This window comes from Microbacterium plantarum, assembly GCF_035231185.1.
In the GTDB taxonomy this organism is placed as follows: domain Bacteria; phylum Actinomycetota; class Actinomycetes; order Actinomycetales; family Microbacteriaceae; genus Microbacterium; species Microbacterium plantarum.
In genome coordinates this window covers 683,738-739,437 of the sequence record NZ_CP141117.1, presented here as the reverse complement: position 1 = coordinate 739,437, position 55,700 = coordinate 683,738, and the positions used below count along the sequence as shown (strand labels likewise).

At 71.0% G+C, this 55,700-nt stretch carries 56 protein-coding genes (1 of these 56 cut by a window edge); 22 read left to right on the top strand and 34 right to left on the bottom strand.

Annotation, left to right across the window (positions count from 1 at the left end):
* Positions 1 to 56: 56 nt before the first annotated feature.
* Positions 57 to 1,235 carry a mechanosensitive ion channel family protein gene (locus VC184_RS03510; RefSeq protein ID WP_282502140.1) on the top strand — a complete coding sequence of 393 codons (1,179 nt, stop codon included), beginning with the start codon at positions 57 to 59 and terminating at the stop codon, positions 1,233 to 1,235.
* A gap of 36 nt (positions 1,236 to 1,271) precedes the next feature.
* Here the strand turns inward: VC184_RS03510 and VC184_RS03505 are convergent, their stop codons facing one another.
* The 6 genes from VC184_RS03505 to VC184_RS03480 form a co-directional block, all read right to left on the bottom strand.
* Positions 1,272 to 1,574, bottom strand: a complete 303-nt coding sequence (locus VC184_RS03505; RefSeq protein ID WP_112616703.1) for a Dabb family protein — start codon at positions 1,572 to 1,574, stop codon at positions 1,272 to 1,274.
* A complete protein-coding gene (locus VC184_RS03500) occupies positions 1,571 to 1,849 on the bottom strand; it encodes a glutaredoxin family protein (RefSeq protein WP_274178459.1) in 279 nt (92 codons plus the stop codon). Before VC184_RS03500 ends, VC184_RS03505 begins: the two co-directional genes overlap by 4 nt.
* Positions 1,850 to 1,865: 16 nt before the next feature.
* Positions 1,866 to 2,159, bottom strand: coding sequence for a rhodanese-like domain-containing protein (locus tag VC184_RS03495; RefSeq protein WP_269267353.1), 294 nt, complete (start codon positions 2,157 to 2,159; stop codon positions 1,866 to 1,868).
* A gap of 114 nt (positions 2,160 to 2,273) precedes the next feature.
* Positions 2,274 to 2,372: a 30S ribosomal protein bS22 gene (locus VC184_RS03490; RefSeq protein ID WP_003792170.1), complete on the bottom strand. Its 99-nt coding sequence runs from the start codon at positions 2,370 to 2,372 to the stop codon at positions 2,274 to 2,276.
* A gap of 83 nt (positions 2,373 to 2,455) precedes the next feature.
* A complete protein-coding gene (locus VC184_RS03485; RefSeq protein ID WP_094262527.1) occupies positions 2,456 to 2,647 on the bottom strand; it encodes a helix-turn-helix domain-containing protein in 192 nt (63 codons plus the stop codon).
* A gap of 100 nt (positions 2,648 to 2,747) precedes the next feature.
* A complete protein-coding gene (locus VC184_RS03480) occupies positions 2,748 to 3,155 on the bottom strand; it encodes an ArsR/SmtB family transcription factor (protein WP_023952229.1) in 408 nt (135 codons plus the stop codon).
* Between the two features lie 100 nt (positions 3,156 to 3,255).
* Between VC184_RS03480 and VC184_RS03475 the strand changes: the two genes are divergently transcribed.
* Positions 3,256 to 4,698 (top strand): TrkH family potassium uptake protein, encoded by a 1,443-nt coding sequence (locus VC184_RS03475; RefSeq protein WP_112616695.1) that lies wholly within the window; start codon positions 3,256 to 3,258, stop codon positions 4,696 to 4,698.
* On the top strand, positions 4,691 to 5,362 hold the full coding sequence (locus VC184_RS03470) for a potassium channel family protein (protein WP_023952231.1): 672 nt from the start codon (positions 4,691 to 4,693) through the stop codon (positions 5,360 to 5,362). Before VC184_RS03475 ends, VC184_RS03470 begins: the two co-directional genes overlap by 8 nt.
* Before the next feature lie 37 nt (positions 5,363 to 5,399).
* Here the strand turns inward: VC184_RS03470 and proC are convergent, their stop codons facing one another.
* On the bottom strand, positions 5,400 to 6,242 hold the full coding sequence (gene proC / locus VC184_RS03465) for a pyrroline-5-carboxylate reductase (RefSeq protein WP_323987299.1): 843 nt from the start codon (positions 6,240 to 6,242) through the stop codon (positions 5,400 to 5,402).
* A 114-nt stretch (positions 6,243 to 6,356) separates the two neighbouring features.
* Between proC and VC184_RS03460 the strand changes: the two genes are divergently transcribed.
* The gene (locus tag VC184_RS03460; protein WP_274178456.1) at positions 6,357 to 7,475 is read left to right on the top strand and encodes an alpha/beta fold hydrolase; all 1,119 of its coding nucleotides are present in this window, start codon (positions 6,357 to 6,359) and stop codon (positions 7,473 to 7,475) included.
* A gap of 9 nt (positions 7,476 to 7,484) precedes the next feature.
* Here the strand turns inward: VC184_RS03460 and VC184_RS03455 are convergent, their stop codons facing one another.
* Positions 7,485 to 7,916, bottom strand: a complete 432-nt coding sequence (locus VC184_RS03455) for a nucleoside deaminase (protein ID WP_274178546.1) — start codon at positions 7,914 to 7,916, stop codon at positions 7,485 to 7,487.
* An 87-nt stretch (positions 7,917 to 8,003) separates the two neighbouring features.
* Between VC184_RS03455 and upp the strand changes: the two genes are divergently transcribed.
* The gene (gene upp / locus VC184_RS03450) at positions 8,004 to 8,639 is read left to right on the top strand and encodes a uracil phosphoribosyltransferase (RefSeq protein WP_023952235.1); all 636 of its coding nucleotides are present in this window, start codon (positions 8,004 to 8,006) and stop codon (positions 8,637 to 8,639) included.
* A 115-nt stretch (positions 8,640 to 8,754) separates the two neighbouring features.
* Here the strand turns inward: upp and VC184_RS03445 are convergent, their stop codons facing one another.
* On the bottom strand, positions 8,755 to 12,273 hold the full coding sequence (locus VC184_RS03445) for a TM0106 family RecB-like putative nuclease (RefSeq protein ID WP_323987296.1): 3,519 nt from the start codon (positions 12,271 to 12,273) through the stop codon (positions 8,755 to 8,757).
* 70 nt (positions 12,274 to 12,343) lie between these two features.
* Between VC184_RS03445 and VC184_RS03440 the strand changes: the two genes are divergently transcribed.
* Positions 12,344 to 14,413, top strand: coding sequence for an NAD(+) synthase (locus tag VC184_RS03440; protein ID WP_323987294.1), 2,070 nt, complete (start codon positions 12,344 to 12,346; stop codon positions 14,411 to 14,413).
* A 24-nt stretch (positions 14,414 to 14,437) separates the two neighbouring features.
* On the opposite strand, the gene VC184_RS03435 is transcribed toward VC184_RS03440, so the two are convergent.
* Positions 14,438 to 15,019, bottom strand: a complete 582-nt coding sequence (locus VC184_RS03435) for a hypothetical protein (protein WP_282502134.1) — start codon at positions 15,017 to 15,019, stop codon at positions 14,438 to 14,440.
* Positions 15,020 to 15,162: 143 nt separating this feature from the next.
* Here VC184_RS03435 and VC184_RS03430 point away from each other — a divergent pair, with 143 nt between their 5' ends.
* A complete protein-coding gene (locus tag VC184_RS03430; RefSeq protein ID WP_258524632.1) occupies positions 15,163 to 15,294 on the top strand; it encodes a hypothetical protein in 132 nt (43 codons plus the stop codon).
* 2 nt (positions 15,295 to 15,296) lie between these two features.
* The gene (locus VC184_RS03425) at positions 15,297 to 15,857 is read left to right on the top strand and encodes a phosphorylase family protein (protein WP_323987293.1); all 561 of its coding nucleotides are present in this window, start codon (positions 15,297 to 15,299) and stop codon (positions 15,855 to 15,857) included.
* On the opposite strand, the gene VC184_RS03420 is transcribed toward VC184_RS03425, so the two are convergent.
* The 8 genes from VC184_RS03420 to VC184_RS03385 form a co-directional block, all read right to left on the bottom strand.
* On the bottom strand, positions 15,845 to 16,027 hold the full coding sequence (locus tag VC184_RS03420) for a hypothetical protein (RefSeq protein WP_023952247.1): 183 nt from the start codon (positions 16,025 to 16,027) through the stop codon (positions 15,845 to 15,847). The two genes, VC184_RS03425 and VC184_RS03420, sit on opposite strands and share 13 nt — an antisense overlap.
* A gap of 9 nt (positions 16,028 to 16,036) precedes the next feature.
* Positions 16,037 to 19,042 (bottom strand): AAA family ATPase, encoded by a 3,006-nt coding sequence (locus VC184_RS03415; protein WP_323987291.1) that lies wholly within the window; start codon positions 19,040 to 19,042, stop codon positions 16,037 to 16,039.
* Entirely contained in the window at positions 19,039 to 20,187 is a 1,149-nt protein-coding gene (locus tag VC184_RS03410; protein WP_323987290.1) for an exonuclease SbcCD subunit D, read from the bottom strand. Before VC184_RS03410 ends, VC184_RS03415 begins: the two co-directional genes overlap by 4 nt.
* Positions 20,188 to 20,249: 62 nt before the next feature.
* Positions 20,250 to 21,713 carry an MFS transporter gene (locus VC184_RS03405; protein ID WP_274178450.1) on the bottom strand — a complete coding sequence of 488 codons (1,464 nt, stop codon included), beginning with the start codon at positions 21,711 to 21,713 and terminating at the stop codon, positions 20,250 to 20,252.
* A 132-nt stretch (positions 21,714 to 21,845) separates the two neighbouring features.
* Positions 21,846 to 22,205, bottom strand: coding sequence for a hypothetical protein (locus tag VC184_RS03400; RefSeq protein ID WP_258524631.1), 360 nt, complete (start codon positions 22,203 to 22,205; stop codon positions 21,846 to 21,848).
* A complete protein-coding gene (locus VC184_RS03395; protein ID WP_064956107.1) occupies positions 22,202 to 22,432 on the bottom strand; it encodes a hypothetical protein in 231 nt (76 codons plus the stop codon). Before VC184_RS03395 ends, VC184_RS03400 begins: the two co-directional genes overlap by 4 nt.
* Before the next feature lie 102 nt (positions 22,433 to 22,534).
* Positions 22,535 to 22,828, bottom strand: a complete 294-nt coding sequence (locus VC184_RS03390; RefSeq protein WP_112616677.1) for a GNAT family N-acetyltransferase — start codon at positions 22,826 to 22,828, stop codon at positions 22,535 to 22,537.
* Complete coding sequence (locus VC184_RS03385; RefSeq protein ID WP_274178449.1) at positions 22,825 to 23,391, bottom strand: P-loop NTPase family protein; 567 nt, start codon at positions 23,389 to 23,391, stop codon at positions 22,825 to 22,827. Before VC184_RS03385 ends, VC184_RS03390 begins: the two co-directional genes overlap by 4 nt.
* Before the next feature lie 401 nt (positions 23,392 to 23,792).
* Here VC184_RS03385 and VC184_RS03380 point away from each other — a divergent pair, with 401 nt between their 5' ends.
* From VC184_RS03380 to VC184_RS03370, 3 genes are all read left to right on the top strand, one after another.
* Positions 23,793 to 24,485, top strand: a complete 693-nt coding sequence (locus tag VC184_RS03380; RefSeq protein ID WP_274178448.1) for a winged helix-turn-helix domain-containing protein — start codon at positions 23,793 to 23,795, stop codon at positions 24,483 to 24,485.
* A 100-nt stretch (positions 24,486 to 24,585) separates the two neighbouring features.
* On the top strand, positions 24,586 to 25,551 hold the full coding sequence (locus tag VC184_RS03375; RefSeq protein ID WP_274178545.1) for a DNA-3-methyladenine glycosylase family protein: 966 nt from the start codon (positions 24,586 to 24,588) through the stop codon (positions 25,549 to 25,551).
* Positions 25,552 to 25,577: 26 nt separating this feature from the next.
* Positions 25,578 to 25,796 carry a hypothetical protein gene (locus VC184_RS03370; protein WP_112616669.1) on the top strand — a complete coding sequence of 73 codons (219 nt, stop codon included), beginning with the start codon at positions 25,578 to 25,580 and terminating at the stop codon, positions 25,794 to 25,796.
* 95 nt (positions 25,797 to 25,891) lie between these two features.
* Here VC184_RS03370 and VC184_RS03365 read toward each other — a convergent pair whose 3' ends face one another.
* The 4 genes from VC184_RS03365 to VC184_RS03350 are packed head-to-tail and all read right to left on the bottom strand — an operon-like array spanning position 25,892 to position 29,647.
* Entirely contained in the window at positions 25,892 to 26,650 is a 759-nt protein-coding gene (locus VC184_RS03365; protein ID WP_274178447.1) for an iron ABC transporter ATP-binding protein, read from the bottom strand.
* Positions 26,647 to 27,639: an iron chelate uptake ABC transporter family permease subunit gene (locus tag VC184_RS03360; RefSeq protein ID WP_323987287.1), complete on the bottom strand. Its 993-nt coding sequence runs from the start codon at positions 27,637 to 27,639 to the stop codon at positions 26,647 to 26,649. The genes VC184_RS03365 and VC184_RS03360 overlap by 4 nt, the downstream gene beginning before the upstream one ends.
* Complete coding sequence (locus tag VC184_RS03355) at positions 27,632 to 28,606, bottom strand: ABC transporter permease (protein ID WP_282502127.1); 975 nt, start codon at positions 28,604 to 28,606, stop codon at positions 27,632 to 27,634. The genes VC184_RS03360 and VC184_RS03355 overlap by 8 nt, the downstream gene beginning before the upstream one ends.
* 54 nt (positions 28,607 to 28,660) lie before the next feature.
* A complete protein-coding gene (locus VC184_RS03350; RefSeq protein WP_274178444.1) occupies positions 28,661 to 29,647 on the bottom strand; it encodes a siderophore ABC transporter substrate-binding protein in 987 nt (328 codons plus the stop codon).
* Between the two features lie 100 nt (positions 29,648 to 29,747).
* On the opposite strand from VC184_RS03350, the gene VC184_RS03345 reads away from it, so the two are divergent.
* The 4 genes from VC184_RS03345 to VC184_RS03330 all read left to right on the top strand — a co-directional run bounded on the left by VC184_RS03345 (position 29,748) and on the right by VC184_RS03330 (position 32,311).
* The gene (locus tag VC184_RS03345) at positions 29,748 to 30,533 is read left to right on the top strand and encodes a siderophore-interacting protein (protein ID WP_274178443.1); all 786 of its coding nucleotides are present in this window, start codon (positions 29,748 to 29,750) and stop codon (positions 30,531 to 30,533) included.
* A 111-nt stretch (positions 30,534 to 30,644) separates the two neighbouring features.
* On the top strand, positions 30,645 to 31,187 hold the full coding sequence (locus VC184_RS03340) for a DUF805 domain-containing protein (protein ID WP_323987285.1): 543 nt from the start codon (positions 30,645 to 30,647) through the stop codon (positions 31,185 to 31,187).
* Positions 31,187 to 31,468: a DUF6412 domain-containing protein gene (locus VC184_RS03335; protein ID WP_112616655.1), complete on the top strand. Its 282-nt coding sequence runs from the start codon at positions 31,187 to 31,189 to the stop codon at positions 31,466 to 31,468. The genes VC184_RS03340 and VC184_RS03335 overlap by 1 nt, the downstream gene beginning before the upstream one ends.
* 117 nt (positions 31,469 to 31,585) lie before the next feature.
* Positions 31,586 to 32,311 carry a YidC/Oxa1 family membrane protein insertase gene (locus tag VC184_RS03330; protein WP_323987284.1) on the top strand — a complete coding sequence of 242 codons (726 nt, stop codon included), beginning with the start codon at positions 31,586 to 31,588 and terminating at the stop codon, positions 32,309 to 32,311.
* 91 nt (positions 32,312 to 32,402) lie between these two features.
* On the opposite strand, the gene VC184_RS03325 is transcribed toward VC184_RS03330, so the two are convergent.
* The 3 genes from VC184_RS03325 to VC184_RS03315 all read right to left on the bottom strand — a co-directional run bounded on the left by VC184_RS03325 (position 32,403) and on the right by VC184_RS03315 (position 36,160).
* Complete coding sequence (locus tag VC184_RS03325) at positions 32,403 to 34,475, bottom strand: S9 family peptidase (RefSeq protein WP_323987283.1); 2,073 nt, start codon at positions 34,473 to 34,475, stop codon at positions 32,403 to 32,405.
* A gap of 23 nt (positions 34,476 to 34,498) precedes the next feature.
* Positions 34,499 to 35,329: an aldo/keto reductase gene (locus VC184_RS03320; RefSeq protein WP_112616649.1), complete on the bottom strand. Its 831-nt coding sequence runs from the start codon at positions 35,327 to 35,329 to the stop codon at positions 34,499 to 34,501.
* 63 nt (positions 35,330 to 35,392) lie between these two features.
* Positions 35,393 to 36,160, bottom strand: a complete 768-nt coding sequence (locus tag VC184_RS03315; RefSeq protein WP_407667137.1) for a Cof-type HAD-IIB family hydrolase — start codon at positions 36,158 to 36,160, stop codon at positions 35,393 to 35,395.
* A gap of 156 nt (positions 36,161 to 36,316) precedes the next feature.
* Between VC184_RS03315 and VC184_RS03310 the strand changes: the two genes are divergently transcribed.
* The 4 genes from VC184_RS03310 (at position 36,317) to VC184_RS03295 (ending at position 40,563) form a co-directional block, all read left to right on the top strand.
* On the top strand, positions 36,317 to 37,585 hold the full coding sequence (locus VC184_RS03310) for a sensor histidine kinase (protein WP_323987281.1): 1,269 nt from the start codon (positions 36,317 to 36,319) through the stop codon (positions 37,583 to 37,585).
* Positions 37,573 to 38,250, top strand: coding sequence for a response regulator (locus VC184_RS03305; RefSeq protein ID WP_282502121.1), 678 nt, complete (start codon positions 37,573 to 37,575; stop codon positions 38,248 to 38,250). Before VC184_RS03310 ends, VC184_RS03305 begins: the two co-directional genes overlap by 13 nt.
* Positions 38,247 to 39,131, top strand: a complete 885-nt coding sequence (locus VC184_RS03300; protein ID WP_282502120.1) for a hypothetical protein — start codon at positions 38,247 to 38,249, stop codon at positions 39,129 to 39,131. Before VC184_RS03305 ends, VC184_RS03300 begins: the two co-directional genes overlap by 4 nt.
* Before the next feature lie 220 nt (positions 39,132 to 39,351).
* Positions 39,352 to 40,563 carry an MFS transporter gene (locus VC184_RS03295; protein ID WP_274178434.1) on the top strand — a complete coding sequence of 404 codons (1,212 nt, stop codon included), beginning with the start codon at positions 39,352 to 39,354 and terminating at the stop codon, positions 40,561 to 40,563.
* 34 nt (positions 40,564 to 40,597) lie between these two features.
* Here VC184_RS03295 and VC184_RS03290 read toward each other — a convergent pair whose 3' ends face one another.
* From VC184_RS03290 to aztB, 6 genes are all read right to left on the bottom strand, one after another.
* On the bottom strand, positions 40,598 to 41,944 hold the full coding sequence (locus VC184_RS03290) for an MFS transporter (RefSeq protein WP_323987280.1): 1,347 nt from the start codon (positions 41,942 to 41,944) through the stop codon (positions 40,598 to 40,600).
* A gap of 57 nt (positions 41,945 to 42,001) precedes the next feature.
* Entirely contained in the window at positions 42,002 to 42,832 is an 831-nt protein-coding gene (locus tag VC184_RS03285; protein ID WP_323987279.1) for a hypothetical protein, read from the bottom strand.
* 77 nt (positions 42,833 to 42,909) lie between these two features.
* Positions 42,910 to 44,094, bottom strand: coding sequence for a zinc metallochaperone AztD (gene aztD / locus VC184_RS03280; protein WP_282502117.1), 1,185 nt, complete (start codon positions 44,092 to 44,094; stop codon positions 42,910 to 42,912).
* 29 nt (positions 44,095 to 44,123) lie between these two features.
* Positions 44,124 to 45,026 (bottom strand): metal ABC transporter substrate-binding protein, encoded by a 903-nt coding sequence (locus VC184_RS03275; RefSeq protein ID WP_323987278.1) that lies wholly within the window; start codon positions 45,024 to 45,026, stop codon positions 44,124 to 44,126.
* A complete protein-coding gene (locus tag VC184_RS03270) occupies positions 45,023 to 46,267 on the bottom strand; it encodes a hypothetical protein (RefSeq protein WP_323987277.1) in 1,245 nt (414 codons plus the stop codon). The genes VC184_RS03275 and VC184_RS03270 overlap by 4 nt, the downstream gene beginning before the upstream one ends.
* Complete coding sequence (aztB, locus tag VC184_RS03265) at positions 46,264 to 47,145, bottom strand: zinc ABC transporter permease AztB (protein WP_323987276.1); 882 nt, start codon at positions 47,143 to 47,145, stop codon at positions 46,264 to 46,266. The genes VC184_RS03270 and aztB overlap by 4 nt, the downstream gene beginning before the upstream one ends.
* A gap of 54 nt (positions 47,146 to 47,199) precedes the next feature.
* Between aztB and aztA the strand changes: the two genes are divergently transcribed.
* A complete protein-coding gene (aztA, locus tag VC184_RS03260; protein WP_274178427.1) occupies positions 47,200 to 47,919 on the top strand; it encodes a zinc ABC transporter ATP-binding protein AztA in 720 nt (239 codons plus the stop codon).
* Positions 47,916 to 49,601, top strand: a complete 1,686-nt coding sequence (gene pgi, locus VC184_RS03255; RefSeq protein WP_282502113.1) for a glucose-6-phosphate isomerase — start codon at positions 47,916 to 47,918, stop codon at positions 49,599 to 49,601. Before aztA ends, pgi begins: the two co-directional genes overlap by 4 nt.
* Positions 49,602 to 49,695: 94 nt before the next feature.
* Here pgi and VC184_RS03250 read toward each other — a convergent pair whose 3' ends face one another.
* The gene (locus VC184_RS03250; RefSeq protein WP_282502112.1) at positions 49,696 to 50,250 is read right to left on the bottom strand and encodes a helix-turn-helix domain-containing protein; all 555 of its coding nucleotides are present in this window, start codon (positions 50,248 to 50,250) and stop codon (positions 49,696 to 49,698) included.
* Positions 50,251 to 50,316: 66 nt separating this feature from the next.
* Between VC184_RS03250 and VC184_RS03245 the strand changes: the two genes are divergently transcribed.
* Positions 50,317 to 51,951 (top strand): bifunctional NAD(P)/FAD-dependent oxidoreductase/class I SAM-dependent methyltransferase, encoded by a 1,635-nt coding sequence (locus tag VC184_RS03245; RefSeq protein WP_282502111.1) that lies wholly within the window; start codon positions 50,317 to 50,319, stop codon positions 51,949 to 51,951.
* A gap of 102 nt (positions 51,952 to 52,053) precedes the next feature.
* Here the strand turns inward: VC184_RS03245 and VC184_RS03240 are convergent, their stop codons facing one another.
* Positions 52,054 to 54,153: a glucose PTS transporter subunit IIA gene (locus tag VC184_RS03240; protein WP_323987275.1), complete on the bottom strand. Its 2,100-nt coding sequence runs from the start codon at positions 54,151 to 54,153 to the stop codon at positions 52,054 to 52,056.
* 88 nt (positions 54,154 to 54,241) lie between these two features.
* Positions 54,242 to 55,700: the 3' portion of a PepSY-associated TM helix domain-containing protein gene (locus VC184_RS03235; protein ID WP_407667125.1), read on the bottom strand. 44 nt of this gene lie beyond the right edge of the window; 1,459 of the gene's 1,503 nt are visible here — the last part of the coding sequence; its start codon lies beyond the right edge, outside the window — the gene reads right to left on this strand; the stop codon is at positions 54,242 to 54,244.

The window sequence follows — 55,700 nt, the reverse complement described above, 5'->3', positions numbered from 1 at the left end:
CCCGTATCGTGGCTTCTCCCGTGACGGAAGGAGTACGACGTATGTGGGACGGGTGGATGGAGTTCGCCATCGCGGTGCTGGTGGGTCTCGCGGTCGCCGTGGTGATCGCTGTGGTCGCTCATGTGGCGCTGAGCATCGCCGCGCGACGGCAACGCTGGCCGGAGGTGCTCGGCCGCCGCTCGCGCGCGCCGTTCCGTTCGCTGCTCGTCGCCATCGTCCTGTGGGCCGCCGTGCAGGCCGCCTTCCCCGACGAGCTCTGGCGGTCGGCCCTGAGCCAGCTGCTGACGATCGTCATCATCGCCGCGAGCGCCTGGCTGCTCGCCTCTCTCGTGCTGGTCGTCACCGACATCGCGCTCGGCCGTTACCGCATCGATGTGCCGGACAACCGCGTCGCCCGCCGTATCCGCACGCAGATGCTCATCGTGCGGCGTCTGGCCGTGGCGATCATCATTGTGATCGGCCTCGGCGCGGCCCTCCTGACCTTCGACTCGGTGCGGGCGGTGGGGGCGAGCGTCCTGGCCTCCGCGGGTATCGCGTCGGTGGTCGCGGGACTGGCCGCCCAATCGGTGCTCGCCAACGTCTTCGCGGGGCTGCAGATCGTCTTCAGCGACGCTCTGCGCGTCGACGACGTCGTCGTGGCCGACGGCGAATGGGGCCGCGTCGGAGAGATCACACTCAGCTACGTCGTGCTCGACCTGTGGGATGACCGCCGGCTCGTCCTCCCCTGCACCTACTTCACCACGACGCCGTTCGAGAACTGGACGCGGCGCGGCTCCGAGCTGCTGGGGGCCGTCGAGATGGATCTCGACTGGAACGTCTCGCCCGCCGCGATGCGCGCGCACCTGCACGACGTGCTCGAGAAGACCGACCTCTGGGATCGCCGGACGTCGGTGCTGCAGGTGACGGATGCCGTCGCCGGCTACGTCCGCGTGCGCATCCTGGTCACCGCGAAGGACGCTCCCACGCTGTTCGACCTCCGCTGCCTCGTGCGCGAAGCGATGGTCACGTGGGTGCAGCGCACGATGCCGCAGGCCGTTCCGGTTCAGCGGATCGTCATGTCGGATGCCACGGCCCCGGGGCACCACACCGACCACCCGATCACGCACGACCCCACCCCGACCAACGACGGGCTCTTCACCGGCAGTGCCGAGGCCGAACGACGGGCGAGCACGTTCACGAACGCGATCCCGGTGGTCATGACGGACGAGCTCGCCGAGCGCGATCGGCGGAACTGAGACCCCCTCGGGGCGAGCCGGTTGAGGCCGGGTGGCTCAGACCTCGAAGTCGACCGAGATGCGACTCGCGACGACGCCGCGGACGAAGGCGGCGACCTCCTGGTGAGCCGGGTGCACCTGGTACGCCTCGAGACCGGCGACATCGTCGAAGTCGGCGACGAGGGCGACGTCGCCGTTGACATCGGCGTAAGCCGCGTTCGGCCCGATGCTCAGCGAACGGATCGAGGGGACGACACCGACGAGACCCTGGATGCGGCGCGCCACCTCGGCGGCGTGCTCGGCCCGGGTCTCGGGGTCTTCGGCGGCGAGCTTCCAGGCGACGACGTGGCGGATGGTCATGCGGACTCCTCGGTCGGGGTCGGGGTTTCGTCGGTCAGCGCGGCGCGCAGCCGGTCGGCCGACACGCGCCAGTGCGCGTGGAGGCGGTCGTCGATCAGCACGACGGGGATCTTCTCCCACCACTGCTCGAAGAGCGCCGGGTCGTCGAAGATCGACCTCTCGACGACCTCGACGTCCGCTTCACCGGGCAGGTCGGCCACGACGGTGTCGACGATCTCGCGGGCGACGTCGCAGAGGTGGCAGCCGGGCTTGGAGATGAGCGTCAGCGTGGACATCGGTGGCGCGCCGCTGTCAGCGCTCGAGCTCGAAGCCGCGCGAGGCCCACTCGCCCGTGCCGCCGGTGACGTTCGTGGCGTCGTAGCCGCGTGCCTCGAGGGCGGCGACGACCTGGGCCGACCGTCCGCCGGCCTGGCAGATGACATCGAAGGCGCCGTCGGGCAGCTCGTCGATCCGCTCACCGAGCTGCGACATCGGGATGCTGATCGCGCCGGGGACCCGTCCCGCGGCGAACTCGTGATCCTCGCGGACGTCGATGAGGGGGATGTCGCGGCCCGCGCGGAGCTCGTCGATGGTGATGGATTTCATGCTCGTTCCTCCACGTCCAGCCTAGGCCGCGGCGCAGTGGGGCGGCCGCATCCGGAAAGCACGAAGCGCCCCTCGGCCGGAGCCGAATGGGGCGCTCAGTGACGTCGCCGCGACTTACTTCTTGTTGCGGCGCTGGTGGCGAGTCTTGCGAAGCAGCTTGCGGTGCTTCTTCTTCGCCATGCGCTTGCGGCGCTTCTTGATGACAGAACCCACGGAAAACCTCACTATGTCAGGGTCTGGACGCATCTCGTCTGCGTCCGGGAACAGGCACCTCGCGAAAAATGCCTCGGATCAGTCTAGCCGACGTCGGCGATCGGCCGTTGCACAGCGTCGCGCACGGCAGATTCGGGCACGCGATAGCTCCGACCGAAGCGGACAGCCGGCAGCTCGCCGGAATGCACGAGGCGATACACCGTCATCTTCGACACCCGCATGATCTCGGCCACCTCCGCAACGGTGAGGAAGCGCACATCGGGCAGCTCGGCCATCGTCATCCCTTTCCCCCGGATGCGAACACTCTAGGGGCGCGGCGCGACGCGTGTAAACCGGAGTGACGCCTGTTGCGAACCGGGCACGGGCCCCGCCGCGTCAGCGACCGGAGCGCTTGCCGAACACGCTCGTGACGGCGTGCTTGGCGGATGCCGCAGCCCGGCCGACGAGCTCGGCCGCAGCCACGGCCTGTTCGGGGAGGGCGGCGACAGGCTCGGCGTCGTAGGCCTCGGAGGACAGGAAGGGGACGAGCCAGTCGTCGACGACGTCGAGCGGCTCGGGCGACAGGCTGTAGTACCGGTGCTGCCCTTCCTCTCGGACCGTGACGAGCTCGGCACCCCGGAGGACCTTCAGATGCTTGGAGATCGTCGGCTGGCTCACCCCGAGCTCACTGACGATCTGCGAGACGCTCGTGCCGGACGAGCGGGGATCGGAGTCGCGATCGAGCAAGAGCCGCAGGATGTCCCGACGGGTACCGTCGGCGATCACGTCGAAGATGTCCGCCATGCCATCAGGTTAGTCGGCGCACGCGCCCGAGTACCATGACATCGGCACCGACCTACTGCGGCGCCGGGAGCAGCAGCTGCGATCGTGGGGAGGAACACGCATGGCGGACAGGTCCGTCGGCGCGATCGTCCTCCACCGCCTCGGTGGTTTCGGACGCAGCGCCTGGGACGCCGGGCGTGATCTGGCGACCGCGTCGCCGTCTCGGTTCGCGGTACTGATCTTCTCGACGCTGATCCTCGTCTTCACGACGCTGTTCTCTCTGCCGGCGGCATCCGCGTCAGGCCGGGCCACGCCGTTCGCCGACGCGCTGTTCACCGCGGTGTCGACGATCTGCGTCGCGGGGCTCGCGACCGTCGACATGGCCACGCACTGGTCGCCGTTCGGTCACGTCCTGATCTACATCGGCGTCAACGTGGGTGCGCTCGGCGTGCTGACCCTCGCGTCGATCCTCGGCCTCGTCATCTCCAAGCGCCTCGGTCTGCGCGCGAAGCTCATCGCCGCCGGCGACAGCAATCCGATGCGCGCGCACGGCGGTCCCGTCAACGAAGGTCAGGCCGTCCGCCTCGGCGAGGTCGGCTTGCTGCTGCGGACCGTCGCGCTATCGACGCTCGTCATCGAGGCGGGGCTGGCGATCCTGCTGTATCCCTCGTTGCTGTTCGGCGGCGTCGATCCGCTCACCGCGCTGTGGGAGGCCCCGTACTACGCGGCGATGGCCTTCACCAACACCGGCTTCTCGCCGAATGCCGAGGGCCTGCAGCCGTTCGCCCAGGACTACGTGATGCTCACCGTGCTCATGGCGGGGGTGTTCCTCGGCTCGATCGGCTTCCCGGTGATCTTCACGCTCTGGCGCCACCAGTGGCACGTGCGGGCGTGGTCGCTGCACGCGAAGCTCACGATCATCACCACGATCATCCTGTTCTTCACCGGCGCCGGAGTCTTCCTGCTCCTCGAGTACGACAATCCGGCGACCTTCGGGTCGATGGAGGCGTGGGACACCACGTTCCAGGCGTTCTTCATCTCGGCGATGACCCGGTCGGGCGGCTTCTCGATCATCGACATCGGCGAGATGCACGGCTCATCCCTCATCGTCGGATCGATGCTCATGTTCGTCGGCGGCGGCTCGGCCTCGACGGCGGGCGGCATCAAGGTCACCACCCTCGCGGTGCTCGCCCTCGCCGTGTGGTCCGAGGCGAAGGGGCGCCCGTCGGTGCAGGTGTTCCGCCGCCGCATCCCCAGCGACGTACAGCGCGTCGCGCTCTCGGTCGTCGCCTGGAGCGCCACGATCGTCGCGATCGGCACCGTCACGATCGCGCAGATCACCAAGGCCCCCGTCGACGAGGTGCTGTTCGACGTCATCTCCGGGTTCGCGACCGTCGGCCTGTCGACAGGCTTGACGGCCGAACTGCCCGACCCCGCGGTGTACGTCATGGCCCTCGTCATGTTCATGGGCCGCGTTGGTACAGTGACTCTCGCTGCAGCGGTGGCCGCGGCATCCCGTTCGCAGTTGTACGCCCTGCCCGTCGAAAGGCCGATCGTTGGTTGAGCAGATCCGAAGCGACGCTCCCGTCCTGGTCATCGGGCTGGGGCGCTTCGGCGCCGCCTGCGCGGGAGAGCTCGACCGCCTCGACCGCGAGGTGCTCGCGATCGACGACAACCTCGAGCTCGTCCAGAAGTGGTCGGAGCGCGTCACGCACGCTGTGCAGACCGACGCCCGCAACCTCGACGCGCTCAAGCAGATCGGTGCGCAGGACTTCCAGGTCGCCGTCGTCGCCGTCGGCTCGTCGATCGAGGCGTCGGTCCTCATCACCGCGAACCTCGTCGACCTGAAGGTCCCGCAGATCTGGGCGAAGGCGGTCTCGCAGTCGCACGGCAAGATCCTCGCCCGCGTCGGCGCCAACCACGTCGTGTACCCCGAGCGCGAGGCCGGCGAGCGCGTCGCGCACCTCGTGAGCGGGCGCATGCTCGACTTCATCCGTTTCGACGACGACTTCGTGCTCGCGAAGATGTACCCGCCGAAGTTCATCCGCGGCGTCGGCCTCAACGAGTCGGGCGTGCGGACGAAGTACCGCGTCACGGTCGTCGGTGTGAAGAGCCCCGGCAAGCCGTTCCGCTATGCCGAGGCCAACACCGTCGTGACCAACCACGACCTCATCATCGTCTCGGGCACCAACTCCGACATCGAGCGCTTCGCCTCCCTCGACCGCTGACCCGGTTTGGTCGCCGCGGTGTCGCGGTGTGCCGGGGTCAGGCGCCGGCGGCGAGCTCGCGGGCGCGGGCCAGCGCCGCGTCGGTCGCGCGGGCGAAGACGTCGTCGAGGCGGGCCTCCTGCAGCACGGCGATCGCCCGCTCGGTGGTGCCCTTCGGGCTCGTGACGCGTCGGCGCAGCTCCGCCGGGTCCTCCCCCGAGGAGTCCAGCAGGGCGGCCGCACCGATGAACGTCTGCTCGGCCATCACCCGCGCCTCGGGCTCGGCGAAGCCCTTGTCGATCGCGGCGCGGGTGAGCTCCTCGATCAGCAGGAAGACGTAGGCGGGGCCCGAGCCGGAGATCGTCGAGAGGGCGTCGATCTGCGCTTCCGGAACCTCGACGACGACGCCGCACGTCTCGAACAGCGCACGCACGGTCGCCCGGTGATCGTCGGATGCCGCGGGGCCGGCGGCCAGCCCGGTGACGGCCTTTCCGACGACGGCGGGGGTGTTGGGCATCGACCGGATGACTGCGACATCCGACCCCAGGATCCCGGCGAAGGTGTCGATCGTGACGCCCGCGGCGAGACTCACCACCACCACCCCCGGGCGCAGCACCGGCGCGATCTCGCGCAGCAGGTCGGGCACCATCGCGGGCTTGACGCCGATCAGGACCACATCGGCCGCGGCGGCGGCATCCGTGTTGCCCGTGGGAGTTTCGGCGAGCGCGACGCTCGTCACTCCCGGCAGGTCGGCGAGGGCGGCGGCCTTCTCGGCGGTGCGGTTGGTGACGGTCACTCCCCCGGCCGCGGCGCCCGAGGCCACGAGCCCCGACAGCACCGCACCCCCCATCGAACCGGCTCCGAGGATGGCGATCGGGGGCAGGGCGACGAGGTCGGGCATGCGGCCATCTTAAGTCCGGCCGTTTCCCAGCGGAGGGAACGGGCGCGAGGTAGAGTCGAAGCGTCCGCGGGCGCGGAGGCGCTCGCCGCGCAGAGCAGAGCGAAGGATCCCGCCATGCCCCTCTTCGACGGCATCACGCCACGCACCATCGAGACGTCGCGCCTGGCGGTGAACATCCTCGAACGCGCTGCAGACGACCCCGAGACGCCGGCCGACCGCACGCTCGTGCTGCTTCACACGGCTCCCGGGTCGAGCCTGTTCTGGCACGAGATCATCGAAGACCTGCCGAGCGACGTCCGCCCGATCGCCATCGACCTCCGTGGCTTCGGCGACACCGAACGGCTTCCCGTCGACGCGACCCGCGGCGTCCGCGACTTCTCGGACGACGTGCGGGCGACGCTCGAGGCTCTGGGCCTCGATGCCGTGCACCTCGTGGGCTGGGGCCTGGGTGCCGCGGTCGCGATGCAGTACGCCCTCGATCACCGGGTGCTCTCGCTGAGCCTGCTCTCGCCCGTGTCGCCGTACGGCTTCGGCGGTACCCGACTCGACGGCACGCGCCTGACCGACGATGACGCCGGATGCGGCGCGGGCGCCGTCAGCCCGGCCCTCGTCGACCGCCTCACGGCTCGCGACGCGGGCGACGACGAGGGCACCGCCCGTTCGTTCTTCCGCACGTCGTTCGTCTCGCCCGACTACGAGTCCGACAACGAGGACACGTGGGTCGAGGCGATGCTCACGACCTCGACGGCCGAGGGCAACTACCCCGGCGACAGTGTTCCGAGCGAGAACTGGCCCGGTTTCGCCGCGGGCCGGCTCGGCGTTCAGAACGCCCTCGCCCCGGGACACTTCGACGTCTCGTCGATCGTGGACCTGGCGGCCGGTTACGACGCTCCCCCGATCCTGTGGGTACGGGGCGGCGCCGACGTCATCGTCGCCGACGGCTCGTTCGCCGACAGCGGTCACCTCGGCGAGATCGGCGCGATCCCCGGCTGGCCCGGCGTGGAGGCCGCACCGGCTCAGCAGATGGTCGCGCAGACCCGTGCCGTGTTCGAACGGTACCGCGAGGCGGGCGGTCAGGTGACCGAGGTGGTCATCGAGGGCGTCGGGCACGCCGTGCACCTCGAGCGCCCGGGCAAGGTGCGCACCGCGATCCTGTCGACGATGGGCTACCTGGGAACGCCCATCTCGCCGGCTCCCCCGACCGAGGCGATCATCCTCAGCTCCTGGGACTGACCGGACCCGTCATCGTTGCTGCGCGAAGAACGTGCGCAGCAGCGCCGACGACTCCGCGGAGCGCACGCCCGCGACGACCTCCGCCCGCACGGGCAACCGACGGTCGCGCACGAGGTCGTACTGCGACCCGGCGGCTCCGGCTTTGTCGTCCCACGCCCCGAAGACGAGTCGTGAGACGTGCGCCTGGAGCATCGCGCCCGCGCACATGATGCAGGGCTCGAGCGTCACGGTGAGGGTGCACCCCGACAGGTTCCACGACCCGGTCGCGACCGCCGCCGCGCGCAGCGCGACCACCTCGGCATGAGCGGTCGGGTCGCCGGTCTCCTCGCGGAGGTTCCGGCCCTCGCCGATCACCGTGCCCGCGGCATCCGTCACGACCGCGCCCACGGGGATGTCGCCGGCCGCCGCAGCCGCCTCTGCGAGCTCGAGGGCGCGCGCCATGCTGCGGATGTCGCCAGCGGATGCCGTGAGGGTCACCGCACCAGCGTAGAGCCGAGGACACACGGGCCGTCCGCGTAGGATCATCACATGCGTGTTCACGTCGCCGACCACCCCCTCATCACCCATAAGCTCTCGGTCCTGCGCGACAAGAACACCACGTCGCCGGTGTTCCGCCAGCTCACCGAAGAGCTCGTCACCCTGCTCGCGTATGAGGCCACGCGCAACGTCCGCACCGAGCAGGTGGAGATCGAGACCCCGGTGACCCGGACGACCGGTCTGGCGATCGCGAAGCCGCGTCCCCTCGTGGTGCCGATCCTGCGGGCCGGGCTGGGCATGCTCGAAGGCATGACCAAGCTCCTCCCCACGGCCGAGGTGGGCTTCCTGGGCATGGCACGCAACGAGGTCACGTTCGAGCCGACCACCTACGCGGAGCGCCTGCCCGACGACCTGAGCGACCGCCAGTGCTTCGTGCTCGACCCGATGCTCGCCACGGGCGGGTCGCTGGGGGCCGCAATCGACTTCATCTTCAAGCGCGGCGCGCAGGACGTCACCGCGATCTGCATCCTCGGTGCTCCCGAGGGCCTTGCTGCGATCGAGAAGCAGGTCGGCGACCGCGACGTGACCCTCGTCCTCGGCTCGCTCGACGAGCGTCTCGACGAGCGTGGCTACATCGTGCCCGGTCTCGGCGACGCCGGCGACCGCCTCTACGGCACCGTCGACTGACCCGCGCCCGCACCTGCACCCCACCCGGGGCATCGAGCGCACCTCCGCGAATGAGGCGCAGTTCAAGCTGCGCCTGTCGGTGGGAAGTGCGCTCGATAAGAGCGACCAGCGCGCTTCAGACCGCCCCGACGAGGCGAGCGAACGCGCTCATCCGCGCGACGCCCTCGGGCGTGCGCGGCAGATCGTCGAGGATGCCGGTGCCGTAGACGATGTACGCCGTGTGCTGAGCACGTGAGACGGCGACGTTGAGGCGGTTCTGCAGCAGCAGGAACTCCAGTCCCCGCGGTGCGTCGCGACCCGAGGATGCCGCGAGCGACACGATCGCCACCGCCGCCTCCTGACCCTGGAAGCGGTCGACCGTTCCCACCGGCACCTCGGTGTATCCCGCTGCGGCGAGCGCTTCTTCTACGAGGACCTGCTGCGCGTTGTACGGCGTGACCACGATGATGTCGCGCTGTTCGAGCGGACGCGGTGCGAGCGCGGCGTCGGGCAGCCACGCGCGGCCGAGGAGATCGCCGACCAGGCGTACGACGACCTCGGCCTCTTCGGGAGAGGCGGTGGCGTTGCGCCGATGCGGGACGGGCACCGGCACGACGCCCGGGGCCACGCCCTCGAGCAGCCGATCGGCCGTCGACGCGTGCGCGGCGAGACGTCCGTCATAGGCCAGCACGGAGACCGGTTCGGCGACCTCCGGCCGCATCCGCCGGGTCTCGGCGAGGAAGAACCCGCGGTCGGCGGGGATGACGTGCGCGCCGTCCATGATCCAGCCGAGAGCCGACGTGTCGACCGGCTCGGGGTGCGTACCCTGGCTGACCTGCGGCAGCTGCTGCGGGTCGCCCAGGAGGAGGAGGCGGGATGCCGCGACCGAGACCGCGATCGTCGAGGCGAGCGAGAACTGGCCCGCCTCGTCGATCACGAGCAGATCGAGGCTGCCGCGCGGGATGCGACCCGCGTGGGTGAGGTCCCACGCTGTGCCGCCGATGACGTAGCCATCCGGACGGGTCGCGGTGAAGTCCGCCACGCCGTTCTTCGGGATGACGGTGAAGGCCTCGTCACCGGTCGGCTCGCCCTTCACCGCCTTGGCGATCTTCTCGCGGGGCACACCCGCCGCCGCGATGCGATCGAGCATGTTCTCGACGACGGCGTGCGACTGCGCGACGACCCCGACGCGGTAGCCGCGTTCACCGACCAGACGCGCGACGACGTGCGACCCGACGTAGGTCTTGCCCGTCCCCGGCGGGCCCTGGACGGCGAGATAACTGCGGTCGAGGTCGACGATGGCGCGCGAGATATCGGCAACCGGGTCCGATCCATCGCTCGGCAACCCGCCCGAAAGCGTCCGCGGCGGCCGGCGCAGCAGGAGATCGGTCGCGGGGTCGGCGGGCAGCTCGGGCGCTGCGGCGATCACGCCGTCGGCCCACGTGTCGATCGCCGCCTGCTGGCTGCCCGCGGGAGGCGGGGCTGCCGGGGTCAGCGCGATCGGCAGCTCCGACCACATGTACGCCCCCGCAGCGAGCTCCTCGACGATCGCGCCGTCGTCGAGGAGCTCGACAACCCGGACGCGCCGGTCGGCGTGGATGAAGCGCGGCCGCGGTTCGGTCGGGAACGGCGCGGGCGACTCGTAGATCGCGAAGGGGGACGAATCGACGCTCAGCCGCGTGCCCGGCGCGACCTCGCCGCGGAGCTCGAGGATGCGCCGGTCGGTCCGGGCGCCCTCGGGGCGATGCCAGTCCTCGAGCACGCGGCTGCGCTCCGCCGCGACGGCGACGACATCACGGGTGTCCTCCCACATCGAGAGCGGTTCGCGCAGACGGAGGAAGTGGGTGGCCCAGAACGACTTCGCCTCGCGCGGGTAATAGTCGATCGCTGCCGCGCCGAGCCGGAGTGCAACCGCGGCCGGCGCTTCGACGCCCGCGGGGTCGTCGGCGGCCGCGGCATCCGCGAGCCGTGAGAGCGCGGTCGCTCGCGGCGACGGCTCGTAGGCGCGCTCTTCGGGCTCGACGTCTGCCGACGGCCGCAGCTGCGCTTCTCGCGCCCGATCGACGAGCCAGTCGCGCAGGCGCCGAGTGGAGACGCAGTCGTAACGGTTGTAGTCGGCGAGGTCGGCGAGGATCGCAGCGGCTCCGTCGGCGTCACCGGACTCGGCGAGTGCCCGCGCCTCGACGTAGCGGACGATCGAGTCGTCGCCCTTCTGGACATCGCTCGTCCGGACCTCGGCGCCCATGTACAACGGTTCGAGCTTCTTGATCGAGTACGACCGCGACCCCACGCGCAACGCGCGGCGGACGATCGGGTACAGGTCGACGAAGACGCCGTCGCGCAGCAGCCGGTCGACCTCGGCCTCGCCGACGCCGTACCTCGCGGCCATCGCGAGAAGGTGCGTCGGCTCGTACGGTGCGTAGTGGTAGATGTGCATCGCCGGGTGCGCGGCGCGGTGCACGGCGACGAAGTCGAGGAAGGTCTGGAACGCCGCCTTCTCCTCGTCGAACGTGTGAGCCCACAGCGCGGAGTACTGCTCGCGCAGGTCGACCCACCCGAACAAGTAGTCGATGCCCCAGTGGCGACCCGGCCCTTCGGTGTAGAGCGGGTCGCCCTCGAAGTCGAAGAACAGGTCGCCGAGATCGGGCCGGGGAAGCGCGCCGAGCGCCTGGGGGAAGACGACCTCGAAGGTCGGCAGGGCCGCAGCGCTCGGGGAGTTATCGGGGTCGCCGTCGACCGCGGCCGTGACGCCTCCCGCCGGGCTCTCGAGTTGCAGCCGCGCCTGGGTGCGGAGCCCGGTGAACGTGTCCCACGACATCCGCGCGGGCGCTTCACGTGCCGCGGCGAGCTCGTCGATCGTGGTGACTCCGGCGGCCCGCAGACGCTCGCGCTGGATCGGCCGCATCCCCGCGACGAGCAGGAGATCTCGCGCGGCCACGACCTCGAGGTCGCAGGTCGCGCAGCGTCCGCAGGCCGCGATCCGCAGGTCGCCACGGTCGTCGCCCCACGCGATGGGCTCACCTGCCGCGCCCGTAGCGACATCACGATCGGCGATGAGCGAGCGCAGACGCTCGCGACGCAGGACGAACACCGGCGCGATGTCGGCCCGGGCGTGCCGCGACACCGTCCCGTCGCCGAGCAGCAGCTCGACGTGATCGGCCACGCGGGCGCCCTCGCGATCGAGCTGGACGGCATACGCCTCGAGCTGCATCAGCGCGGTGACGCGGGCGTGACGCGCGAGCTTGGTGTCCTGCACGATCCACCGGCCGTCGTCGTCGCGCAGCAGGAAGTCGGCGAACCCGACGAAGTCGGTGTCGGAGAACGCGGCCTGGTAGATCACTCGCGCGTCCGATGCGAGGGCCTCGCGCGTGAACGCGACAGCCTGTGCCAGGCCCGCGGCATCCGATGACCGTGTCTCGGGAATCTCGGTCACGCGGTCACCGAACTCGGCGCGGTACGCCGCGAGCTGGCGCTCTTCGTGCCGGTCGCCGAGACGTCCGGCCCGCTCGAGCGTCGGGTCGTCGGGCTCGTCGACCGCCGCGACGCGTCCGAGCTTGGCGTCGATCGCGCGCAGCCAGGCGAACTCGCACTCGGCCGCGGCCTTGAGGTCGCTCGCGCTCCAGACGACCCGGCCTTCGTCCTCGATGTATCGCATGATCCCCTTCCGTTCAATGACCCTAACCGCGGGGTGCGACACCGCCGACGCCGGTGCCAGACTGAGGAGGGTGAACGAGTCGCTCCCCTTCGCCAGCGCGTACGCCCACGGCTTCGCGCGGATCGCCGCCTGCACCATTCCGGTGGCCATCGCCGATCCCGCCGCCAACGCCGAGGCCGTGCTCGCCGAGGCGCACGCGTGCGACGCCGACTCCGTCGCGGTCGCCGTGTTCCCCGAGCTCTGCCTCACCGGGTACGCCATCGAAGACCTCGTGCTGCAGGACGCCGTGCTGGATGCCGTCGACGCGGCGATCGAGCGCATCGTCGAAGCATCCGTCGATCTCATGCCGGTGCTGGTGGTCGGTGCCCCGCTCCGCCACCGCAGCCGCCTGTACAACTGCGCCGTCGTCATTCATCGCGGCGAGATCCTCGGTGTCGCGCCGAAGGCCCACCTGCCCACCTACCGCGAGTTCTACGAGCGGCGCTGGTACGCCGCGGGTGAGGAGTGGGACGGCGAAGGCATCCGCATCGGCTCGCACGAGACCGTGTTCGGGACCAACCTCCTCTTCGACGTCCGCGACGTGCCCGGGCTCGTCCTGCACGCCGAGGTGTGCGAGGACATGTGGGTGCCGGTGCCGCCCTCGTCGCGTGCGGCTCTCGCGGGAGCGACGGTGCTCGTGAACCTCTCGGGCTCGCCGATCACGATCGGCCGGGCCGACGACCGCCGCACGCTGGTGCAGTCGCAGTCGCTGCGATGCCTCGCCGTCTACGCCTACGCCGCGGCGGGTCTCGGCGAATCGACCAACGACGTCTCGTGGGACGGCCAGACCATGATCTACGAGGGCGGTTCGCTCCTCGCCGAGACCGAGCGCTTCCCCGACGGGCCGCGGCGCAGCGTTGCCGACGTCGACCTCGACCGGGTGCGCCAGGACCGGTACCGGCAGGGCACCTTCGACGACAACCGCCGCACGACGGCGACCGACTTCCTCACCGTCGAGACGTTCCTGCAGCCGCCCGCCGAGGACATCGGCCTGCGGCGCACCCTCGACCGCTTCCCGTTCGTCCCGGACGACCCGGCACGTCTCGACCAGGACTGCTACGAGGCGTTCAACATCCAGGTGTCCGGGCTCGAGCAGCGGATGCGCGCCATCGGCGGCCCCCGCCCCGTCATCGGCGTCTCGGGCGGACTCGACTCCACCCATGCGCTCCTCGTCGTCGCCCGCGCGATGGACCGCATGGGGCGACCGCGCAGCGACATCCTCGCCTACACGATGCCCGGCTTCGCCACGAGCGACCACACGAAGTCGAACGCCGTGGCCCTCGCCGAGGCGATCGGCGCGACGATCGAGACGATCGACATCCGCCCCGCCGCGAACGAACTCCTGCGCGGCATCGGACACCCCTACGCCTCCGGCGAGCCGGTGTACGACGTGACGTTCGAGAACGTCCAGGCCGGTGTGCGGACCGACTTCCTGTTCCGGCTCGCGAACCGCCTGAACGGCATCGTCATCGGCACCTCCGACCTCTCGGAGCTCGCGCTCGGCTGGGCCACCTACGGCGTCGGCGACCACATGAGCCACTACGCGGTCAACGTCGGCGTTCCGAAGACGCTCATGCAGCACCTCATCCGGTGGGTCATCGCGCATCGCGAGGGCACGGGTACCGATCTGTCCGATGAGGCCGTCGCCGTGCTGCAGTCGGTCCTCGACACCGAGATCAGCCCCGAGCTCGTGCCCGCCGGCGAAGACGGCAAGGTGCAGTCCACGGAATCGACGATCGGGCCCTACGCCCTGCACGACTTCGCGCTGCACCACGTCCTGCGCTACGGGTTCCGCCCGTCGAAGATCGCCTTCCTCGCACAGCACGCGTGGTCGGATGCGGATGCCGGCGACTGGCCGGTCGGCTTCCCCCGCGACAGCCGGTACGCGTATGACCTCGCCGAGATCACCCAGTGGCTGCAGGTGTTCATCAAGCGGTTCTTCGGCTTCGCGCAGTTCAAGCGCAGCGCCATCCCGAACGGGCCCAAGGTCGCCGCGGCGGGCTCGCTGTCGCCGCGAGGCGATTGGCGCGCGCCGTCGGACGGCAACCCCGAGGCGTGGCTCGCCGAACTCCGTCGGGCGCTGCCCGATCTCGTCGACTGACCGGCCTGACCGGGAGGACCCGGGTCAGGCTGTCGGCAGGGTGCCGGAGGCCAGGGTGATGAGCCACCCGTCGCGCGAGATGTCGACGAGCGTGTACTTCATGTTGCGATCGGGGATCCAGCCGCGGTGCCGGCCCGGGTCGAGCCGGACCTGCTCTGGCGCGACGCGGACACCGCGACCGTCGGCCTCGAGCACCGCCTGCACGTGAACCCAGTGGTCGACCAGGTCGAGTGTGTCGGTGCCCGCGAACAGCCGCGAATGCTTGCGCATCCGGGCCAGGTCGGCCGGCTCGGGGTGCGCGTCGCGGATGTCGATCCCGAGCGGCAGTCCCGGGTCGCTGACCGCGACGACCGTCGCCGCGCGGAAGCTGGCCGTCGTGATCGCCAGCGGCACCTCGACTCCGTCGCGTGAGGCGACGAGTCGCGTGTGATATCCGAACCCCCGCGGCGCCTCGCGTTCGATCCGCACGTCTTTCTCGTCGCAGCCGAGCGCCTGTGCGACGAGTTCGCGTGCGATCATCCGCCGCCGGTGGTGCACCGTGATCGCCGGGTCCCAGCCGAGCCGAGCCGTGATGCCCGCGGGCGTGTCGAGAAGTACCGTCTGCATGTCGTCGCTCCCGCCTCTGGATGGTCTGACCTCAGTTCGAGTCTAACGATCACGCCTGCCCGTACCAGGGTGTGCCGCCGGGTCAATCCGGCCACCTGGCCGCTCGCGCTTCCGGTCGACGCGACCTCGCCTAGGCTGGCGGGATGAGCCTCGACAACGGCGACGACAAGCGACCGTCCTCCGCCCGCATCGCGATCTGGGTCGTGGTGGGCGGCATCGGCGCCTACCTGCTGATCTCCGGCATCCTCGGCATCATCGCTCGGGGCGGTGCCTGACCGTGCGACGCCTCCTGGTCGTCGCCCACCGCGACGAGCTGACCGGCTTCCCCGCCGACATCCCGGGGTTCGACATCCTGCTGACCGGCCCGGGCAAACTGCTCGCCGCGCATGAGCTGACCCGCGCTCTCGATCGCACCGCATACGACGAGATCGTCGTCGTCGGGACGGCGGGGGCGGTGGCCGGCGCTCTGGGACCCGGCATCTACGAGGTCGGCGACGCCGTTCAGCACGACGTGTTCGATCTGGCCGGCGTGCGCGGGCGACACCTCTCGATGCCCGAGCGCGTCGAGGCCGGGGGCGCCGGGGTGCGCATCGCGACGGGTGACGTCTTCGTCGACGATGCCGAGGCGGTCGCCCTCATCCAGTCACTCGGCGCCCAGCTGGTCGACATGGAGACGTACGTCTACATCTGGGTCGCGCAGCGCTTCGGCATCCCCATCCGGGTGCTCAAAGCGGTGTCGGATGATGCCCAGGACGGCGCGACGACCGGGTGGGATGAGGCCGTGGCCGCGTGCAGCCGGGCTCTGTACGAGCGGATCCGCGCCGACTACGGCGTCTGATCGCTGCTGCGCGCGAACAGCCGGCGTAGCAGCAGGAACACGACGAGGGCGACGACCGCGACGAGCCCGAGCTTGACCGCGAACACGGCCAGGCGCAGCACGATGTCGACGATCACCCACGCGACGAAGATCGCGGCGATCACTCCGACGACGGTCCAGAAAGTCCTCACGACGCCAGCCTAGTCGCGCTCGCTGAGCGCCTCCTGCCGGATGATGCTCGGGCCCTCGCGCGTCGCCTCGACGACGATCTGTGCGGCGAGCTGCTCCTTCATGCCCTCGACGTGACTGATGACGCCGACGGTCCGGCCGCCCGCGCGCAGCTCGTCGAGAGTGCGCATCGCAAGCTCGAGGGTCTCGGGATCGAGCGACCCGAAGCCCTCATCGACGAAGAGCGTGTCGAGACGGATGCCGCCGGCACGACCGGTGACGACCTCGGCGAGACCGAGCGCGAGGGCGAGGGAGGCGAGGAAGGTCTCTCCTCCCGACAGCGATTGCGGCGAGCGGAGACGGCCGGTGTGCGCGTCGAGCACCTCGAGCCCGAGTCCGGATGCTGCGCCACGGGCCTGCAGCGCGTCGCTGTGGTGGAGGGTGTAGCGACCCGACGACATGTCGCGCAGGCGCAGATTGGCGGCCGCGACGATCTCTTCGAGCTCGGCCGCGAGTACGAAGGTCTCGAGATCCATCTTCCGGGTGTTCGGGGCCCGACCCGCGACGGTGTCGGCGAGGCGGGTCACCGTCGCCGTCCGCTCGGCGAGACCGGCCACCGCGACGAACGCGTCGTCGATGCGCAGGAGGAGGTCGCGCATCGTCTCGGCGGCGTTGACGGCATCGCGGTGCGCCGCGATCGCCGCACTCCGCGCGCGGTCTCCGCTGGCGACCGCCTCCGCAGCAGCGTCGAGATCGGGCCGCTCGTCGGGCAGCCCCGCGGCGGCGAGTTCGAGCTCGAGAAGGCGGGCGCGCGTGGCCGCGAGGTCCGCGGCGTGCTCGGCGACACGCCGCGTGAGGGCGGTTCGCTCGTTCTCAGGGAGCAGCGCCTCGCGCACCTCGCCGACGTCCGCGAACACCGATGCCTCGATCCGCTGCGCCCGGTCGTTCGCCGCATCACTCGCGGTCGCCTCGCTGTGGGCGAGCGCCCGCCGGCTCTCGAGCACCGCGCGCGCGAGGTCACGCCGCTCGGTCGCCGCCGCGATGCGCTCCGCGACCGTCGCGAACGGACCCCGCGCGTCGGCCACCTCCCTCTCCAGGCGCGCGAGCGTCGTCGTCGCGACGGCGGAGCGCTCGCGCGCATCGGCCAGGGCGGCCGCGAGGCGAGAGCGTTCCTCGGTGGCCTCCGCGTCGAGACGGTCGAGCACGTCGCGCTTCTCGGTGAGAGCGATGACTCGCTCTGCGGCGCGTTCGGAGGATGCCAGCTCGTCCCGGGCCTGAGCGAGCAGGTCCGCGAGCTCGTCGCTCCCGCGTGCGCCCGCGCGCGCTGTCGCGGCGGCGAGCTCTGCGCGCAGCAGGGCGGCGCGCTCGCCCGCGTCGCGGGCCTCAGCGGCGGCGGCATCCCGCGCCGACTCCGCGTCGGCCAGATCGTCGTCCGTCACACCGTCGTCCGCCGGGGGTGCGGGATGCGGGTGATCGAGCGCCCCGCAGACCGGGCAGGCCTCGCCCTCGGTGAGTTCGGCGGCGAGCTCTCCCGCGCGACCGGCCACCCGTCGCCGCAGCAGGTCGGTGACGGCGGCGGCTGCCGCCTCCGCGTCACCGCTCGCCCGCAGGTAACGCTCCTCGGCCTCGCCGAGCTTGCCAGCAAGGCGTCCCGCGTCGTCGGCGGCCTCGGCCCGGGCGGTGAGATCACTCACTCGCACGCGCTGCTCGTCGACGCGCGCCGCCGCGAGCGTCTCTGCCGCGAGCTCGGCCGCGACGCGTTCGCGCTCCGCGGGCAGAAGGGCATGCTGCTCGTCGAGCAGCGTCGCCTGTTCTTGAAGGAGGGCGATCTCGGCCGCAGTCGCGTCTCGGGCGTCGGTGGCGTCCGTCAGCTCGTGCTCACGGGCGAGCGCGTCGGTCCAGCGCGCGATGTCGCCGGTCAGGGTCTCGACCAGAGCGGAGATGTCGTCGTCGGCGGCTCCGCCCGCTGCGGTCCAGCGCGTCTCGGCCCGCTCCACCATCGCGCGGGCCTGCCCCGCCGCTTCGCCCGACCGGTCGGCCTGCTCCAGTGTCGCGCGGAGCGCTTCGGCGGCGCGCGCACGCTCGAGTCGGCGTTCAGCCGCAGCTACCTCATCGGCGACCGCGTCGAGGTCGTCCAGACGTCGCCGCGCCGCGGCGAGGTCATCGAGCACCCGCACCCGCTCGACGAGCTCGGCATGCGCCGCCACGAGAGCGGCCTGCCGTGACTCCGCCTGCTGGCGGAGTTCGTCGGCCTGCTCCACGCGATAATCGGCGCGACGGTGTGCTCGCTCGACGACATCGCGTCGACCGGCGAGGTCGAGCGGCGCCGCCTCGTCCGTCGCGCCGTCGTCGCCGATGGCGCTGCTCTGCTGCGTCATCGCGGCCTCGGCCAGCTCGAGAAGCGTCCGCACCTGATCACCGGCGGCGTCGAGCTCGCGCTGCGCGGCGCGGCGACGCTCCTCGAGGTCGTCCTTGTACTGCTCGAACCGCTTCGTGCCGAACAGGGTGCGCAGCAGCTGCTGCCGCTCGTCGTTGCGGGCGAGGAGGAATCGCGAGAACTTGTTCTGCGCCAGCAGGATCACCTGCTGGAACTGCTGCGCGTTCAGCCCCAGCACCTCGTCGAGCAGCAGGGCGACCTCGCGGGGTTTCGCCGCCCGGCCCACCCACTCACCGTCGACGTGCTGCTCGAGCTCGGCGCGCGCGATCTCGGTCGTGAGCTTGTCGCCGCGCTTCGCGGGCCGCTCGTACTCCGGCGCTCGGGTCACGCGCCAGCGCTGCCCGCCGACGGTGAACTCCAGCCGCACCTCGGTGGGGTCGCCCAGGAAGCTGTGGTCGCTGCGAAGACGCCGCTCACCGTTGTCGTAACGCGGCACCGAGCCGTAGAGCGCGAAGCTCACCCCGTCGAGGATGCTCGACTTGCCCGCGCCGGTCCGCCCCGAGATGAGGAAGACGCCGTCGCGATCGAAGGCGTCGAAGTCGACGGTCTGCTTCTCGCGGAACGGACCGAACCCGGTCAGCTCCAGGCGATGGAGCTTCACGCCATCGCCTCCACGCGGATCCGCTCGTCGAGGACGTCGGCCAGCAGCTCGCGCTCGCGCTCGTCGGCCCCAGCCCCCTCTCGGACGTGCACGAGGAACGCTTCGACGAGCTCGGCGTCGCTGCGCGCGGCGCGCACGCGGTCGACGTAGGTGCGCGCGTCGCTCGGCGCGGCATCCGCCGGGGCGTGCACCACCTTCGCGCAGAACGGGAAGCGTTCCTGCAGACGACGCATCGGATCGCGCTCGGGCAGCGTGTCGGTGTACTCGACGCAGACCCACGCATCGGCGTGCTGCTCGTGCGCGGGATCGGCGAGAACGTCGGCCAGCGGCCCGCGGAGGGTGACCACCCGACGCGGGACCGGCAGCTCGAGCCACCGCGCATCCGCGAAGCCGTCGGCGTCGAGATCGATCAGCCACGAGCCCCGGGGCTTCTCACCCTCGCCGAAGCTGTAGTGGAGCGGCGCACCCGCGTAGCGGACGGCGGGGGCGAGCTGCTGGCGTCCGTGGATGTGCCCCAGCGCCATGTAGTCGACGCCCGCGAAAGCAGACAGCGGCACGACGTCGAGACCGCCCTGCTGGATGTCTCGCTCGAGGTGCGGCGTCGGCTCGACACCCGCGGCGAAGCAGTGGGCGATCGCGACGGACCGCCCGCCCCGCATCGCCAGGTCGTCGCGCACGAGCCCCATCGCGCGATCGATCACGGCCGCCTGCGACCGCGCCTCGGGCCACAGGTGTCGCAGCAGTGCCGGCTCGAGGTACGGGATGCCGTAGAAGTGCACGGGCCCGTCGGCATCCGTGATCGTGATCGGAGTGCCCACCGCGGCCGGGTCGGTGAGGACGTGGATGCCCTCGCGCAGCAGGCCCGCCTGAAAGCCCAGGCGCGCGGCCGAATCATGGTTGCCGCTCGTGACGATGACGCGCGCGCCGGTGTCGGCGATACCTTGCAGCGTGTCGGAGAGGAGGGCGTAGCAGCCCGCCGCCGGCGCGGCCGAGTCGAACACGTCGCCCGCCACGACGACGACGTCGACCTCGTGCTCGCGGACCTGAGCCGTGAGCTCCTCGAGCACGCCGCGAAGCGCATCGAGCGTCGAATGACCGTGGAAGGTCCGCCCGATGTGCCAGTCGGAGGTGTGGAGGATCCGCATGCCGACCAGGGTAGGAGCAGGCTCGGACATCGCCGGGGTGCCCCGCGGGGAAGCAGCCAGACTCAGGCCTGACGGGCTCGCCTGCGCCGCGAGGAAAGGTCGGCGACGCCGAGCACGAGCGCGAGCGCGAGGAACAGGCCCACCGAGACCATCCCCAGCGCATAGGCGTCGTGGTAGACATCGATCCGCGGTGTCGACCCGCCGCCGAGCCGGTTCACCGTCGAGTAGAACAGCGACAGCGCGACGGCGGTTCCGACGGCGGTTCCGATCCGCTGCACGAGCTGACCGACCGAGCCTGCGAGACCGCCCTGCTTCACGGGTATGTCGGCGAGGGTGAGGGTCTGGTTCGGCGAGATGACGAGGCCACCGCCGAAGCCCCCCACGGTCAGGACTCCCGCCATCGCGAACTCCACGATCCCGGGCGGCACGAAGTACGCGACGAGGGCGAGAGCGACCACGGCCGAGAGCATGATGACGAGGCCGCCGACGACGAGCGGGCGCCCGACGCGCGTCACGATCCGGCCGCCGACATACGAGGCCGCGGCGCTCGCGACGGCGAATCCGATCGAGACCATCCCCGCGAAGACGGGCTCGAGGCCGACGCCCAGCTGCAGGAAGAGGGTCGTCAACAGGAACATCGCCGGCAGCGCCATGAAATAGACCGCCTGGATGAGAGTGCCGTTGCGGTACGACGAGATGGCGAAGAGCTGCAGCGGAATGAGCGGATGCTTGCCGGATGCTGCATAGCGTCGCTCCCACCACACGAAGAGGGCGGCGAAGACGCCGAAGGCGACGAGCGACCACCAGCGCTGCGGATCATCGCCCGGCGCACCGGTCGTGAGGAGGAAGGGCACCATGAGGGCGATGACGACGAACGCGAAGAGCAGGAGACCGACGGGATCCAGCTGCAGCCGCGCCGGCCGGGATTCGCGCGTCTTCGGAAGGAGCCAGACGACCCCGGCGAGTACGGCGAGGGTCAGCGGGACGTTCATCCAGAAGATGTAGCGCCAGCCGTCGTCGGCGCCGCCCAGCGCGATCATGAGGCCTCCGAGCGTGGGGCCGAAGGCCGTCGAGATGCCGATCGTGGCACCGAACAGCCCGAATGCCTTGCCGCGCTCGGCCCCCTGGAACATCTCCTGGGCCAGTCCGATCACCTGCGGCATCTGGATGCCGGCGGCGACGCCCTGCACCAGCCGTGCGGCCAAAAGCACCTCCGTGTTCGGAGCGAGCGCGCACGCGATACTCGTCACGGTGAACAGCGAGAGTCCGATCACGAACAGCGCGCGTCGCGAGCGCTGGTCGCCGATACGTCCGGCGGGAACGAGCGTGAGCCCGAAGGTGAGGACGTAACCCGACACGATGAGCTGGAGCTCGGTCGAGCCCGCACCGAACGCCTGCTCGATCGAGGGCAGCGCGACGTTGACCTTCGTCAGGTCGAGGATCGTCAGCGCCGCGACGGCCACGCAGACCCAGAAGGCCCGCCACCGCTGGTGCACCGACAGCGGGATGCTCGCCGTGTCACTCATCGTGGGTCAGGGTATGCCCGCATGAGCGCGGCAGGCCCGCCCTTGCACTCTCGGGCCGAGCGTCGTACAGGGCACCGTCTCGACACGACGAATGCCCCGGGGTCCCACCCGGGGCATTCGTACCGTCGTCCGTCAGTCGGCGGCGAGGTCGTCGACGATTCGCGCGATCTCGTCGTCGCCGACACTCAGGCCGACCTCCGAGACGCGCTGACGCACGTACTTCTCGACCGTCGCGCGGTTCTCGCCCGGGAGATCAGCCCGCAGCTGCGCGACGAGCCCGTCGAGGCGCTCCTGCTCGGTCGTGTCGTGCATCGACAGCGCGGGGCCGTCCTGCACGCCCGGGGGCGAGACCGGGGTGTCCTCCTTCGGAGGCGTCACGTCGCCGCCGGTGCCCGCAGTGGTCGACCGCGTGCCGCCGCGGCCGGTCTCGGGCGCGTCCTGCGTCGCGGAGTCAGAGACGCTCGAATCGATCTCGTCGGCCTGACCGCTCATCGCTGCTCCTCCTCGTCTGCCTGCTCGTCGGTGACGAGGTCGGGGTCCAGGCCCTGCTGGATCTCGGCGCTCTCGACGAAACCGTCGGGGCTGTCGCCATCGGGCATCGGGACGTCGGCGGGGCTGTCCGCGTCGCGCACGGCGTCGTCCTCGGCCTCGCTCGCGGCGAGCGACGTGGCACCGGCGCCGTCAGGATCGACGACACCCTCGGGTAGATCGCGGTTCATGACTGTCTCCTTCGATCGATCGCCCCAGTCTGGCCCCGGCGTCCTCTCGCGAGCACCGTCTTGACAGCCGCGCGGCAGGAGACGTATCTGCGGCTTCGCGGGTCAGCGCCGCGGCTGCAGAATCCCCGCGCGATCGGGGTGCGCCTCGAACCAGTCGGCGACGTACCAGCAGACCGGGCTGATCGTCCGGTCACCGAGCGCCTCGATGTCGGCGACGGCGCGCTCGACGACCTCCGCCGCATAGCCGTGCCCGCGGAACGTCGGAATCGTGTACGCGCGGGTGAGTGCGACCGTGCGCCCGTCGTCGCGGTAGTCGAGCACGCTGACGAGGTCGTCTCCCCGGTGCAGCGTGTAGCGGGAGGCATCCCTCTCATGCGTGAAGGTCAGATCGCTCATGCGCCCACGCTACGCCCGGCCGGTGGCAGCGAGGCGAGCCAGGCGTCGATCTCCGAGCGATCGCGCAGCCGCACGATGCGCTCCCCCGCGGCGATGCGCCCGAGCATGCGCTCGCGCGTGACGGGATGGTTGGTCCACGCGAACCGGATGATGTTCCGCTCCGGATGCCATCGGAAGAGATTGCCCGCGCGCTCGCGGTTGCCGTGCCAGAGCTCCTCGCGCCGCACCACGCGGCGCAGCGTGCGTCCGACGACCTGACGCATCACGCGTCGGCGCGGCAGGTCGAGCCACACGACCGTGTCGGCGCCGTCCGGCGAACCCGGGTCGAGCAGGTCGCCCAGGCGCGACGTCCAGTTCCCGTCCGCGACCCACCCGTCCGGATGCTGCCGCACGAACTCCCGGACCCGGGCCCGGGCCTCGTCGAGATCGCGCATCCGCCAGCCGGCATCCCAGAAGACGGCGTCGAGCTCGAGCCGCGGCAGCCCGGTCCGCGCCGAGACGCGGTCCGCGAGCACGCTCTTCCCCGAGCCGGAGGTGCCGACGATCCGGATCCGCGTAGCCACGATCGTGCACCGTAGCGAGGATTGAGCAATCTGTCACATTCCGTCATCGAAGGACGCGCGGCGCTGGTGTGTTTGACACATCCGGACACGGATCGTCATAATCAACCCCATGACTGACATCGCACGCACTCTGTCCGCCCGGGAGGCGAACGGAACTGCCGACATCATGATGATGTCGCAGCGTGCTGTCATGTGTTGCCGAATGTGCCGCTGACAGGTGAACCCCGCCTGATCCTCCGCCGCTTCTGAACGCGGCCGCGGATCCCCGAGTTCCGATGGCCCGGCCCACAACGCCGACATCCGGATGCTCGCTCACCGGCCCCCGCTGGGCCTCACGCAACGCACACCCGAACCCGCCGCAGGCTGACAGCCCGGGTTCACGTTCCGAGGACGAACCTCCCATGTCGAACACCGCTCTTCTCGCCCCCGCCGCCCCCGCTCGCCACCTTCGCGCCGTCGAGACGCCTCCCCCGGCGCCCGCCGCTGCGACCTCGACCGCACCCCGCGGCTTCGCCCTGTACGTCGGCATCGACGAGGCCAAGGCCGCCGTCGACGGCGTCTCGCTCTCGACCCTCGTCGAGGCGCTGCGCCGCACGCTGGGCGAGCTCGCCCCCCACGCCGAGACCTACGCGACCGTCGCCCTGGCACCGGTCGGCGCGGGCGGACGCGACGTCGACGTCGTCCGTCTCGCGCTCCACGAGCCCAGCGCGGTCGCCCGCACGAAGCAGGACGTCCCGGCGGAGGACCACGTCCCCGGCGGCGTGACCGTCGACATCTCGCGCAAGCGCGTCTTCATCGATGGCGAGTCGGCGGCCTTCACCTTCAAGGAGTTCGAGCTGCTGCAGTACCTGGTGCTCCGTGAGGGACGCACCATCGAGCGCTCCGAGCTCGTCGAGTCGCTGTGGAGCAACGGTTCCGACGACGAGGCGCCGGGCGAGCGCACGATCGACGTCCACGTCCGCCGGCTGCGTGCGAAGCTCGGCCGCTACGAGGACATCGTGCGCACGGTACGCGGCGTCGGCTACCGGTTCGACCGCCACGCCGACGTGGTCATCCGCTACGGCCACGGCACGCCCTCGCCCGACCGCTTCTGATTCGCGCCGCGTCACCCCGACGCCGATCGACGTCGCTCACGGCGGGATGTCGGAGGTTCCGACGTAAAGTGTCGGCATGAGCGCGGTGACGACGGGACGGATGCCGGGTCGCCGCCCGGCGATCCGCGAGCGCGATGCCGCGCCGCCGCCGCCGTCATCCCGCCCGATCGAGACCGAGTACCGACCGGCTGCGCCGATCGACATCGCCCGCGCGGTACGTCACCAGCAGCACGGCGCCCACGATCCCACGATGACGGTCTCAGGCGACGTGATCTGGCGCGTCAGCCGCACGCCGCGCGGCGTCGCGACGCTCGCCCTGCGGGTGGGCCGCTCGCTCGTGAGAGCAGCCGCCTGGGGTCCCGGCGCCCAGTGGGCGATCGAGCAGCTGCCGCGGCTGTGCGGCGCACACGACGATCCCGAAGGGTTCGACGGGACGCGGCATCCGCTCATCGCCGACATCCACCATCGGCATCCCGACATCCGCCTGGGCGCGACCGACCTCGTCTTCGACGACCTCGCGAGCGCGATCTTCGAGCAGAAGGTGACGGGCCTGCAGGCCTTCGGCGCTTGGCGCGCGATCGTCACCTGGTACGGCGAGCGTGCGCCGGGACCGACGCCGCGTCCGATGTTCGCCCCGCCCGCGGACTGGCACCTGATTCCGAGCTGGGCGTGGCATCGCGCCGGCCTCGAGCCGCCGCAGTCGCGCACCGTCGTGCGCGCGGCACAGCGACGGGCGTCGATCGAGCGCGCGGTCGCCGGCGCCCGCGGCGGCGACGAGCACGAACGCATCCTGACCTCACTGCCGGGGATCGGGCCGTGGACCTCCGCGGAGACCCGCATCCGCGCCTTCGGCGATCCCGATGCCGTGAGCGTGGGCGACTACCACCTGTGCCACACCGTGGGCTACGCCCTGACGGGCCACCGCGTCGACGACGACGGGATGCTCGAACTGCTCGAGCCGTGGCGGGGCCACCGGCAGCGTGTCATCCGGCTCATCTACGCGGGCGGCGTCTTCGAACCGCGCCGCGGCCCGCGGCTGCATCCCGAAGACCACCGCGACCGCTGACCCGCGCGGCACCGTAGGCTCGGGGCATGGCGAATCGGGGATGGCAGCGCGGACACACCTACTGGGCGCTCGGCGCCGCCCTCGTCTTCCTGCTCGGCATCGTGTTCGGCCTCGTGATGAACAACGTGTGGCTCGGCCTCGTGCTCGCCGCGGCGATCTCGGTGGGATGGCTCATCGCCTACGAGTCGCGCCGGGGACGCAACGAGGGCGTCTACGACCGCGACGACGACGGCGCGCAGCTCTGACCGCCGCGCGAGCCGCTTCACCTGACACTTTCCGCCCCCTTCACGCGCCGGATGCGGCCACAACTGCCAGGCGAAGCCCTCTCGGTGCGCTGCGGTCAGCGGAAGTACACGGCGAGCGGGTACTCGCCGTCGTCGCGGACCGCGATCGGCGTCTGGAACACGCTCTCCAGCACGTCGGGGCGCATGATGTCTCGCGGTATCCCCGCGCACGCCACCGTTCCCCCGGTGAGGGCCACGATGCGGTCGGCGTAGGCGGCGGCGAAGTTGATGTCGTGGATGACGACGACGACGGTCTTCCCCAGCTCATCCGCCGCACGCCGCAGCTGCCGCATCATCCCCACGGCGTGACGCATGTCGAGGTTGTTGAGCGGCTCGTCGAGCAGGATGCAGTCGGTGTCCTGCGCGAGCACCATCGCGACGTAGGCGCGCTGGCGCTGCCCGCCGGAGAGCTGATCGAGGTAGCGGTGCGAGAGGTCCTCCAGATCGAGGAAGCGCAGCGCCTCGTCGACGTGGCGCCGGTCGTCGGGAGTGAGGCGTCCCCCGGAGTGGGGGAACCGCCCGAAGCCGACGAGGTCGCGCACCGTGAGCCGCGTGACGAAGTGGTTCTCCTGCCGCAGGATCGACACCACGCGCGCCAGCTCGCGGCTCGGGGTGCGCGCGACATCGAGACCGCCCACCGTGACCGTGCCCGTGGTGGGCTCGGTCAGGCGCCCGACGATCGTGAGCAGCGTGGACTTGCCGGCGCCGTTGGGCCCGACGAGGGCGGTCACCCCGCCGGCCGGGATCTGGAGGTCGATGGGACCCAGCACGCGCAGGCCCCCGTAGGACTTCGAGACGTCGGTGAGGGTGATCACAGCGCGCCCTTTCGCAGCAGGTAGACGATGAAGAAGAGGCCGCCGACGAACTCGATGATGACCGTGAGCATGCCCGCGGCGTAGAACACGTGCCGCAGCACGAAGTAGCCGCCGAGCAGCGTCGCCGCCCCCAGCAGCGCCGCGAAGGGCAGAATCACGGCGTGGCGGGACGATCCGCCGAGCTGGTAGGCGAGGGTCGCGACGATGAACCCGAAGAAGGTCATCGGGCCGACGAGCGTCGTGGAGACCGAGATGAGCACGGCCACCAGGATCAGCAGGACGGTGACCTCGCGCTTGTACGCGAGGCCGAGGTTCGTGGCGACGTCGCGCCCGAGGGTCAGCACGTCGAGACGTCGGCGGCGGCGCCACACCACGACGAGGACGATCGCGACGATCACCGCGGCCCACGCAAGGTACTCGGGGTTCGAGTTGCTCAGGTTGCCGAACAGGCGCGCCGAGAGCAGGTCGAAGTCGCTCGGCGTCAGCAGCCGCTGCATCACCGTCGAGAGCGAGCCGAAACCGACCCCGAGCACGATCCCGATCAGCAGCATGATGTGCAGGTTTCCCCGCTTGCCGGCGAAGAGCCACCCGTAGAGGAGGGTCGCGAACGCCACCATCAGCAGGCTCTGGAGGGCCACCTTGGCGAGCCCGTCGGTGGCCGCGAGCGCAGCTCCCCCGAAGAAGAACACCAGGCCGGTCTGCATCACGACGTAGAGCGCGTCGAACCCCATGATCGAGGGCGTCAGGATGCGGTTGCCCGTCGCGGTGTGAAATAGCACCGTCGCCACCGCCTGGCAGCAGGCGACGATCGCGACCGTCGCCACCGTCGTGACCCGGAGCTCCACGGCGAGCCAATAGCCGCGCTGCGCCGGATCGAGAGGGATGTTCCAGGTCAGCAGCAGGACGGCCGCCGCGGCGACCATGATGGCGAGAACGACGAACCGCAGCCACACCCGCGATCGGACAGTGCCGCGCAGCGTCTCAGCCATCGTGCCCTCGCTGCCGCAGGAGCAGCACGACGAACACGGCAGCACCGAGGACGCCGAGGATCATCGAGACGGGCACCTCGAACGGCATCCGGATGACGCGGCCGACGATGTCGCAGACGACGATGACAGCCACTCCGCCGAGACACACCCAGGGGAGGTTCGCGCGGAGATTGTCTCCCCGCCACATCGACACGAGGTTGGGCACGACGAGCCCGAGGAAGGGCAGGAACCCCACGACGACGGTCGTGACGCCGGTCGCGACGGCGACGAGGGCGGTGCCGAGGAGGAGCACCCGGTCGTAGTCGACACCGAGCGTCGTTGCGACATCCTTCCCGAGGCTCGCCGCCGTCAGCCGGTCGGCGAAGAGCGCGACGAGCACGACGACGATGCCGACGACCCACAGGACCTCGTAGCGACCACGGACGACGGCGGTGAAGCTGCCCATGAACCACGTACCCAGCATCTGCAGGGCGTTCGCACTGACCGCGAGGTAGGTCGTGAAGGACGAGACGACGGCGCCGAGCATGATGCCGATGAGCGGCACGATCAGCGACGAGCGCAGCTGGATGCGACGCAGGATCGCGAGGAAGACCATCGTGCCGACGAACGCCGCGAGGCTCGCGAAGAGCATGCGTACGACCAGCGGAGCGTCGGGCGCGAGGAGCACCGTCGCGAGGAGGCCGAGCGCTGCCCACTCGGTGGTCCCAGTGGTGGTCGGCTCGACGAAGCGGTTCTGCGTCAGCAGCTGCATGACGAGGCCGGAGACGGCCATCGCGCAGCCCGCGAGGACCAGCGCGAGCGTGCGCGGAATCCGGGTGATCCACAGCATCTCCGAGCCGACGCCGTCCGAGGCGAGGTCGTAGACGCCGACGAAGAGGGACAGCACGACGAGACCGGTCACGACGGTGATCGCGGCCGGGAGGGCGAGACGCCCGCGGATGCGGGCGGGGGCGGTGAGCGCAGTCATGACGGATCGCGGCGCCCCGGCCGGCAGTACCGGACGGGGCACCGCGCAGGACGATCAGGCCGCCGCGGCGAAGGCCGTCGCGATGTCGGCGTAGAGCTTGGTGTACGCCTGGATGCCCTCGTCGAGGTAGAAACTCGGTGCGAGGTAGACGATCTGCCCCTTCTGCACGGCGGGCACGTTCTGCAGCGCTTCGGACCCCTCGATGAGCTCCTTCGCCGAGACATAGCCGTCCTCGCCGAACATGGCGTCCCGGTCCAGCACGATCAGCCACTCGGGGTTCGCCGCCGCGATCGCCTCGACGCTGATGTCGTCGCCGTGCGAGGCGTTCTCCGCTCCGCGATCGATGCCGGGGACGAGTCCGAGCGTGGGGAAGACGGCACCGACGCCGCGCCCCTCCCCCGGGGCTGCGAACGAGATCTTGCCGCCCGAGGTGAGCAGGCCGACGACCGTGTCGGTGCCGTTGTAGGCCGCCTTCGCGTCGGCGACGGCGCCGTCGAGGGCGTCGGCGAGCTTCTTCGCGTCATCCTCCCGATCGAAGACCTGTCCGAGGATCTCGACCTGGCGCTTCAGCTCGGCGACCTGCTCCTCGCCCTCGCGAGCACTGGTCTCGATCGTCGCGGGCTGGATCGCCGTCAGGTCGTCGTAGATGTCGCGGAAGCGGTACCCGCCGACGATGAGGTCGGGCTGGGCCGAGATGATCGCCTCGAGGTCGGGCTCGCGGTGCAGCCCGACGTCGAGCACGTCGTCGCCCCCGGACAGGTTGGGCCACAGGTCGTACATCAGCGGCTTGGGTGCCGCCACGAGGTCGATGTCCCAGTCGCTGAGCGTCTGGAACGTCGTGTTATCGAGCGCGACGACGCGTTCGGGGGCGACGGGCACCTCGATCTCGCCGTGGTTGTCGGTCACGGTGACGGTCGTGGGCGCGGTCGCGTCACCGCTGGGCGCGGCATCCGGGCTCGCCGACGACGCGCACCCGGCGAGGCCGAGCGCTGCGACGAGCGCGATCGAGACGAGTGCGGGACGGCGGATGGCATGGCTCACGTGACGTAACTCCTGGTGCGGTGCGTATCGGATGCTGGTCGACGGGGCGACCGGATGCCGGGATCGAGAACCGGCGACTGTGTAGGTTAGCCTAACCTTCATGTCCGCCTCGACCGCAACCCCCTCGTTCCGGATCGCTCGCCGAGCGCTCGACCTGCGTTTTCGCTTCGTCCGCCTGGCAGCCCGACAATGGCTCACTCCCGCCTATGTCCGGGTGCGGCTCGAGGGCGCCGATCTGCGGGACTTCGATTCCCCGGGGTGCGACGACCACGTCCGTGTGTTCTTCCCCGAGGTGGCCCCCGAGAGCATCGACGAGCTGCGTGCGGCGCCGAGCCGCGAGTACACCCCGCTCGCCTGGGACGCCGACGAGGGCTGGCTCGACCTCGAGTTCGCCCTGCACGGCGACGGCGTGGCTGCGGACTGGGCGGCGACGGCGGAGATCGGGTCGACGATCGGCATCGGCGGACCGCGCGGATCCGCCGTGCTCACGGGACGCCCCGACGGCTGGTTCCTGGCGGGAGACGAGACCGCGGTCCCCGCGATCCGGCGGTTCGCCCATCACATGGATGCCGCTGCCGTCGGGCGCGTGCTCATCGAGGTGCCCGACGCCGATCACGAGCTGCCCATCACCACGCCGCCGGGGGTCGTCGTCGAGCAGGTGCACCGCGGATCGGCATCCGCCGGCGCTCCCCTCGCCGCTCGTCTCGCCGCGCTCGGCGACGACGACCGACCGGACGGCGCCGTCTTCGCTTTCGTGGCGGCCGAGCAGTCGATCGTGCGCTCCGCTCGAACGCTGCTCCTCGACCGCTGGCGCCTCGACCCCGAGCAGATCACGGTGAAGGGCTACTGGAAGCGGGGCGAGCCCGAGTATCACGCACCCCACTGACGCGCACGGGTCGGTTCACCTGACGCTTCCCGCCCCCTCTCCGCGCGGGATGGGGCCAGAACTGACAGGCGAAGACTGCGCCGCCCCGCGACGCTCCGCTAGCATCGCGGGATGGAGGCCGTCTCGACAGCACCGCTGCCGAACGCTTCGCTGCCCCAGGCGATGCGCCGTTTCGTGGTGCACGCCTTCCGCCTGCGCGGGCGCGCCAGCCGCAGTGAGTACTGGTCGTGGATGGCCGTCGGCTTCACAGCCGCCGTCGTCTTCCTCCTCGTGATCCCGCGGATGCTGTCGGGGCGCTGGCCGCAGCTCGACCTCGGGCTGCACCCCTTCGGCTGGTGGGGATGGCGCGGGATCGAGCTCCTCGGGCCGATCGCTCCGACCGATCCCCTCTCGACCCTGGTGGCGGTCTACCTGTGGACCTCGACCGTGTGGGTGGTGGCCACCTTCATCCCGGGTTTCACCGTCGCGGTGCGGCGGCTGCACGATTCGAACCTGTCGGGATGGTGGGTGCTGCTGAACCTGATGCCCATCGGCGGGTTCGTGCTTCTCCTGCTCGCCCTGCGACGGTCGCGCCCCGAGGGCGCGCGTTTCGACGGGGATGCCGCGCTGCTGGAGCGCGCCGCGGGCTGGGCCCCGACAGGGGTGGTGGCGTGATGTCCCTCCTCTCCACGCTCCCGATGCTGCTCTCGGTCATCGGCGCCCTCTCGCTCGGCGACTCGAGCGGGCTCGCAGCGGCGACCGCGGTGGCGCTGCTCACGATCGCGATCGCGGTCGCCTCGATCGCGGGCGCCGTCACGGCGACGGGGGCGGCGGGTTCGCGGCGCCCCCACCCGCGGCGATCCATCTCGCCGTCGACTCTGCTGGCGCAGAGCGACCCGGACGCTCCCGGGAGACGACGCCCCCGCGCCCCGGGGCTCGCGGCTCCAGCCGCGTAGCCACGTCCGGAACGACTCGACACCCGCGCACACCCCCGCCAGCGCCACGTACTCCGCGTCGTCCGGCGTCCCCTCGCGGCTGACCCCCCGTGCTCAGCTTCGTCGATCGGACTCTCCATGGACCTGTACTCCTTCCCGCCCATCGCCGCGGCGCTCGACGCCGTGGCCTCGATCCTCGCCGCACTGACCGCGGCGCTCGGACCCGCGCTCGGCGACCTCGCCGCCGCGGCATCCGTCATCCTTATCACCGTCGTCGTGCGCACAGCACTGATCCCCGCGGGCGTCGCCCAGGCGCGAGCGGATCGCGCTCGTGCACGCCTGGCGCCGCGGCTGCGCGAGCTCCAGCAGCGATACCGGACCGACCGCGAGAAGCTGCAACGCGAGACGCTCAAGCTCTATCGCGACGAGAACGTCTCGCCGACGGCGAGCTGTCTGCCGCTGCTGGTGCAGGCTCCCGTCGTGGGGCTGCTGTACGGGGTGTTCATCCATTCGACGATCGCGGGCCACACCAACGGGCTGCTCGCCGAGACGCTCGCCGGGGTCCCCCTCGGGTCGAGCCTGGCGGGCACCGTCGCGTCGGGCACACTGCCGCTCGCCGCCGCCCTCGTGTTCGGCGCCGTCATCGCCTCGATCGCGCTCGTCGGCGAGCTGACGCGGCGAGCCTTCCGGGTGACGGATGCTCCGGCCGCCCTGTCGGGGGTGCTCGGGGTCGCGCAGTTCGCGACCGCCGTCGTCGCGGTGTTCGTTCCGCTCGCGGCGGGCCTGTACCTGGTCGTGACGGTCGCCTGGACGCTGGCGCAGCGGCTCATCCTCCGTCGCATCCTCCCGCCCGTCGCCGCGTGAACCCGTTCATCTGACAGGAGTGGCCCCCTCCCACGCGGGGAAGGGGCCACTCCTGTCAGGCGAGCGCCGCAAGGCGCGACTGAGACGCGACTCAGGCGCGCGCGGGCAGGTTCTCCTCGAGGAACGCGAAGACCGTCTCGTACCAGACCCGCGCGTTCTGCGGCGAGAGGATCCAGTGGTTCTCGTCGGGGTAGTACAGGAACCGGTGCGGGCTCGTGCCGTCCTCGGCGGCGTGGTGCTCGTTGAGGTCGGCCCACAGCCGCAGACCCTCGCCGATCGGCACCCGGTAGTCACGGTCACCGTGGATCACGAGCATCGGCGTCCGGATGTCGGCGACGAAGCGATGCGGCGAGTTGGCGACCGCACCCTCGGGGCTGAAGATGCTCTGCCAGTACGGCGCGAAGTCGGTCGTGCCGGCGAACTGGTCGAACGCCCACAGGCTCGCGTGGGTCACGATCGCGTCGAAGCGGTCGGTGTGACCTGCCACCCAGTTCGCCATGTAGCCGCCGAACGATCCGCCCATCGCGGCCGTCCGGGTCTCGTCGATGTCATCGCGCGCGACGACCGCATCCGTGATCGACATGAGGTCGGTGAAGGGCGCCGCGCCCCACGCGTCCCACCCGCGCGCGATGAAGTCGAGCCCGTAACCGGTCGACAGCGCCGGGTCGGGCAGCAGCACGGCATAGCCTCGGGCCGCGGCCAGCAGCGGGCTCCACCGCCAGCTCCACGCGTTCCAGCTGTTGAGCGGTCCGCCGTGGATCCACAGCAGAAGCGGCGCCGGGGTCGCGGCATCCGCCCCCTCGGGCAGCACGAGCCAGCCGCGCACGCGGGCTCCGTCATCGGCGGTCGTCTCGACCTCGACCATCGAGGCGGTCGTAGCCGGCGACGGCGCCGGGTTCGCCAGCGGAGTCACGGCGCCGTCGGCGGCGACACGCACAGGATGCGGCGGCGTCATCCAATTGGAGCGGAGCGCGATGACGTCCGTGGTGCCCGAGACCGGCTCGACGTGCGTGTACGCGAAGTCGTCGTGCGTCGTCTGCGCGACGGCGCCGCCGTCGAGCGGCACGGTGAAGATCGGTCCGCGTCCGTCGTGGTCGGCGGTCACCACGAGCGCCGCGTCGTCATCGGAGAACCGGATGCTGCCGGGCCAGCGGTCCCAGTCCGAGGCCAGGCGCTGCGCGTCGGCACCGTCGAGGGCGCTCGCCCACAGCTCCTGATCGGCGGGCCCCGCGGGGGTGGACTTCGCCGTGCGGACGTAGGCGACACGGGCGCCGTCGCGGCTGATCGCGGGCATCTCGACGTCGACGTCGACCTCGTCGCGGATGACGCGCAGCTCGCCCGTCGCGGTGTCGATCGCGACGAGTCGGTACCGGGCGTCACGCCCCTGCGGCTCGGGCACCGAGGCGACGAGGGTCGCACCGTCGGGCGTGAGCGCCATACCCGCCGTCGAGGCCGCACGACCACGGAGCAGGATGCGCGGGCGCGGAAGCCCCGCGGGGTAGGGCTCGTCGGCAGCCTCCCCCGCTTCGGCGCCAGCGCCGACGACCTCGTCGACGGCCTGGTCGGCGGTCGCGATGACGGCGGGCGCGTCGCCCAGCTCGTTCAGATCGAGGGCAAGCAGCGCGGGCTCGTGGGGGCCGAGATCGTGGTCCCAGTACCGCACGGGGTAGGTGTCGTGGATGATCGCGGAAACCTTGAGCTTCTTCCGCTCCGCCCGCAGCTTCGCGTCGGCCTCGATCGTGGCGGCCTCGGGGAGCAGCGACGACGCGATCACGATGCGGTCGGAGTCCGCAGCCCTGACGACCGCGGAGACGCCGCCGGCCAACCGCGTCACCGGGCGCGCCTCGCCGCCGGCGGCCGGAAGCAGCCAGAGCTGAGCGGGTGCGCCGTCCGCGGCGTCGTTGTCGGGGCGGGCCGACACGAACAGCAAATCGCCGGAGGAGGTGAACACGGCGCCGGACTCGCCGGTCGTCGAGCGGGTCAGGCGTCGCGGCGCACCGGCGCCATCGGCGGGCACCGACCACAGCGAGCGCTCGTAGCCGGTGCGATCCTTCGTGAGGGTCGCGACCGTCAGCACGACGTGCGAGCCGTCGGGCGCGGTCGCCGCCGCGTCGATGCGGGGAAGGGCGTAGTAGTCGTCGAGAGAGTCGAACGGCGTCGTCATGCCTCCACGCTATCCGGCGCGGGCTACATCTCCTCGTGGGTGTCGGGGTCGCCGTCCCAGAGCCGGCCACGTTCGAGGGCGCTGATCGCCGCGATCTCGTCGCCCGACAGCAGGAAGTCGAAGACGTCGGCGTTCTCGCGCTGGCGGACCGGGTCGGCAGACTTCGGGATCGGGGTCGACGACAGCTGCGTGTGCCAGCGCAGCACGACCTGCGTTCCGGTGACGCCGTGGGATGCCGCGATGTCGGCGATGACCTGCTCGTTCAGCAGCTCGCTGCGCCGAGCCAGGGGGCTCCAGCTCTCGGTGCGGATGCCGTTCGCAGCGTGGAACGCGCGCAGGCCGGCCTGCGGGAAGTAGGGGTGCATCTCGACCTGATTGACCGCCGGGGCGACTCCGGTCTCCTCGATGAGGCGGGCGAGCATCGGCTCGGTGAAGTTCGAGACGCCGACCGAACCGACCTGCCCCTCGTCGCGGAGCGCCAGCATCGCACGGTAGGTCTCGAGCCACTTGCCCTGGCTCGGGTTCGGCCAGTGGATGAGGTACAGGTCGATCTTCTCGACGCCGAGCCGGCCGAGCGAGCCTTCGGCGCTGCGGATCGTCTCGTCGAAGCCGTGGTCGCGCCCCGGCACCTTGGTCGTGATGATCAGCTGGTCGCGGATGCCGCTGCGACGCACGGCTTCCCCGACCTCCGACTCGTTCTCGTAGTTCACCGCCGTGTCGAGCAGCCGGTAGCCGGAGTCGATCGCGGCGGCGATGGCGTCGATGCCCTCGGGGCCGCGCAGGTTGTAGGTGCCGAGCCCGAGCTCGGGGAAGTCGGAGCCGTCGTTGAGCGAGACCGTGGGAATCGTGACCATGCCGCACACGCTACGCCGTCGCCGTGGTCTTCGGTGCGGGCTTGCGCAGAGCGATCCCGTCGCTCAGCGGGCGAGGAACTCCTCGATGACCGTCAGCACTCCCGCCTCGGTGTGCGAGGGGGCGCTGTAGCGGGCCACGGCCGCGATCTCGGGGTGCGCCTCGGCCATCGCGTACGAGTAGCGGGCCTGCTGGAGCAGTTCGAGGTCGTTGAGGTAGTCACCGAACGCCATCGTGTGCTCGGGGCCGATCCCGAGCGTCTCCTGCAGACGGGACAGCGCCCGCCCCTTGTTGACCCCCGGGTTCATGATGTCGACCCAGTGCTGCCCCGACACCACGACCTGGTGCGTCTCGCGGAGGTCGAACAGCTCGGGTGCGACCGAGTCCTCGGCGAGCGCGAAGTCGTAGACGGCGAGCTTGAGGATCTCGTCGTCGACCGAGGTCAGGTCGTCCACGACAGCGAGCTCGGCGTAGTACTTGTCGGCCTCGGCGAAGAAGGCTGCGTCCGCGCGCTCGATGTAGGCCGACCGCTTGCCGCAGACGACGAGGCCGACATCGAGGTGGTCGAGACCGCGGATGCGGCGGACGACGGATGCCGCGAACGCGGGGTCGACGGCATCCGAGCTGACCTCGGCGCCGTCTCGGACGACGTACGCACCGTTCTCGGCGATGTAGTCGAGCTCGACCGGCGCATCCGCGAACTGCCGGCGGAGCGTCGCGAGCTGGCGTCCGCTTGCGGGAGCGAACACGATGCCCCGATCGCGCAGCCGCGGCAACAGCCGCCACAGGCCCCCGGGGATGCGGCCGTCCGCGTCGAGGAGCGTGCCGTCCATGTCGACGGCGATCAGGCGGATGTCGGGAGAGGTCACTCCCCCATCCTCTCCGACACGACCGGCGGCTGCGGCCGTGCGCCCCCGGGGGATAACCCGAAAGGGAGTCTCCGGGCGGCTCGCCTGCGCGGCACCCGGCCGCGGTCCTAGCGTGGAGCCATGACCACCGCCGTCGCCAGCACCGCCCCTCCATCCCGTGCTCTGACCTGGGTGCGCCCGCTCGGAGCGCTCGCCCAGCTCGCCGCCCTCGGCTTCGCGGGCACCGCCGTGTTCACCGTGCTCCTCACCCTCATGGCGACGGGGATCGGCCTGACTCCGGCACTCGGACTCGGCCTGCCGATCCTGGTGGGTTTCGTCTACGCGCTCTGGCTCACCGGCTGGCTCGAATACGCCCGCGTCGACGGCCTGTACGCGTGGGGCCTGCCCTCGCTTTCGCCGCGCAGCAGCGGCCGGCCCGGGTTCGGCGGCTGGCTCCGCACGGTCTGGCTGCAGTTCACCGACGGGCGGATGTGGCGCGGGGTCGCCCACGCAGCGATCTCGACGGTGCTGGGGCTCATCGCGCTCAGCCTGTCCGGACTGCTCGCGTCGGGCTTCGCCCTGATCTTCGCCCCGCTCTACGCGGAGCAGACCGTCACCGTCGCCTCGACCTGGATCAGCGTTCCCCGCGAGGGCGCCGTCGTGGCCGGGGTGCTCCTGGTCCTCGTGCCGGCAGCCCTCCTCGTGGGGATCACCCTTCTGCACGGCATCCTCGCCAAGGCGATCCTCGTCCCCTCGCGCGAAGCGCAGCTGGTCGAGGCTGCCCGCACCGCGGGGGTGCAGCGCGAGGGCGCGGTCCGCGCCGGTGAGCTCGAGCGCACCCGCATCGAGCGCGACCTGCACGACGGCGTGCAGCCGCGGCTCGTCTCGGTGGGCATGACGCTGGGACTCGCCCAGCAGAAGATCGACGACGACCCGGATGCCGCGAAGGAACTGCTTGCCGAGGCCCACACCTCGACGAAGGCCGCGATCACCGAACTGCGTCAGCTCGCCCGCGGAATCCACGCCTCGGTGCTCGACGATCGCGGACTCGACGCGGCACTGTCCGCCCTCGCCGCCCGCTCGCACGTGCCCGTCAGCCTCGACGTACGGGTCGACCAGCGGTGCAGTCGCACCGCGGAGGCGGCGGTGTACTTCGCGATCGCGGAGTCGCTCACCAACGCTGCCAAGCACTCGCGGGCCGGGGAATGCCGCGTGGTGGTCCGTCACCGCGACGATCACACCCTCTGGGCGCGGGTCGAGGACAACGGCGTCGGTGGAGCCCGGGTCATCCCCGGAGGCGGGCTCGACGGGATCATCAACCGCATCACCGCCGCGGGCGGCACGACACGCCTCGACAGCCCGGCCGGTGGACCGACCGCTCTGGAGGTGAGCGTGCCGTGCGCATCCTGATCTGCGAGGACTCGACGCTGCTGCGAGAGGGGATCGTCCGGCTGCTGGCCGACTCGGGCCACGAGGTCGTCGCGGCCCTCCCCGATGCCGACGGTATCTCCGCCGCCGTGGCCGAGACCCAGCCCGACCTCTGCATCCTCGACGTCCGGCTGCCGCCGACGTTCACCGACGAGGGCATCCGCGCGGCCCTCGCCCTGCGTGCCGAGAACCCCCGGCTGCCCATCCTCGTCCTGAGCCAGTACGTCGAGGAACGCTACGCGAGCGAGCTCATCACTTCGCAGGGGGCGGCCCTGGGCTACCTCTTGAAAGACCGCGTGGCCGACGTCGGCGAATTCCTCGCGACGATCGAACGCATCGGCGCGGGAGCCACGGTTCTCGACCCCGAGGTGGTCGCGCAGCTGCTCATGCGCCGATCGCGTGACGAGCGGATGTCGCGGCTCACCGAACGCGAGCGGACGGTGCTCGCCCTCATCGCCGAAGGGCGCAGCAATCAGGCGATCGCCGGGGCGATGTTCCTCAGCGAGGCGAGCGTCGAGAAGTACATCACCTCGCTCTTCCAGAAACTCGACCTCGAGCAGGACGAACACGGCAACCGCCGCGTGCTCGCCGCCCTCGTCCATCTCGAACACGGCGGCTCACAGCCGCAGAACGGAGCAGTGCGATGAGCACGACCCTGACCCCGCCTCCTGCCACGCCGCCGGGAGCCCCCGACGGGCCGCCGTCGGCGGGCGGCACGCCCCCGACGGTGCCGACGTCGACGCCGTCGTCCGCAGCCCGCGTGGTCGCCGGGCTCACGATCGCCGCGGGCGCGGGCCTCCTCCTGTTCACCGCCGGAACCAGTGTCGTGTCGACGGTCGTCAGCGGCGGCACCGCGACCTCGACGATCTCGGCGCCGACCGCGGGTGTGAGCTTCCTCGAGATGGATGCCGCGGCTGCCGACGTCGAGGTCTCCTTCGGCGATGTCGACGAGGCGACCCTCACCGTGACCGGCTCGGGAGGCGCCGAGGCGTGGGAGCTCGCCCGCGACGGCGACCGCCTCGTGGTCGACTCGGACCGTGACTGGTGGAGCGGATGGCGCCTGTGGGGCGGAACGTCGCGGGCGACGCTCGTCCTTCCCGACGACCTCGCGGGACTTGACGCCCAGCTGAGCGTGGGGGCGGGGGCCCTGCGAGCGGACGGGGAGTTCGGCGCTCTCGCGCTGCGCGCCGATGCCGGGTCGATCGATACGGCCGGCTCCGCGACGAGCCTCGACGCCCGCGTATCCGCCGGACGCGTTTCGGTCGAGCTCGACGGGGTCCGTGAGGCGACCGTCGACGTCAGCGCCGGCCGGGTGTCGGGCTCCCTCGCGGGCACCGCTCCGACGTCGGTGACGATCGCCGCCGAGGCGGGCGGGGTCGACCTCGCGCTCCCCCGTGGTGATTACGCCGTCAGCTCGACCCAGGAGGCAGGCTCGTTCGTCAACGGCCTGAACGAAGACCCCTCGTCGCGCAACCGCGTCGAGGTCCGGGTCTCGGCGGGGTCGGTCGTCCTTCGGGAGGGTCGCTGAGGGTCCTGCCGCGATCCTGAACGATCACTATGCAGCGCTGATGAGAACGGCCCAGCCGTTGCATCCCGTTACCTGGTCGTTATAACTTCGAGGCACGCAGTTCCCCCCAACTGCGCGGTGTGATCTCTGGTGCAAGGGATGACAGGGCCGGTCGACGATTCTGAGTCGACCGGCCCTTCTCACGTCCGGCTGGCGGTCGCCGCGGTCGTAGGCTGGCCCGGTGCGTGCGTTCACCGGTCATGTTCCCGGGTCGCCCGCTTACCGCCGGCTCATCGCCGGGTTGTTCTTCGCCGGCGTCGCGACCTTCGCGCAGTTGTACTCGCCCCAGGCGGTCCTCCCCTTCATCGGCTCGGAGTTCGGGGTCGAACCGGCCACCGCCGCATTGGCGGTCTCGGTCTCGACGCTCGGTCTCGCCGTCGGCGTCATCCCCTGGTCGGTCGTGGCCGACCGCATCGGTCGCGTACCCGCGATGGCGACCGGGGTCATCGCCGCGACCGTGCTCGGCCTGCTGGCCCCGCTCGCCCCGACGCTGCCGCTGCTGCTCTCCGCCCGGCTGCTCGAGGGCGTGGCACTCGGGGCCGTGCCCGCCATCGCCCTCGCCTATCTGTCAGAAGAGGTCGACGCCGCCCACACCGCGACGGCAGCCGGCAGCTACATCGCCGGCACCACGATCGGCGGACTGCTCGGAAGGCTCGTCGCGGGCCCCTTCGGCGATGTCGGTCTGTGGCGCGGCGGCGTGTTCGCCGTCGCGGCGGTGTGCGCGGCGTCGGCCGTGCTCTTCCTGTGGCTCACCCCGCCGGCCCGCGGCTTCGCGCCGCAGCGGAGGACCGGAACCTCCGACCCCTCGCTCGTCGCCCGGCTCGCGACGAACCTGCGCGACCGTCGCCAGCTGTCGCTCTACGCGCAGGGATTCCTGCTCATGGGCGGCTTCGTCGCCGTGTACAACTACCTCGGGTTCCACCTCGTCGCACCGCCGTACTCGCTGCCGCTGTGGATCGTCAGCTTCCTCTTCCTCGCCTACCTCGCCGGGACCGTAGCCTCTCCCTGGGCCGGGTCGCTCGCGGGGCGGTTCGGGCGTCTGCCGGTGCTGCTGGCGGCGCTCGCGGTCATGGCGATCGGCATCGTCGTGACGGCGGTGCCCCACGTGATCGCGGTGCTCGTGGGGCTCCTGATCCTCACCGCCGGCTTCTTCGGCGCCCACGCGATCGCCTCGGGCTGGGCTCCCGCGGCGGCGAGGCCGGAGACGCGCGCTCAAGCCGCGTCGCTGTACTACCTCGGGTACTACGGTGGCTCGAGCCTGTTCGGCTGGCTCCTGGGATATGCCTTCCACGACCTCGGCTGGGCCGGTGTCGCCGGATGCACCCTCGTGATGGTCGCGGTCGCCGGCCTGCTCGCGGTGCTCGGGCTCAGGGCGCCGCGTCAGCCGGCCTGACCGGGGTCGGGCCCGGCAGCGCAGCGGCGGCAGCCTAAGGCTCTGGCGGCGCTGCGTCGGCGTAGGCCCGGCTCAGTCGCCGGTACTGCGGCGAGAGGAACGCGAGCAGCACCACCACGAGCATGAGCGCGCTCCCGGCGACGAAAGCCAGGGCGATGCCCCGCGCCTCACCGGCGCCGAGGAGCCAGCCGAAGCTGCGCTCACCGGCATCCGTGCGCATGAAGGGAATCAGACCGAACTGCGCGAGCGGTCCGACGAGGTACGCCGAGATCGGCGAAGCGGCCGACTCGACCGACGCCGCGAAGCCGAAGACGCGGCCCTGGGTCTGGAACGGCACGACGCGCTGGATGACGGTCTGCTCGGCGGCCTCGGCTGCGGGCATGAGCATCATGAACACGAAGATCCCCAGGGCGTAGAGCCACCACCACTCGCGGATCGCGAAGGTCATCCCCAGCACCGCGACGCCGACGTTGACCAGCAGCAGGGTGCGCACGGGGTTGCGGCCGAGACCGCGGGCGGCGACCAGCGCGCCGCCGACGATGAACCCCGTGCCGGTGACCGCGAGCACGATCCCCCACGCCTCGACGGTGAAGAGCGTCAGCCCGTATGGATCCATGAGCGCCATGAACACCCCGCCGACGAGGTTGTTGAGGGTCGTGAACAGGATCAGGGCCAACAGCCCCGGGACGGATCGGATCGCCGGAACGACGCCGCGGAACGTGAAGGCCGGTGCCGCGGCCTCGTGCGATGCGGCGATGCCGCGCTCGGGGATCGACACGAATGTCAGATGCGCGAGGGCCAACGCGGTCGCGGACACCGCGATCACGACGGTCCAGCCCATCCCGAGGAGGCCGATCGAGAGACCGGAGAAGACGCTCGTGACGATGAACGCCACACCCTGCACCGTTCCGACGAGGCCGTTCGCCCGGTCGCGGCGGTCGCTCGGCACGAGAAGGGTCACGGTGGTGGACAGCGCGATGTTGCGCAGATTCTCCACGACTCCCCCGACGAGGATCAGGCCCGCGAACACCCAGAACCAGGGGCGCCCCCAATCGACGAGGATCGACTCGGGAAACAGCAGGTAGACCGCGCCGGCACCGAGATAGGTCGCCAGGGTGATGAGGCTCGAGAGCACCATCACGGCCTTCTTCTTCATGTGGTCGACGAGGGCCCCGAAGACCACCCCGAACACGGCGACGAGCAGCATGTACGAGCCGCCGATGATGGATGTCGCCAGGACGTTCTCCGTGGCGAGGTAGGCCCAGAACGTCAGGGCGAACCAGAGGAAGCTCGAGGTCACGTTCGCGAGCAGAGTGTTGCCGAGCACCTGGTGGAACGCGCGCATGCGCGAGGTCTCCAGCGCGCTGAGCGGGGCGGTCATGGGACGAACAGTAGACCCGCTCGCGAACGCGGAGAAGAACGCGTTTCGGGTCGACGGTCAGGCTCGCAGCGCGGGATCGGCGAGCGACCACTTCTGGGCCGTCTGCATCATCCAGAACACCAGGAACAGCGCCAGGGCGATGAGCTCTCCCGCCAGCACGACGGGGATGTCGAACAGCACCGCCGACACGACGGTCGCGGCGAGGTCGAGCAGGAGCGCGATCGCGACGATGACGTACCCGATCCGCGTCCGCCTCGCCGGTGGGTGCGCATCGGAGGGCCGCAACGCCTCGGCGAGCGCGACGAGGGCGATGAGGATGAAGAAGCCGAAGGCCGCGACGGCGTGACCGTAGCGGACGAGCAGTTGCGGTGCGAGCGTCCACACGAGGGCCACGCCCGCGAGCACCGTCGCCGCAAGGGCGAGCGTCGGCCCCGTGTCGCGGAGGGCGACGTCTCCGCGTCGCGCCAGCACGAGACCGATCGCGAGCACGACGGCGCCGATCACGAGGTACGTCGCCAGAGCGTTGTCGAGGTCGTCCGTGAACCCGGCGGGGACGCACGGGGCGGCGCAGTCGACGACGACGCCGGGCACCTCGCCGGCCGAGATCGGCGTCGGGATGATGGCGATGAGCGGGGCCAGGAGCGCCGCGACATCCAGCAGCACCCGCTGCGGGCCCCGCCCGGAGAGCGCGAGCAGGCAGGCCGCGGCCGCGACGAGGGCGGCGGAGAAGACGGTGCGGGCCGAGCTGTAGAAGTAGTGGCTGACGCTGGGCAGCACTCCCGCGTCGGGGATCGCGAAGAGCACCGCGAGCATGATCGCGACGGGTGCGCCCGCGAGGGTCAGGCGCAGGTAGCGATACGTGCGCTGCGAGGTCGAGACGGGCGGCACGACGCCAGGCTAACGGCGACGTCCGACGTCCGCCGCATCCGCCCCGGTGACCGGAGCGGATGCGGCGGCGCGGCGCGTCAGGAGACGGCGGCGATCTCGTTCGGAACGTGCGGCAGCTTCACCGTCTGCACGATCTCACCCGTCGTGAGGTCGACCGCGACGAGCTCGCTGTCCGCCGGGTCGGTGACGTAGGCGATGTCGCCCGCGACCTTGACGGCCGGGTGCGGAGCCTGCCACTCGGCCGGACCCTCCCACGGGTCGACAACGGGCAGGGACTTCGTGATGCCCCCCGTGGCGGGATCGATCCAGTGCAGCGATCCGTCGGTGCCGATCAGCACGGCCTCGCCGGCCGGCCCGCGCGCGATGCCGCGGAAGGTGTACTCGACGCCGGCGGGCAGCGCGACCTTGGTCAGCGACTTCGCCTCGGTGTCGACGAGGGCGATGTTGCGCAGCAGGTAGCCCTCGGCGTCGGGGTCGTCCTTGTAGTCCATGACGACGAGCGGGCTGTCCTCCGCGACGAAGGCGTTGCCGATCCGGCCGTACGAGTCGGGCGAGGTGACTTTGGTGATCTCGCCGCCGTCGTAGATGATCGCGCCGTTCTCGCAGCCGAACACGACGCGCTCGCCCTCGGCGGTGCCCTCACCGTGGACGCCCGGGCAGTCGGCGTTGGACGCGACCTCGGTGCCGTCCGCATCGAGCACGCGGATGCCGGTGCGCCCGGCCTCGCCGCCGACGGTGGTCAGCAGTGTGCCGTCCTCGAGCTCGACCGAGACGCCGTGGTGCGCCTCGACGCCGGCGATCACCTCGGCGTCGGGCAGCTTGCCGTCGAGCTGTGCGAGGTCGGCGGTGTCGAAGATCGTCGTATCGCTCGTCGCGTCGTCGTACAGCACGGTCTTGCCGCCGTGGACGACGACGTGTCCGGCGGCGTCCGCCGGGACGACGAGGTCGGTGAGCTCGGGCTGCTGCACGTCGAGCAGCTGGAAGCCCTCCGACGTGGTGACCATGACGTGGCGGCCGTCACCGGCCGCGTTGAGCCGGATGAAGTCCTCGGAGTCGAAGTCTCCGATCACCTCGAGCTCGTCGCCGCCGAGCACGAGCACGCCGCCCTCGTAGCCGAGCGCGACCCGGGGACCGGCGGGGACGGATGCCTCGGCCGACGCGTCACCGGACGGGCTGGACGTCGCGGAGGGCGAGGACGAGCATCCCGCCAGCACCAGGGCTGCGGCGCCGGCGAGGGCGCCGAACTGCAGGGTTCTCTTCATGGGGTGGGTTTCCTTTCCAGGGAAATGCCTCATCGGGTGAGGCCGTCGGTGATGCGCTGGAGGTTCTGGCGCATCATGTCGAGGTAGGTGTCGCCGGGCTGCCCCTCTGGCGCGAGCGACTCGGTCAGCAGCGGCACGACGGACACGTCGCGCCCCGCTTCGTCGGCGAGGACGCGCATGAGCCGGTCGGGCTGCGACGAGTCGGCGAAGATCGTGCGGACCCCGGCCGCGTCGATCGCGTCGACGAGCTCCTGCAGGTCGGACGCGCTGGGCGCTGCGAGCGTCGTGCCGCCCGGGATGGCCGCCCCCAGGATGCGGACGTCGTAGCGGCGCGCGAGGTAACCGAACACGTGATGGTTGGTGACGAGGGCCCGGTGCTCGGCGGGGATGGACTCCAGGCCCGCCGCCATCTCGGCATCGACGGCCTCGAGTTCCGCGACGTACGCGTCGGCGGCGTCCGTCACGGCCTGCCCGCCGTCACCGGCGAGGTCGGCGAGGACCGGAGCGAGGGCGTCGACGACACGAGCGGTCTGGGTCGGATCGGTCCAGAAGTGCGGGTCGACCGCGTCGGAGTCGAGGTAACCGAGGGTCTCGACGTGATCGCCCGCGACGAACTGGGCCACACCGTCCGCGGCGGACGCGTCGACGTGGTGCTGCACCCCCTCTTCGAGCCCGAGCCCGTTCGAGACCACGAGATCGGCACTGCGCATCGTCGCCGCGTCCTGGGCCGAGAGCTCGAACGAGTGCGGATCGGCGTCCCGCGGCATGAAGGTGACGACGTCGAGCTCTTCGCCGGCGAGGTTCTGCACGATGTCGCCCAGGATGTTGGTCGTCACGACGACGGTCGGGCGGTCGCTTCCGACCCCCGAGCAGCCCGCGAGCGAGACCACTCCGGCGACGACGAGGCCGAGAGCCAGCGCCACCCGCCTCATCGGCCCGTCTCCGTGAAGAGGGCCGGGGCGTGCTCGGTCGCGAAGCTTCGGGCCACCCGCCCGCCGTCGGCGGGATCGAGCTCGAACAGCGTCCGCTCCGCGGGCCCGTTGAGGTAGGTGCGACGCTGGTCCGCGACGAGGTCGACGCCCGCGGCGAGCGCCGGGTCTGCGACGGATGCCGCCACCAGCGGCTCCGTGCGGGAGAGCTGCTCACCCGTCGCACCGGAGATGACGATCACCGAGCCGTCGGCGGCGAGCGCGACCACGGTCTCGTCGGCGTCGTCGACGGCCGTCACGCGGACGATCGGCTGGCCGGCGTCGTGCGCCGTCCACGAGCGCTCGCGGGTGTCGAGCAGCCAGAACGCCGAGGACTCGGTACGACCGGCCACGGTGGGGCGACCCTCGCGGTTCGCGAACGACAGGGCACGGCTCGGCCCGCCCGCGGGATACGGGATGCTCTCGAGAGTCGTGCCAGCGGCATCCGAGACGGCGAGCACGGCACCGTCGGCGCATCCGATGACGACGCCCACATTGGTCGCGATGGATCCTGCCGGGTCGACGCAGGGCGCGGTGTCGAGTTCCGATCCCGAGGCGTCGACGCGGCGGATCTCGCCCGAGCCGGCGTCGGCGATCAGCGCCCCCCCGGGGATCGGTGCGACGAGGGACCCGGGGGCATCGAGGTCGAGGCGGAACCTCTCGACGATGTCGCCCTTCTTGAGCGCGTCGAAGTCGAGCAGCACGGCCTCGCCGCCGCGGTCGCCGTCGTCGAAGTAGACGCCGACCCCGAGATCGCTCGTCACGGTCCGCGGTGTGCCGGAACCCTCGAGCTCACCGAGGATGCGGGACGGCGCCTCGTAGTAGTGGAAGTGGTCGATGTGGTTCCACGTCCACACGCCGCTGTCGATGATCGACACCTCACCCTCGCGGCCCGCGAAGAGGAAGCGTCCTTCGCTGTCGAGCGTGTCGGCGGGAGCGATGTCACCGAGGACCTCGGACTGCTCGTCGATCAGGTCGAGGTGGTGCACGGCACCGTCGGTGCCGATGCTGGTGAGGTGCAGCGCGGGCTCGGCGAGTTCGCGCGCCCCGGCGATGGCGCCGTGACCGTCGCCGAGGGCTTCGCCACGCGCGGTGGCATCGGCATCCGGAGTCGCGGCGGAGTCCGACGGAGCGGCCTGGCAGCCGGCGAGCAGGGCGGCACCGGCGGTGAGAGCGATGAGCGAGAGAGGTGCACGAGTTCTCATGCGGTCCTTTCCGGGGTGTTCGGGATGACGGATGCCGGCGCGCGGCGCCCGTCCGGGCGGGTCAGAGCGCGCACGAGCGCGCGGATGCCGGTGGAGACGGCACCGGAGCAGATCGCGGTGAATGCGACCGTGGCGCCGGCAGCGGTGGCGGCGTGCCAGGAGATGAGCAGGCCCACGGCGACGGAGAGCGTGCCGATCAGGGCGGCGAGGATCATCGTGGGCACGATGCGCCGGGTCCACTGCCCGGCCGCGACGGCGGGGCCGAGGAGCATGCCGACCACCAGCAGCGAGCCGACCGCCTGGTAGGCCGAGACCACCGCGAGCGTGACGAGCCCGACGAGGACGATGTGGGCGGCGCGGGGACGGAGACCGAGCAGCTGCGCCTGTCGCGGGTCGACGGTCAGCGCGACGAACGCGCGGTGCCCGAGGGCTGCGACGACGACGGTGACGATGACCGCGACGGCGAGGGCGACGAGTTCGGAGGGACCGATGGCCAGGATGTCGCCGAAGAGGATGGCCGAGGCATCCGTCGCGAAGCTCCGCGACGCCGAGATGACGATGATGCCGAGCGAGAGGCTCGCGACGAACAGGAGTCCGATGCTGGTGTCGGCCGAGAGGCGGCCCCGGCGCTGCAGGGCTCCGACCCCGAGCGACATCGCTGCCGCACTGATGGCAGCGCCCGCCATCGGCGGGAACCCCGTGCGGGTCGCGACGGCGACCCCGGGAAGCATGCCGTGCGCCATGGCCTCGCCCAGGAACGCCATGCCGCGCAGCACGACCCACGTGCCGACGATGCCGCACACGATCGCCACGAGCGCGCCGCCGAGCAGGGCGCGCTGGACGAACGTGACGGCGAAGGGATCGAGGAGGAGGGACACGGTCGACGACCTTACATGAAAGTGAGAACCGTTTTCATTTGCAATACTGGGTGGATGTCCAGCTCCACCACCCCACTCGTCCCCGGTGGCTCCGTCGTCGCCCTGCGGGAGGTGACCGTCGCCTTCGACGGGCACCTCGCCCTTCGCGGCGTGGATCTCGATGTGACCGGCGGAGAGGTCCACGCGATCGTGGGCGCCAACGGGTCGGGGAAGTCGACCCTGATCGCCGTCGCGGCCGGGCTCCTCTCCCCCACCTCGGGAACGGTGCGCCGAGAACCCGGCATCCGCGTCGGTCTCGTACCGCAGACCTCGAACGACGGCGCCCGCCTGCCGCTGACCGTGGCCGACCTGGTCGCGATGGGGCGCTGGCGCGAGCGGGGACCATTCCTGCCGCTGCGGCGCAGCGACCGCGCGCGCATCGCCGAAGCGATCGACACCGTCGGGCTGGCCCCGCTCGCCCGGCGGCCGCTCGGCCTGCTCTCGGGCGGCCAGCGCCAGCGGGCGTACATCGCGCAAGCCCTCGCGCAGGAGGCCGACCTGCTGCTGCTCGACGAACCGATGAGCGGACTGGATGCGGCATCCCGCGACGCCGTCGCATCCGCTCTCGCCGCCGTGGCGAGCACGGGCACGGCCGTCGTCGCCGTCACGCACGATCTGGCAGAGCTCGGCGACGTCGATGCCGTGTGCCGCCTGGTCGACGGGCGCGTCGTCGAGAGTTCTTCCGCCGCGCCGCGTGGACGCGGACACCGCGGCGCGGCTACCGTGAGAGCGTGACCGCTGCTCCCATCGATGCCACCACCACCGCCGCCTGGACCGACCTCGAGTCGCTGAAGAAGGGCTTCACCCCCGACCTCCGCGGGTGGTTCGACAGCGACCCCGGGCGCGTCGAGCGTCTGAGCCTGCCGCTGGCCGACCTGCACGTCGACCTGTCGAAGAACCTCGTCACCGACGAGATCGTCGCCGCCCTCGTACGCCTGGCCGAGCAGACCGGCGTCGCCGAGCGCTACGCCGCGATGGTCTCCGGCGAGCACATCAACACCAGTGAAGACCGCGCGGTGCTCCACACTGCCCTGCGTCGCCCCGCCGGCACCTCACCCGAGCTCGTCGTCGACGGCCAAGACATCGACGCCGACGTCCAGGCCGTGCTCGAGAAGATGTCGGCCTTCGCCGACCGGGTGCGCTCGGGCGAATGGACCGGCATCACCGGCAGGAAGGTGACCCACGTCGTCAACATCGGCATCGGCGGCTCCGACCTGGGCCCGGTCATGATCTCCGAGGCGCTTCGGCCGTACGCGACCGCCGGCATCCAGGCGCGGTTCGTGTCGAACATCGACCCGTTCGACATCGCGAACAAGACCGCCGACCTCGACCCCGAGACGACGCTGTTCATCGTCGCGTCAAAGACCTTCACGACCCTCGAGACCCTCACCAACGCGCGCCTCGCCCGCGACTGGCTGTGGGCCGGGCTGCAGGAGGCCGGCGCGATCGACGACGGCGAGGCGCAGAGGACGGACGCCGTCGCCCACCACTTCGTCGCCGTCTCGACCGCGCTCGACAAGGTCGAGGCCTTCGGCATCGACCCCGCCAACGCGTTCGGATTCTGGGACTGGGTCGGCGGCCGCTACTCCGTCGACTCGGCGATCGGCCTGTCGCTCGTGATCGAGCTCGGCCCCGACGCGTTCCGCGACCTGCTCGCCGGCTTCCACGCGGTCGACGAGCACGTGGCATCCACTCCGCTCGAGAAGAACGTGCCGGTTCTCATGGGCCTGCTCAACGTCTGGTACACCAACTTCCTCGGCGCCCAGACGCACGCGGTGCTCCCTTACGCGCAGCAGCTGCACCGCTTCGCGGCCTACCTGCAGCAGCTCACGATGGAGTCGAACGGCAAGTCGGTCCGCTGGGACGGCACCCCCGTCACCTCCGACACCGGCGAGGTCTTCTGGGGTGAGCCCGGCACCAACGGCCAGCACGCGTTCTACCAGCTCATCCACCAGGGCACGCGGCTGATCCCCGCCGACTTCATCGCCTTCGTCAACCCGGCCCACCCGCTCACCGACGGCGGGCGTGACGTGCACGGGCTGTTCCTCGCGAACTTCCTGGCGCAGACGAAGGCGCTCGCCTTCGGCAAGACCGCCGAGGAGGTCGAGGCCGAGGGCACGACCGGAGCGCTCGTCGCGGCACGGACGTTCGCGGGCAACCGTCCGACGACGTCGATCTTCGCGCCCGCGCTCACCCCGAGAGTGCTCGGCGAGCTCATCGCGCTCTACGAGCACATCACCTTCACGCAGGGCACGATCTGGGGCATCAACTCGTTCGACCAGTGGGGTGTCGAGCTCGGCAAGCAGCTCGCCCTGCAGATCGCGCCCGCGATCGAGGGCGACGCCGACGCGCTCGCCGCGCAGGACGCCTCGACCCAGGCCCTCCTCGCCTACTACCGCACGCACCGCCACTCCTGACCCACAAACGCACACCGTCGACTCGCCAGAGAACGCGAATGCCGGGACACCGGCATTCGCAGTTCTCGGCGAGTCGACGCGTAGGGGGCGGGTGTCAGGAGGGGGCCGTCAGGGTATGCATGCGCTCACCGGCGGCGTTGAAGATGCTGATGACCTCGGCGGAGCGCGTACCCACCGCGCTGATGGAATGCGGGGTGCGGGTGTCGAACTCCGCCGCCTCGCCCCGCGCGAGGATGAGCTCCTGGTCGTCGAGCACGAGCCGGATCCGCCCGCTCAGCACGTAGAACCACTCGAAGCCGTCGTGGACACGAGGGGCCGGCGCCTCATCGGACGGCGGGAACGTCACCTTGTAGGTCTGCACGGGTGAGCTCTCGCGCGTCAGCGGCGCGACGACATGACCGTGCCGGGTCGTCGCGGGCCGACGCACCCGGGGATCGGGATGCTCGGCGGGCACGAGATCGTCGATCCGGATGCCGAGCTGCCGCGTGAGCGGCACGAGAAGCTCGAGGTTCGCCTGACGCTTGCCCGACTCGAGCCGCGAGAGCGTGCTCGTCGACATGCCCGCCCGCTCCGCGAGCTCTTCGAGGGTGAGCCCGCGTTCCTGCCTGGCCGCGCGCAGGCGCGGGCCGATCTGATCCAGTCCGGTCATGCATCCAGTTTGCCATTTCCGCAAACCTGTTTGCCAGAGAGCACTCGAATCCGGATGCTGTTCGACATGCAGAATCTCGATCAGGACGTCGTCATCGTCGGCGCCGGCCCCGCCGGCCTCAGCGCCGCGCAGATGCTCGGGCGGGCTCGCCGCCGCACCCTCGTGCTCGACTCCGACAGCCCGCGCAATCGGTTCGCCGAGCACATGCACGCCGTCGTGGGCTTCGACGGCACCTCGCCGACCGAGCTCCGCCGACGCGGCCGCGAAGAGGCGGAACGCTACGGCGTCGCCTTCCGTTCGGCGCGCGTCGCGTCGGTGACCGAGATCGACGGCGGCCTCGAGGTCGTCCTCGCCGGCGGCACCGAGCGGATCACGACGCGAGCGCTTCTCGTCGCGACCGGCGTCTCCGACCGCATGCCCGATGTGCCGGGGCTCGCCGAGCGCTGGGGACGGACCGTGCTGCACTGCCCCTACTGCCACGGCTGGGAAGTGCGCGATCGCCGTATCGGCGTGCTCGCGACGTCGCCGATGAGCCTGCACCAGATCGAGCTCGTACGGCAGTGGAGCCCCGACGTCGTGGCGTTCACCGCTGCGGCGGGTGACCTCGGGGACGACGTGCGGGAGCGGCTGCGCGCTCGCGGCATCCGCACCGTCTCCTCGCCCGTGGTCGCCGTCACCGGCCCGGCGGAAGCGGCGGACGACGCCCACGACGCGGCGATCGGCGCTGTCGTGACCGCCGATGGGCAGCGCGTGGCGATCGACGCGATCTTCACCGGCGGACACCTCGAGCCTCACGACGGCTTCCTCGCCGGGCTCGACCTCGCCCGCGCCGACGGACCGGTCGGGTCGTTCATCGCCGTCGATGCGGCGGGGGCGACGAGCCACCCCCTCGTGTGGGCCGCCGGCAACGTCGTCGCACCGATGGCGAACGTCCCCCTGTCGATGGGCGCCGGGTCGATGGCCGGCGCCGCGGTCAACGCCGCGCTCGTCGGCCGCGACGCCGCCGCAGCGCTCGAGCGCCGCCGCGGTCACGCCGCCGACTGGGAGGCGCGATACGCCGAGACGGACCGGGTGTGGTCGGGGCGCGTGAACGAGACGACCTCGACGGTGATCGCCGAGCTCGAGGCGGCGGGCTCGCTCACTCCGGCCGCGGCGCTCGATCTGGGCTGCGGCGAGGGCGGCGACGCCCTGTGGCTCGCATCGCGCGGGTGGTCGGTGACCGGCGTCGACCTGTCGCCGACGGCGGTCTCACGGGCCCAGGCGGCCGCCCGTGACGCTCAGGTCGACGCGACCTTCGTCGCCGGGGAGATCGACGCGGCCGAGCTCGGCGAGTTCGACCTCGTGACGACGAGCTTCCTGCACTCGTGGGACCCGGAGTTCTCCCGCATCCCTCTCCTGCGCGCCGCCCTCCGCCACGTCGCCCCGGGCGGGCGACTGCTCGTCGTGTCGCATGCCGGCGGACCGCCGCGCGGGCCCGAGGACGGCGAGCCGCACGACCATCCCGACCATCCTCCGTTCCCCACGCCCGCCGAGGAGCGCGCCGCGCTCGACCTCGACCCCACAGAGTGGGTAGTCGAGCGCGAGGAGATCGTCGAGCGGCGAGAGATCCGCGAGCACGCCGCCTCTGCGGCATCGGGCCACGCGGCATCCCGTCCCCCGCACCCGCTCGACGGCGTCCTCCTGCTCCGCCGCCTCCCCTGACCCCGCCTACGTAAAACGTCGACTCGCCAGAATCTGCGGATGCCGGGAGCCCGGCATCCGCGATTCGTGGCGAGTCGACGTTGGGGGTCGGGGGTTGAGGAGTTACTTCTCCAGGACCAGGAGGGGGGCGCCGGTCGTCGTCGGGCCGAAGCCCACGGGGTCGACCGTCGCGAACGCGTCGCCGTTGAGGACGATGACCGGCGTGATCAGCGGGTAGCCCGCCTTCTCGATCACGGCACGGTCGAACGTCACGAGGGGCGTGCCCTGCTCGACGCGGTCACCGGCCTTGACGTGGACCTCGAAGCCCTCGCCCTTCAGGTTGACGGTGTCGATGCCGACGTGGATGAGCAGTTCCACCCCGTTGTCGAGCTCGAGGCCGAACGCGTGACCGGTCGGCTGTGCAGCCGCGACTGTTCCGGCACCGGGCGAGACGACGGTGTTGCCCGTCGGCTCGATCGCGACACCCGGACCCATGACGCCGCCACCGAAGACGGGGTCCGGCACCTCGGAGAGCGCGACGGCCGTGCCGTCGAGCGGAGACGCGATCTCGATCGCCGCCGACACCTCATCGGTGGCGCCGGGCTTGTCGAGGGTCGCGGTCGCGGTCCCCTGCGCGGTCTGCGCGGGTGCCGCGGTCGACGAGCCCGAGCCCGAGGCCGCAGCCGCAGCGGGCGCTGCCGCAGCACCGGCAGCCGTCGCGCCGGCCTTCGCCTCGGCCTTATCGCGCTGCGCCTCGAACTCGGCGCGCTGCTCGGGCGTGCGGTAGTCGCTGATGATGACGAGGGCCATCGCGACGACGAACGCCGCGAGCACGGCGATGCCGTAGAGGACGACCGAGTCGAAGGCGGGGATCGTCAGGAGCGACGTGAACACGAACGCCTGTGTCTTGACGCCACCTCCGATGCCGATGATGAGACCACCGACGAGGCATCCGACGAGCATCCGGGGGTAGATGCGCTTGAAGCGCAGGTGGATGCCGTAGAGCGAGGGTTCCGAGATGCCGCCGAGCAGACCGGCCGCGAGGGCTCCCGTCGCCGTCTGCCGCATCTGCTTGTCACGGGCACGCCACGAGATCCACAGCACGCCGGCGGTCGCGCCGAAGCAGGCGAAGTTCCACGCACCCATCGGGCCCTGGATGAAGTCGTAGCCGAGGTTCTGGATGTTCAGCAGCATGATCGCGTTGATCGGCCAGTGCAGGCCGAGCGGAACCATGAAGGGATACGCGAGCGGGATGACGACCGCGAAGATGAACGGCGAGAAGTCGTTGATCGAGCTCAGCAGGTTCGCGAGACCGGCACCCGCGTACACACCGATGGGTCCGATGAGGAAGGCCGTGAGCGGGATCATGATCAGCATCGCCAGGAACGGCACGAAGATCAGCTGGATGTTCTCGGGGATGACCTTGCGCAGCCCCTTCCAGAGCAGCCCGAGCGCACCCGCCATGAGCAGCGGCGGGAACACCTGCGAGCTGTAGTCGAAGATCGTCAGCGGCAGACCGAAGACCGAGACGGTCGTGATGTCCGAACCGAGGAAGTTGATCTGCTGCGCGCCCTCCTGGGTCGCCAGACCCGAGAACTGCGGCAGCATCACGACGGCCATGATCGCGAAGCCGACCCACGGGTCGGCCCCGACCTTCTTGGCCGCGTTGTAGGCGACCATGAGCGGCAGGAAGATGAAGACGCACTGCCACATCAGGTTGACGAACTGCCACGACGGGTCGAGGACGACGCCCGGGGCGTTCCAGGCCGGGATGACGCCGAGCGTCGCCATCAGCGCCATGAACGTGATGAACAGAGATGCGCCCAGCAGCGCGCCGAGGATGGGGCGGAACGAGTCCGAGAGGAACTCGAACAGGGAGTCGAGCCAGGCGACCTTGCCGCGCGGGCCCTTCGCGCGCTCGCGCGCCTTGACCGAGTCGATGTCGTCCTCGTCGACAGCGCCACCGCCGGCGCCCGACATCGAGGGGAGCGCGTTGATGTCGTTGTAGACGTTCTGGACGGCTCCGCCGATGACGACCTGGTAGCGGTTCCCGGCCTGCGGCACGGCGCCCATGACGCCGGGGATCGCCTCGACCGTCGACTGATCGACGTTCGAGGAATCGCGCAGTTGGAAACGCAGGCGCGTGGCGCAGTGCGTCAGACTCTCGATGTTTCCCGGACCGCCGACGGCGTCGACGATCGATTCAGCGGGGCTTGTCGCCATGGCTTCTCTCCTGTTCTCCGACGGGTGGCCGGAGTTCTTCGCCCGGAACTTTACCCTGAGAATTCGCCGGGAACGAGGGCTTGACCAGTCATGGCCTGACCACACTCGTTTCCGCTCCCCCGGAGGAAGATCTCCGCGCCCGACGACCCCGGGCGCCCTGTACGAGCGCATCCCCGATGACGAACGCGGCGAGCGGCAGGCCGACGAGGGGAAGGAAGTACCCGATGCCGATCGCGACGGCCACCACGAGCACGACACCCCATACCGGCGCGTTCGGAAGGGCCTCGCCGGGGACCGTGCCCATCCGGCGAGCGGGGTCGCGGGTGGGCCGGCGCTTCCACCACATCAGGTACCCGAGCACGACCATCGTCGCGATCCCTGCGGCGACCACGAACAGGACGAGCTGATTCACGAGGCCGAACATCGACCCCATGTGGAGGTCGACGGCCCACCGCGCGAGCTTCGCCATGAACGGGTAGTCAGCGAAGTCGACCCGGTCCACGACCGCGAGCGTGTCGCCGTCGATCGCGACACCGTCGACCTCCGTCGGGAAGCTGCGCTGGATCTCCTGGACGACCCACGCCTGCCCCGCAGCCGAGGGCGGCCGGATCTCGATGAGGCCGACGTTCACGTTCTCGGTGCGCGCGACCGCGAGCACGTCGTCGAAGGTGTCGGGTGAGACCGCGGCGGTCGGCGCCGCGACGACCCCGTGGTCCGCATGGGCTCCCGCAGCACCACCGGAGCCGGTGTCACCGAGCGCCGTCGACAGCGCCGGGTTCTGCCACGACAGTGCCGCTCGCAGCGTCGAGACGTTCGCACCGCCGTAGGTGGACCACGTGATGCCGGAGGCAGACAGGAAGAGCGCTCCGAGTACGAGCCACACTCCGAGCGACGCGTGCCACCCGAAGAGGCGTCGGTAGCCCCGCGCTCCGCGCTTCGGGCGGAACAGGTCCTTCTTGGCGCGCGCCGTACGCAGCCGCACCACCCAGAGCGTGAGCCCGGCCACCACGACGATGCCGAGCCACGAGGCGGCGAACTCGCTGTAGAGGCGGCCCGGCTCGCCGAGGTGGAGATTGCGGTGCAGGTCGCTGACCCACGCGCGAAGCGGCAGCGCGCCGCTCGTGCCGTAGACCGTCAGGTCGCCTCGGATCTCGCCCGTTCCGGGGTCGACGAAGACAGCGCGGGTCTGGCTCGGACCGAGCCCCTCCTGGGCGAACATGACGCGCGTCGTGTCGCCCGCTGCGGGCGCGGGCCGCACCGCCGCGAGCGAGGCGGCGTCACCGATGTACCCCTCGGCGATGCGGACCTGGTCGCCGATCGGGAGTGTCGTCTCGGTGACCGGCGCGCTGAGCTCATGGGCGTAGACGACGCGCTCGAGCTGCGGCGTCACGACGTAGACCGCTCCGCTGAGCGCCGCGATCAGGATGAACGGGCCGACCAGGATGCCGGCGAAGAAGTGGATCCGCAGCAGCAGCGGCATGACCCACGCACGCGACCGCCGGGGCGGAGCGTGTTCGCGGGACGTGGTGGCGGGCGCGCCGCCCGTA

Excerpts from the sequence above, each read along its gene's own strand:
- VC184_RS03370 (WP_112616669.1), top strand. The coding sequence starts at position 25,578 with ATGGCGAATCGGGGATGGCAGCGCGGACACACCTACTGGGCGCTCGGC.
- VC184_RS03345 (WP_274178443.1), top strand. The coding sequence starts at position 29,748 with ATGTCCGCCTCGACCGCAACCCCCTCGTTCCGGATCGCTCGCCGAGCG.
- VC184_RS03505 (WP_112616703.1), bottom strand. The coding sequence starts at position 1,574 with ATGACCATCCGCCACGTCGTCGCCTGGAAGCTCGCCGCCGAAGACCCC.
- VC184_RS03480 (WP_023952229.1), bottom strand. The coding sequence starts at position 3,155 with ATGGCGGACATCTTCGACGTGATCGCCGACGGTACCCGTCGGGACATC.
- VC184_RS03405 (WP_274178450.1), bottom strand. The coding sequence starts at position 21,713 with ATGAGTGACACGGCGAGCATCCCGCTGTCGGTGCACCAGCGGTGGCGG.
- VC184_RS03460 (WP_274178456.1), top strand. The coding sequence starts at position 6,357 with ATGCCCCTCTTCGACGGCATCACGCCACGCACCATCGAGACGTCGCGC.
- VC184_RS03330 (WP_323987284.1), top strand. The coding sequence starts at position 31,586 with ATGGACCTGTACTCCTTCCCGCCCATCGCCGCGGCGCTCGACGCCGTG.
- VC184_RS03325 (WP_323987283.1), bottom strand. The coding sequence starts at position 34,475 with ATGACGACGCCGTTCGACTCTCTCGACGACTACTACGCCCTTCCCCGC.
- proC (WP_323987299.1), bottom strand. The coding sequence starts at position 6,242 with ATGCCCGACCTCGTCGCCCTGCCCCCGATCGCCATCCTCGGAGCCGGT.
- VC184_RS03300 (WP_282502120.1), top strand. The coding sequence starts at position 38,247 with ATGAGCACGACCCTGACCCCGCCTCCTGCCACGCCGCCGGGAGCCCCC.
- VC184_RS03475 (WP_112616695.1), top strand. The coding sequence starts at position 3,256 with ATGGCGGACAGGTCCGTCGGCGCGATCGTCCTCCACCGCCTCGGTGGT.
- VC184_RS03355 (WP_282502127.1), bottom strand. The coding sequence starts at position 28,606 with ATGACTGCGCTCACCGCCCCCGCCCGCATCCGCGGGCGTCTCGCCCTC.
- VC184_RS03360 (WP_323987287.1), bottom strand. The coding sequence starts at position 27,639 with ATGGCTGAGACGCTGCGCGGCACTGTCCGATCGCGGGTGTGGCTGCGG.
- VC184_RS03275 (WP_323987278.1), bottom strand. The coding sequence starts at position 45,026 with ATGAGGCGGGTGGCGCTGGCTCTCGGCCTCGTCGTCGCCGGAGTGGTC.
- VC184_RS03335 (WP_112616655.1), top strand. The coding sequence starts at position 31,187 with ATGTCCCTCCTCTCCACGCTCCCGATGCTGCTCTCGGTCATCGGCGCC.
- VC184_RS03400 (WP_258524631.1), bottom strand. The coding sequence starts at position 22,205 with ATGAGCGGTCAGGCCGACGAGATCGATTCGAGCGTCTCTGACTCCGCG.
- VC184_RS03485 (WP_094262527.1), bottom strand. The coding sequence starts at position 2,647 with ATGGCCGAGCTGCCCGATGTGCGCTTCCTCACCGTTGCGGAGGTGGCC.
- VC184_RS03455 (WP_274178546.1), bottom strand. The coding sequence starts at position 7,916 with ATGGCGCGCGCCCTCGAGCTCGCAGAGGCGGCTGCGGCGGCCGGCGAC.
- aztA (WP_274178427.1), top strand. The coding sequence starts at position 47,200 with ATGTCCAGCTCCACCACCCCACTCGTCCCCGGTGGCTCCGTCGTCGCC.
- upp (WP_023952235.1), top strand. The coding sequence starts at position 8,004 with ATGCGTGTTCACGTCGCCGACCACCCCCTCATCACCCATAAGCTCTCG.
- VC184_RS03390 (WP_112616677.1), bottom strand. The coding sequence starts at position 22,828 with ATGAGCGATCTGACCTTCACGCATGAGAGGGATGCCTCCCGCTACACG.
- VC184_RS03430 (WP_258524632.1), top strand. The coding sequence starts at position 15,163 with ATGAGCCTCGACAACGGCGACGACAAGCGACCGTCCTCCGCCCGCATC.
- VC184_RS03315 (WP_407667137.1), bottom strand. The coding sequence starts at position 36,160 with ATGGACGGCACGCTCCTCGACGCGGACGGCCGCATCCCCGGGGGCCTG.
- VC184_RS03250 (WP_282502112.1), bottom strand. The coding sequence starts at position 50,250 with ATGACCGGACTGGATCAGATCGGCCCGCGCCTGCGCGCGGCCAGGCAG.
- VC184_RS03340 (WP_323987285.1), top strand. The coding sequence starts at position 30,645 with ATGGAGGCCGTCTCGACAGCACCGCTGCCGAACGCTTCGCTGCCCCAG.
- VC184_RS03240 (WP_323987275.1), bottom strand. The coding sequence starts at position 54,153 with ATGGCGACAAGCCCCGCTGAATCGATCGTCGACGCCGTCGGCGGTCCG.
- VC184_RS03245 (WP_282502111.1), top strand. The coding sequence starts at position 50,317 with ATGCAGAATCTCGATCAGGACGTCGTCATCGTCGGCGCCGGCCCCGCC.
- VC184_RS03290 (WP_323987280.1), bottom strand. The coding sequence starts at position 41,944 with ATGACCGCCCCGCTCAGCGCGCTGGAGACCTCGCGCATGCGCGCGTTC.
- VC184_RS03435 (WP_282502134.1), bottom strand. The coding sequence starts at position 15,019 with ATGCAGACGGTACTTCTCGACACGCCCGCGGGCATCACGGCTCGGCTC.
- VC184_RS03510 (WP_282502140.1), top strand. The coding sequence starts at position 57 with ATGGAGTTCGCCATCGCGGTGCTGGTGGGTCTCGCGGTCGCCGTGGTG.
- VC184_RS03310 (WP_323987281.1), top strand. The coding sequence starts at position 36,317 with ATGACCACCGCCGTCGCCAGCACCGCCCCTCCATCCCGTGCTCTGACC.
- VC184_RS03445 (WP_323987296.1), bottom strand. The coding sequence starts at position 12,273 with ATGCGATACATCGAGGACGAAGGCCGGGTCGTCTGGAGCGCGAGCGAC.
- VC184_RS03495 (WP_269267353.1), bottom strand. The coding sequence starts at position 2,159 with ATGAAATCCATCACCATCGACGAGCTCCGCGCGGGCCGCGACATCCCC.
- VC184_RS03375 (WP_274178545.1), top strand. The coding sequence starts at position 24,586 with ATGCCGGGTCGCCGCCCGGCGATCCGCGAGCGCGATGCCGCGCCGCCG.
- VC184_RS03380 (WP_274178448.1), top strand. The coding sequence starts at position 23,793 with ATGTCGAACACCGCTCTTCTCGCCCCCGCCGCCCCCGCTCGCCACCTT.
- VC184_RS03410 (WP_323987290.1), bottom strand. The coding sequence starts at position 20,187 with ATGCGGATCCTCCACACCTCCGACTGGCACATCGGGCGGACCTTCCAC.
- VC184_RS03500 (WP_274178459.1), bottom strand. The coding sequence starts at position 1,849 with ATGTCCACGCTGACGCTCATCTCCAAGCCCGGCTGCCACCTCTGCGAC.
- VC184_RS03320 (WP_112616649.1), bottom strand. The coding sequence starts at position 35,329 with ATGGTCACGATTCCCACGGTCTCGCTCAACGACGGCTCCGACTTCCCC.
- VC184_RS03395 (WP_064956107.1), bottom strand. The coding sequence starts at position 22,432 with ATGAACCGCGATCTACCCGAGGGTGTCGTCGATCCTGACGGCGCCGGT.
- aztD (WP_282502117.1), bottom strand. The coding sequence starts at position 44,094 with ATGAAGAGAACCCTGCAGTTCGGCGCCCTCGCCGGCGCCGCAGCCCTG.
- VC184_RS03270 (WP_323987277.1), bottom strand. The coding sequence starts at position 46,267 with ATGAGAACTCGTGCACCTCTCTCGCTCATCGCTCTCACCGCCGGTGCC.